Below are 47,272 nucleotides of genomic sequence, written 5' to 3' on the forward strand. Positions count from 1 at the left end.
TCGAAGAGGTCCTGCCCTACGAAGAACTGCACGTGACCCTCCCGCAGACCCTTGTACCACCGATCGGATTCGGCACCGAACGGGCCACCGGGCAGCGGACCGCCTTCCTCGCCGGGGAACCGGTGACGCTGACGGACCAGCAGCGGGCCGGTCTGCCCCAGGGCACACCGCGCACCGTCAGGTCCTGGATCGATGAGAGGACGGGCAGCAACGGCGAGGACGCCTCGCTCCAGGTCACGATCACCGTGCCGGAGCCGGAGCGGCTCATGGCACCGCCGGTGAGTGAGTTCATTCAGCTCCTGCCGCACAACGCCGGCACGTCCCCGCGGACGGTCGCACCGCAGGCGCCGCAAGCAATCGGACCGCGGGCGACGGCACCGGCACCGGCACCGCGGACCCTCTCGGCACCCGTGCCCCAGGCACAGGAACCCGCGGCAGAGCAGACGCCGCGCCCGTCGGCAACGGCACCCCTGCCGCTCGCCAACCTGGGCTCCTCGCCGGCCCACACACGCAGCACCGCGCCTGCCCGCACACCGGGCGACGCCCGGGAGACCGCCCCGGCCGACTCCACTTCGCTGGTACCACCCGTCGACAACCCTGAGCTGGTCCGAGGACGGCTCCAGGTCATCGAATGGGCTCCCTCCGGCACATCGGAGAGCGCCGGCGCGGCGCTCGGCCAGATCCGCTACTGGATCGGCACCGTGGACACCGCGGCGCTGACGCCGGAGAACCCCGCGAGGCCCCTGCTCTCGCCGGACGGACAGGGCGGTGGGCAACCGCCGCGTGTCCTGCACCTGAGCGGCGCGATGTTCATGGAGGATCCCGAAGACGGCCAGGAGGTCATCAGGGCGCTGCTGCGAAGGGCCGCGGGCCTCACCGCGGGCAACAGCCTCGCTCCCGGTGCCGACACGGTGCTCGTCGAGACCAACGGCGTGATCCTGACGCCCGGGATGCTCACGGGATACGGGTTCGTGCGGCTGGGCGACAGCCCGCTGTGGCACCAGACCGGCGACGGTCTGATCGCCACGATGAGTACCCACCCCGCCCCGGAGAACTTGACCGTCGAGAACTGCGAGTCGATGCGGCGGTGACAACGGCCTGGGGGCGCTCCGCAGGGGCGCCCCCAGACCCCTCCACACTCCCCGCCGCCGCACCAGGTCAAAGACCCCCAGAACAAGGCCAAGGCGCTTTCTAGTGGTCATTGCAGCACATGGTTGTGTTGATCAGGCCACGATTAGTTTATGCAGGCGCTCGGCTGGGGCTTCCCCGGCCGAGCGCCCGGTCGTTGACGGATCTATTCCTACTGCTTATTGATCATTTCAGAATGAGTTCGGAGTCGTCGTCCCAGGCAGATGATGCTGCAGACGAGTTGAAGGAGGCCGAGGTGCAGGTCGGCGCGTACCTCGTAGCGGGTATGCAGGCGCTTGAACTGGTGGAGCCAGGCGAAGGTCCGCTCGACCACCCAGCGGGTCTAGCCCGAGCCGGAACCGTGTGGGTGCCGCCGCGACGGGCGATGAGAGGCTTGATCCCACGCTTCCACAGCAGGCGGCGGTACTTGTCGAAGTCGTAGCCTCGGTCGGCAAACAGTCTGTGTGGGCGTGTCCGCGGACGTCCTCGCAGGCCCCGGATCGGCGGGATCGCGTCCAAGAGCGGCAGGAGCGTCGATCAGCAGATCGCCATCTGGGCCGTTCTCGGCGCGGGTACCGTCGCCGCCCAACTCTGCCGCAGTTTCACCCAGTCCTCCTGACACCCGTCCGGCCCGGGGCGCACCGCCCCGGGCCGCGGGCCGAGAGAAGGAGACCGGGGTGGTCCGCCCCCTGAACAATCTGCCGTCCGAAAGGTGACTGGCTCGCTTCGCCGCTGACCTCCGAGCTCTGCGGCTGCGGGCTGGCAACCCACCCTCGCGGAGATGTCCCGACGCTGCGGCGTCTGCATCGCCACCCTCTCCGGCGCCCACGGCGGCACGAAGCTGCCCACCTGGCGCACCCTGCAGGGCTTTCTCCGCGCCTGCGGCGCGGACGAAGCGACCCTTCGCTCCTGGCACGCGCGGTGGCGCAACCTCCGAGCCCAACGAGCCACCGAGAACGCCGGCCCCGCGGCGTCCGTCCGCAAACAATGGCTCCGCCACCACGAGTTCATGCCTCCTCGGGTGAAGACCGGAACGGAGCTGGCTAAAGCCCTCGATCAGCTCCGACGGCTTCTGGGCTGAGCCTGCGGGACCTGGTACGGCGCAGCCACGGCTTCTCCCACCACACCCTCGGCGTCGCTCTGCATGGCGACCGTCCGTTGACCGCCGACCTCATGGCCGCCGTCTTCGCTGCCTGTGCCCTCTAACCGCCAGAGCTCATCCGATGGCTGGAGGAACTCGCACGAGTAGAGCCCGGCGAGCGTGTCCGCGCCGCACACTTGGGGCACGCCGCCGCGCAGCGGCACAGGCGCCCCAGACTCCCCGTTGATCCACTGCGCCGCAAAGCCCCGGATACCACCTTCCAGGACCTTCACATTGCCAGATACGTCGCCACCGCAAGAAGGAACGGCTAGCCCCCGCCCGTCCACGAGGGGGCGACATCCGCAGTGGAACTGGTCCGATGGCGACGCCTGTGCCCTGGGCGACGAGGACCTAGCTGGAGCAGGCCCGGTTCGTCGTAGCTGCCAACACCTCGGCCGGCCGCACGGTCATCCCTCGCTGCGGGGCCTCCCGCCCGGAACGGTCCGGCACCCGAGCCGGGCGACGTCGGCTTGAGGCCCGCAGCCGCGCCTGCCCGACCGCCGTCTCAAGGCGCTCCAGAGCCGGGCTGGGCGGTCGTGACCCGGGTCGCGTTGGCGAGGGCGCGGGTCAGGGGCAGGCTCGGGGGGAGAGAAAGGGCCGGCTGATCCATCCGGGCAAGCTGGGCACGTGTCCCGGCAAGGTGGCGGGGTTGGCGCTGAGGAGGGCCAGGTCCTAGGCAAGGCGAAGGGCGCGGCCGTCGAACCCGTAGTCGTCCTCCTGCTCGTCGGGCACAGGTGAGCAGTTGGCCGCGGCTGACGAGTACGTCGGAGGCCGCGTGCAGCTGGTCGGCGGCGAAGCCGGCCAGACGCGGGTTGCTGTGGATTCGGCGGGCGATGTGGTGCAGGGGCCGGCGGGCGGTCACCTGCGGGTTGAACAGGTCGGCCAGTTCGGGTAGGCACAAGGCCGGAAGGCAGGAGAGGAGCAGTTCCTCGCTGAGAGCGGGCGCCGGGTCGGCAGGGAGCCCTCGCCATCCGGGTCGGTGGGGCCGAGCCGGGCGTCCTCGAGGGCCTGCGTCTCGGCCTCGTCCAGCAGCAGGTGCCGGAAAGCCGCCCCGAACACGAGATGCGCGGTGAGCTGCGCCCACCGCTGGGGCACCGGGCCAGCATCGCCCAGCCAGCGTGGCCGTCCAGCTCAAGCGACCAGTCCTTCGAGAACGCGGACACCGCCTCCAGCCCTCTTCGGGCTCGGGGTGAAGAATGTACGCTGGCGAGCGGGGTGAGGCAGGCTCCCAGGACGGCGTCGAGCAGTTCTGGCGGCACGGGCGGGCTGGCGCGACGCCCTTGGTGCGGGTGTAGCGGTCGGGATCCCAGTCCCCGACGACCTGTTCCACCTCGTGGTCAGGCAGGCGGGGAAGGAGCGTGATGGCCGCATCGACCTGGTCGGGGTGGCGTGCCAGAGCGGAGGTCAGCCCGGCCCAGGCCTGGCGGTGCCGCAAGATGGCGGGCACATCGGCGGCGGTCACGGTGCCGTCAGCCGCCAGAGCGGCCAGCGTCTTCTCGTCGGCGCGCACCAGGCGCCGCGGCCCAAGCCTTCTGGCGAAGACGCCGCTCCATGACCAAGATGCACCAGGGGGTGGTCACCGTGGCCCGTCCATGGGTACGCCGCAACATCGGTGGACGGCGGCTGTGGGGCTGGATGCCATATGTGGGCGGTTCCAACCGCCGCTGGATTCTCGAAGAGCTCGGCACGCGGATCCGTCCGGAGTGGAACAAGCCGGCCAGCCGGTGGGAGATCGCCCGCCCGCACCTGCGCGCGCTCGCCGAGCGGTTCGGCGAGGTCGACGTGTACCTGCAGTTCGCAGACACTGAGCGATGCGACACCCGCTGCCAGGAAGCGCAGGGGGACGACTGCACCTGCTCCTGCAGGGGAGAGAACCACGGCGGAGCTGCGTACTGGCGCACCTGGGCCTTGGTGGGCGACACCACTCTGCTCGACAGCGCACGCCGCGAGCGCTACCTGCGCATCCAGACACGCGCGAGGAGGCCGCCGATGGAGCGGAACGCGCGATAGCAGCGGCCACATGCGATGGATCTTGATTCGGTGCTCGATGCGGTCGGTGACGACGACTTCGGAAGTAGGGAGAGCCCTTGCGCAGTTGACCGCTGATCATGCCGAGTGGGGGCGGCTGGACGTCACCCTGGATGATCTGGGCTGTGGTCGGTCATGGGAAGAGATCCACCGCGTGCGGAGCGTGGAGCTTGCGTCCCCGGAGTGCGCGGGGCAGCTGCGAGCCCCGTCTGGCCAAGCTGGAGACCCGGCATTTCTACCACCGCATCGAGCCGCCGTCGTGCTCGTTGGCGAACGAGTCGCTTGAGCACCATCTCCTCAAGCTGGAGTTTACCGACCTGCTATTTCCTGCCCTTGTCCCTCATTTGGAGGGCGTCTGAGCCCAACCCGTACCGGTTTACCAACCGTCTGGGTTCTCTCCGCTACAGGGGAGTCGTGAGTGGAGGGGCGAACCGGCGCGAAGCGCGATGGTCCTGGGGGATCTCCGGGTACAGCCGATGAAGCGTGCTGGGGGCGGCTGGTCGTACACGATCGTTTGGCCGGACGGGTCGGTCGACGAGGAGGCTGATGGCTTCCTGCGGACCTATGAAGGTCGTGGAACGCAGAAGACGTACGCGTACCACCTGGTTGATCACCTTCGGTGGCGGGTGCGCGAAGGGCTGTCCACGTCCGCGGTGAGGTTGCTGGATCTGCATCGGTATATGGGGGCGGTGGGAGCGAAGGTGCCTATGCCGTGGGGCCAGCCGTGGCGGCTGCCTCCGAAACGTCCGTATGGCTCGTCTGCCTTGCAAGTTCTGTCCGCGTGTCTGAAGGCGTTCTACCTGTACCTTTGCGCCTCGGACGGGGTGAATGAACAGCTGCGGTCGGAGTTGGAGATTCGCCGGCTGCCGACGCAGGCTGACCGGGACCGGGCCTTGCTAGGCCATGCGATCCGCTCAATGCCGACCAACCCGCTGGCGCCGAAGCAGGGCTCACGGCCGCGGCACCCGAAGATGCTGCCGGGCGGATTCCAGGAGACCGGTCTGCACTTGGTGGATCTACACCTTCGGGAGAACGCTGACTGCGGTGAGTGCGTGCGTCCCCACCTGCACGTTTGTCACCGCTGGGGGAATCCGAACAGGGCGGCCGCGAAGATCAAGCCGGACTGGGAGATCGTCGATGGCGTGGTCACCAAGGGGGAGAACCACCGGGTGAGCCCGGCCATGGTCAGCAGCTACTTCAAGTACATGACGACGGAGTACGCGAAGCACGCTGCCGGCCACGGCATGCTGCTGATCCAACTCGCTGGTCCCCGGCGGGGAGAACCGTGGACTGCTGATGCGGCCGGGGGAATGCTGCGACGGGCAGGCCGCAGAGCCGGGCTGGCCGGGCGGGTGACACCCAAGGGCTTTCGGCACGAGTTCACGAACAAGATTCTCGATGCCTCTGGCGGCGACCCGATGGTGGCGAAGGCTGCGGGGAATTGGGCCTCGGCACAGATGGTTGACGAGGTTTATGGTCACCCCGACCTGCACTCACCCGAGTTTGCGTCCGCTCTCCAAGCGGTCTGGGGTGAGGAGAAGTGACAGTTGCGCTGCCCGTCACACTGTCCGTCCTCGACCGCCAGCCCAAGAGCCGGGAAGTTGCCGACCGGCTGGAATTGCTGGAAACACTGATCGCCGCACCGTCGTTCGACCCTGTCCTGCGGCCGGACGCCATTCAGGTCCCCGCCGACCACGCTGTCTACGGATGGTTGTGCAACGTTCCGGGCTGCCAGCGCGGAGAGGAGACGATGCATGAGTACTGCAACGTTCACGAGGGCCAGTGGCGGGCCTTTCGGGACGCCGGCGGCAGCGTCGCAGACTTCTTGCGGACCGCCGAGCCTCTCCAGCCGCATGCATGGGCCGATGCCCCAGTTTGCCTGGTCTGTCCGGAGGTTCCGGTATGGAGCCAGAAGACAGGGCTGTGTTTCCTGCACGCCGACCGCTGGAACAAGAAGTCCAGCCACTGGCGCCGGGCCAAGGGGACCGAACTCGACATCGAGGAATGGCTCACCCAAGCCCAGCCGCTACCCCCCTTCGGGGCCTGCGTGGTCACGGCCTGCCCCAAAAGAGCTGACCACCCGATCAAGATGTGTCGGCGGCACAAGAACCACTATCTGCGCGAGGGAAGCCCCGGCGGGGCCCGGCTGCCAGTGAACGGGGGCGGTGGCTCCTGGACCGCGGCAAGGCCATCGACCTGCACTACGACGACGAGACTGCCTTCCGTCGTTGGTGCCGGCAGACTCCCGCTCTCGTCCGGTCGAACGGCAAGCTTTCGCTGCTGGGGCTCCGGCCGCTGCTGAAAGCGGAGATCAAGTGGACTATGGCCCACCACGCTGGGCTGCCAGATGCTCCACACTGGCCGGTGCGATTCATCCAGCGTCTGGCCACTGAGGCCGGCAAACAGGACGCCCAGTCGCTGGTGGATCTGGATCTCGATCAGCTCACCAACCATCAGGCGAAGATCACCCGACGCATGCTCCGCTACCTGCGGCTGATCTACTTCACCCGGCAAGACACCAAGGACGCGGGCTTCATCGAGATCCTCCACTTCGGCAAGAGCTACCGCAACCGTGAGAGTGCCATCGACATCTCGGCGGTGACCCAACGCTGGCTTCGCGACTTGCTCTGGGAGCGGATGGCGGCCCGGCTGTCCGCACCGGACACCCCCGCAGCAGGAACTTGTTCGACTACATCCGCCGCGGTAGCGTCGAACTGAGTGCCTACCTGGAGGCTCAGGCTCCATCCGGCGGCCACGACGTCAGGGCGCTGGCCAAGGCCCACATGGACGCCTTCGTGACCGACCAACGACACCGGGCCGAGCACAAACTGTTCGGTCTGGGCATCCACAACCGGATCGGCGGGTCCCAGGCCAGCGTCGTCACCCGCGGCACCCTCGCCACCGTCTTCGCCGGTGTCCGGCGAGTGCTGAGGATGGCGATGGACACCGGCTTGGCCGAGGAGACCGGGCTGGTCCGCGGCTTCATCGTCGCGGCCCCGCACGGCACCAACAAGGCCCGTCGCCGCTGCCCGTTCCCTGACGCAGCTGCCCGAGCCCTGGCCGCTGGGCGCAACCTGCAACAGCTGGACGCCCTCGACATCGAGGGCCGGGGCCTTCGGGACATCTGGGAGGCCCTGGTCCTAACCGGCCGCCGATGCAACGAGGTCATCAACGTCCGGTTGGAGTGCCTAGGGCGGCTCAACAGCCTTCCCCTCTTCTGGCATGACCAGACCAAGGTCGGTAACTACGACGAAGCCATCCGCATCCCCGAACGCCTTTACCAGTTTTTGGAAAAGCGACAGGAGAAGACCGTCACGTGATTCGTGCACCTCCACGGTCGGCTTCCCACCAGCGCCGAACGATGCCAGATGGCCTTGTTCAGCCGCCGGTCCGGATGGGTCAGCACGCGGTGAGCTACACATGGTTCAGCACGGCCTTCCGAAGCTGGGTCAGGGACCTGGACATCGGCCACCACGTCGCCCATCAAGCCCGTCACACCCTCGCTACGAATCTCCTGAAGAACGGCGCGAACCTCACACACGTCAAGCGCTACCTCGGACAAGTCTCCGAAGCGATGGCCGAGCACTACGTCCACCTCGCCAACACTGACCCCAAGCTGGAAGACGCTCTCCAAGACGTCTGGGTCGCCGGCCCCGGAGCCCCCGAACCCGGCCTGGTGCTGTCCGGCGGCGAGGCCATGCTGGTCGACCTCACCCGCAAGCCCACCCCCGCCGAGGGCGGCTTCTGCACGTTCCAGCCCGTCGTCAACGGTGACGCCTGCCCCTGGAAGCTCAACTGCCACACCTGCGACAAGTTCGTCCTCTCCGGCGCGGACCTCGTCTTGATGCCGTGACGGCGATTCAGTTGCGCACCCGGAAGGAAGTGGCAACGCCACAAGAGCCAGAGCAGCGACGACAGGTCGAGCGAGACGATGAGATATCAGCACCCGGCATCATGCCGAGCCAGCGGAACCAAAATGTTCAGGTCTTCTGCCGAGGGCTGGAAACAACCACACCCTGACCGCGAGGCGCTGTCATCAGAAGTGATCAGGCACGCAGGGCTGCGCTGCGGGTGACTTGCATTCCTTCACTTACACGGGTGATAGGCCCAAACCAAGGTTGGTCTGGGCAGGGACCTGTAGGGGGCGACACTGATCGCGTCGGCCCGGTGAGCTGCGGCGGTCCCTGAGTCGTGGCGAGGAGCCCGAGGTGCCAGCGCATCATCGCGCGCATTGCCCCGGGCCTGGCGGCCCGGGGCACGACGTGTGCAGGCCCGGAGTTGCGGAGCGCCTTAGGCGCTTGTGGGCGGGGGTACTGCCATACGCCGCCGACCTGGCCGGAAGCACCATGGTTCCCCTGACAGACGATGAGAGTGTCAGGGCTACCTCGACGCGCATGCCGACCGGCCCTCGAAGACGCAGCGCTGGCTCGACCCAGCACGGCGGCTGCATCCGCCGCGCGCGTAGGCTACTCGCATGATTCGCGCGGTGGCCTTCGACGTCGGAGAGACCCTGATCCGCGATGACCGCACCTGGGCAGCTTGGGCCGACTGGATCGGCGTCAACCGCCATACTCTGTCCGCTCTGGTCGGTGCGGTGGTCGCGCAGGGACGGGACAACGCCGACGCGTTGCGCCTCATCGAGCCAGGCATCGACATCGCGGCCGAACGAGCGGCGATGGAGCGGGCAGGCTGCGGGGAGGTCTTGGAGGAGACGGATCTCTACCCCGACGCCCGTCCTACGCTGGCCGCACTCCGGGACATGGGTCTGCGGGTGGTCGTCGCGGGCAACCAAACGGCCCGGGCCGGACAGATGCTGCGCTCTCTGCGGCTTCCGGCGGACGCCGTGGCCACGTCGGAGGAGTGGGGGACAGCGAAGCCGAGTCTCCAGTTCTTCGCGCGCACCGTCGAACTCGCCAGTGCCCCTGCGGATGAGGTGCTGTACGTCGGCGATCACCCCGTCAACGACATCGCGCCCGCGCGGGTGGCAGGGCTCCGCACCGCGCACCTACGGCGGGGGCCGCTGGGGCACCTGTGGGCAGATTCGGAGCAGGCGCTTGCGGCCGACTGGCGCCTGGACGGTCTGACCGACTTGTTGGACGCGCTCCGACCTGGATGAATCGGCCCCGCTCCTGGCACGCGGCCGCCTGGCCTGTACCTCAGCGTGATGCCGCGGGTACTGTTCGGAGCGAAGCGTGCCGAATGGAGATCTCATGCCCACCGTCATTTACCGCGGGTTGGGCCCACGTGTCGCCTACGCACGCCGCGTCGCCAACCTCACCCAGGTCGACCTCGCTCGCACTGCGGGTATCGCGCTGGGAACGCTTCGTAAGATCGAGCGTGGGGAACGCGGGGTCTCAGGCGGAATCCTCGAAGCCATCGCCGCCGCCCTCGGCACCGATCCTGCCCGGCTGCTGCCGGACCGGGAGCGCCCTGAGGACCACGTGCATCAACAGATGCCCGAACTTGCACCGGTGCTGGCCGAGTACGAAACCCCGGAGGACGGCCCGATCCGCCCGCTGTCAGCCCTGCGGGAAGCCGTGGGAGCAGTCGTCGAACTACGACTGGGGGCGCAATACGCACGGATCGCCCGCATCGTGCCGGGCCTGCTCGCCGAGCTGTGCCGGGCCCTGCACGCGGTGCCCGATCGTGAGCAACCGGCAGTAGCGCGACTGCTGGTGGACACCTGCCGGGCCACCGACGCCGTCGCCTACAAGCGCGGCGCACAAGACCTCTCCGGCCGACTCCTGGACCTCATGCGCTGGGCCGCGACCTACGCACACGACCCGATCGTGGACGCGACCGTGGCATACGTCCGCACCGAGATCCACCTCGCCGCCCACACCCATGCCGCAGGCCTCCGCGCTCTGGAACAAGCCCTCGACCGGGCGCCGCGCACCGCGCCGCCCGTCGCACTGGCAGCCCGCGGCGCCCTGCACATGCGGGCCGCGGTCCTCGCCGGCCGGTACGGCGACCACGATGCTGCGCGCCTGCATCTCGACGACGCGCGTGCCCTCGGCGACCGAGTCCGTGAAGGGGTCTTCCAGGGCACAGCGTTCGGCCCCGACAGCGTGCGCGTACACGGAGTCTCGGTGGCCGTGAGCCTTGGAGACGCCCACCTCGACCGCGCGCTGCACCTGGCCCGCGAATGGAAACCGCCGCAGACCCTCCCGGCCGAGCGGCGCAGCAGCTTCTACATCGAGATGGGACGCGCGCAACTGTGGGCTGGCCGCCCGGACGCTGCATTCGAGGCGCTGAAAGTAGCGCGGCGGATCGCACCCCAGCACACGCGCGAACACCGATGGGTGAAAGAGGACGCCGCGACGCTCCGACGCCTCAAGCGGGCCGACGCGAAGGCGCTGACCAACTTCGCCGAATGGTGCCACGCCAGCACCTGACCACCCCAGCCCCCGAACCCGTGGGAACTCATCAGTACCCCTGCCAGGGGTACTTCCAGCACCCCGACACCACGAACCTGTTCCTCGCCCTTTGAGGCCAGAACAGGAAGACGAACCATGACCACCATGAAGGTGCCACCGCCCGCCTCGCCCGATCTCAGCATCGCCCGGCTCCACGGCGAGGCGTGCTTCTGGTGCGGCGCCGCACACCCTCCGCTCACACTCGCTGGCACGGTGTCCACCCCGGTTCACTGCGGCGTGCACATCTGGTACATCGTGGCCTGCCCCCAACACGCCGACCGGCGGCCACAATGACCCCACGAAACGCCCCTCAGAAAGACCTGCCCGTCGACGTAGAGACGATCAGTGTCACCCTCCGCCGCGCCCTGCGGCTGGGGGCGACGCGTCCTAGCCTCACCACCCTCGCGGACCTGGAAGTGCTGCTGCGGGGACACATCGCCGTCCTCCTCCTGGACGCAGAGAACGCCGTCGGACATCAAGACGAAACCGCCCGTCGCCTGGCTTCAATCCGCGCTCAGCTCGGCCGCGGTCTCGGCGCAGGACGGCTCTCCGCCCACGTACAGGTCGCCGCCCTCGCCCAGGACTGTCAATGGCTCCTGAAGCACCGAGGAGAACTCCTGCAAGCGGGAAACCAGGAATGACGCAGAACCCCCTCGTCTACATCTACGACCGGTCCGCCGGACACAGCGCCCGACACCTCCTGGAGCAACGCCTCATCGGCTGCCGCACAACTGCCCGCCGGAACGGCTGGGAAATCACCGGCATCTGGACCGACCATGGCACCGAGGCCATGAGCCATCTGCCATGTGAACGCTCCGCCTTCTTGGAACTCGTCCAACAGATGAGGGCCGACGCCAGCACAGCACGGCGCCAGCGGATGTGCCTGGTGCACGACTGGGGCCGGCTATCCGCAACGGGCACAACGCGGATGGTATTCCAGCAACAGGTTGCCGAGGCCGGAGGCTGCGTGGTGACCACCTTCGGTCAGAGCGATGTCTGCTGGGAGGCCCGAACCCCCATCAAGTAGCCCGCGCCACCCTGCCTCACGCCGCGTATCGCGCGCACACTTCAGCGAACCGCAGATGTACTGGTGGGCTCTGGGCCGTGCGCAGGGCCCACCAGGTACTGCCGCCGACGGACTGCAGTTACTGCGCCTTCGGTGTCGGGCCCTCGGACTGCTGGGGCGGGTGGAGGAGTCGCCATCGTCCGGCGGTCCAGGTGAGTTTCAGGGTCTTGGTGTACCAGCTGGTGGTGACGGGCTTCGGTGAGTGGTGGCCGGCCAGTCCGATGGCGCCGAGGGACCAGACCCTGACGGTGGCGGTGTCGCCGTGGTACGCCGTCACCTTGGTGTCGAGCGGTACGTCGCGGCACACGAGGGTGTAGCCGTCGGGTGCGGCATTGTCGTCGTCCAGGCCCAGGGGCTTGAACGCGCCGGCTGTGTAGGCCTGGTCGAGGTTGCGGCGAAGCTTGTCGACTGCCCCGGGGACGTATACGTCCTCCAGGATCTCGTCGCGGTCCGTCTTGCTGAACATCTTCTCCGACCCGATGAGGGAGACGATGTCGTCGGCGGCCTGGCGGGCCCCCTCCTGGGTGTGCGGGCGGTACGCCGGTCCCGTGTTGGTGCCGCCGCGGTTGACGAGGGCGATGGCGGCGAGCAGCAGCACGATGACGCCGACGCTCACGACGAGTCCGGGCCCGGACTTGCGCTTCTGACGCCGCCAGGGGAGTGCCGGGGCGAGTTCCGCTCTCGGCACGGACAGTTTCACCTCGTGGACCGGCTGGTCCTTGTCATGCCTGCTCATGCCGTTTCCCCCCTCGGCTCCGTCTCTCGGCGCAGTGTGTCAGTGCGAGCTCGTGTAGCCCACGTAGGTCCCCACGATCGTCGCGACCACGAGAAACCAGAAGCACCCTTTGGGCGTGAAGCGCATGGTGAATTACCTATTTCTTGTATGTTCACTTTTCGTCGCCTGTGCCGGTTCATGGCTCGTTGTGATGGCTGGGCCTGAGCTCCGGGCCGGGACGGGGATTCGGCGTGGTGCGGGACGGTTCGGGTGAGCGGCTGCCGTGCGCGGCAATGCCGCTGGCCGCCTGCGTGGTCGGCTGCTGCGGCACCGGCTGGGTGGCCTGCGGTGTGCGGTCACTGTGTGCGGAGATGCCCTGCTTCAGGGTGCCAACGGCAGAGGTGAACGCGGGGCGGGCCTCCGCCTCAGCGTGGCGCTGGGCCTTTTGCCGCTCCATGATCTGGTCACCCATACCCGGGACGAACCGGCCCACCGCGACGGTCGCGATGATCGCGAGCACGATGACCGCCAAACCGGAGACGATGGTGCTGAGCTCGGACGAGGTACCGGTCTGCGTGTTGCTGATGGCGCTCGCCAGCATCAGCACGATCACCATGATCGGCTTGGCCATGATGATGGCCCCCATCAGCCCGGCCCAGCGCCGGACCTTCGGCCACAGCTGCTTGTTGACAACGCCGGTGTAGACGATCGGGCCGAGGGCCGCACCGACGTAGAGGATCGCGGTGCGCAGCGCCATCTCCAGCCACAGGACGCAGGCCGCGACGATCGAGGACAGCGCGGCGATGATCTGGACCAGAGCCGGACCGAACCCCTCACGGCCCTGCAGGGTGTGGGCGAAGTCGCCGAAGAACTTGTCGTTGGAGCCGCCGGCCTTGGCGAGGACCTCCGCGACACCGTCCGCCGCGGCGGTCACGATGTGAAGCGCCAACGGCGTGAAGGCGCAGGCCAGCACCGCCATCCACAGATAACCGATGGCTTCCCCGAGGGCGGTGGTGAAGGGCACCCCGCGGAAAGCCCGCGTCATGACGGCCCACAGCCACACCAGGAGCGTCAGGATCGTGGAGGCCGCGAACACCAGCGCGTACTGCTGCAGGAACGGCTTGCTGGTGAAGTCGACGGTGCCGGTGGCGTTCACGGCGGCGCTGAGCTGCTTGACCACCCAGGCGGCGCCGTCCGTGCACGACTTCGTGATCGCCTCGAACGGGTCGAGGACGCCTCCCGAGCCCGGATCCAGTGGGCTCGAGCCCGCCCCGGGGCTCGGAGCGTCATCGTCGCAGGTGTCACCGATCGGCCCTGGAATGGCCTCGCAAGGACTGGACGAGTCGCTGGGCTTCGGATCGGGGGAAGGGGCGGCCGGTGCCGCCAGGACGACACGGCCGACCGGGACGTCGGCGGCCGCGGAGGCCCCGGCGGTGCCGAGCACCAATACCGTGGCCGCGGCCAATGCTGCGGCCACGCGAGCACCTATTGCTCGTACGGACACCTGGGCCTCCTCGAAACGGTGGTCACCGGGCCAGCATGGCGGCCGGTGGGCGGTGTTGGCCATGCCCTCCGGGGGCGTGGCTGCGGGTTCCGGCCGGGCGCGCGTCTCATGCGTCCAGCCGGGTCAGGAGCGGCGCGGTGCGCTCACCGCGGACCGAGGTGACGGCGACAACAGCGTGCTGGGCGGGCAGTTCGTGAGCGAGGTCGGACGCCGACCACCGCTGGCGGCGTTCCTGCTTGACTGTCACGGACTGGGCGGTGACGTGCCGGCCGGTGACGATCTTCCGCAGGCCGTGCATGACCCGGGTCATCGGCTCATCGGCCACCAGCTGCCGGTCGGTGACGGTGCGGGTCTCCACCCACGCCTCACCCCAGGCCTCGCTGACCGGCGCCGCGTCCCAGGTCGTGATGCCCGCGCACACGATCTGGCATCCGACCCGGCTCAGCAGCGGCCGCCGCAGCGCCTCCGGCACGTCGTTCAGGGTGCGCAGGGCGAGCAGCACTCCGGCATGGTTGTCCTGGAGGCGCTGCAGGCCGCGCAAGGACTGGGTGGTGACGGTCTGGGCGGCGTCGTCCAGGACCAGGGCGGCGAAGAGGCCGCGGTCGTCGCGCGCGGCGGCGCAGGCGCCGAACTGGGCGAGGACGAGGCGGGCGATGATACGGGCGGCCTCGGCGTGCGCGCGCTCGGGCAGCTCGATGCGGATGCGCACCGGCTTGTCGAGATGGCGCAGCGCGTACATCCGGCGCAGGGCCGCGCCGTCGCCGTCGCGGGGCGGGGTGAAGAAGCCGGCGAAGGCGGGGCGGTCCAGCAGCGCGATGCGGTTGCCCAGCAGGGAGACGATGTCCGCGGGCTGCTGCCCGTACGCCTGAAGCTCGCGGAGCTGGGCGAGATGCTGCGGCCCGTCCAAGGAGGCACGCAGATCCTCGATCGTGTCGGGGACGCTCAGCAGGTCGCGCAGTTCGGCGACGTCGGGGAAGCGGTCGTGGGCGGCGCGGAAGGGGCCCAGTAGCTGGGCGAGCGCGGTGGCCGCGCGTCGGCTGTCCCCGCCGGGCAGCGTGTCGGCGACGTCGCCGACCAGTGCCTCGGCGAGCATCGCCCCGGCCATGTCGGGGTCCTGCGAATCGGCGTACAGGTCCAGCCCGTGCCCCGCTACCTGGGTTCCGGCGCGGACCACGGCGTCGAAGTCGCCGCGCTCACCGCCGTGGTCGGAGGAGGTGACCCAGATGACCGCGGCCTGACCGGCCAGGGCCTGCAGGCACAAGGACTCCACGACCGGGCGCACGAGGCGGTCGGTCGCGGTCGCCGGCCCGAGCACGACGGCAGAGGTGCCCAGCAGACTCGGGTCCAGCGCCACCCCGGCGTCACGGAGTTCGGTCGGGTTGCGGTCGTCGTCGGCGACCACCCCGACACGCACCTGCCGGGTGTGCAGGTCGTGGTGCCCGGTACGGCGGGACAGATCCCGCTTGCCCGAGCCGTGCGGACACGCCGCAGCACCGCGGTCGAGGATCTCCCGGACGACATCGGTGCGCGGTCGGGACTTCCACGCCTGGGTGATGCGCGCGTGGTCGACATCCGTCACACGGCCGGCCCTCAGCTCCCGGTGCAGCAGCTCGGCGGCATCCGCCGCGCCGTCCGCCCGCAACTCCGGCCACGTGGACGGGTCCTCCTGCGGAGACGGTGGCGCAGCCGCCTTGCGGGTGGTCGGTCGCCCGCCCGCAAGGGCCCAGGCGCGGCGGGCGAGTTCGGGCCAGCGTCCCAGCCGCCCGAAGACGGCCACCAGCAGCAGCCCGACCATGCCGTAGTAGAGGTAGCCGGCGATGGCGTAGGCCATGGTGCCGCGCCAGTCGTCCGGCACGAGCGCGTAGAACGGCCAGAGCCAGTACTTGCCCAGGTAGCCGTTCCACAACAGCGACCACAGCAAATACCCGGCAAGGAAGGACAACACGGCACCCCGGACCAGCTGCCTCAAGGGCACGAACGCCGGATCGTCGGCCGCACGGGGCGTGTGCCCGGCACGCCAGATCCCCGGAGGCACCTCCGGGCGCGGCAGTTGCAGCCAGGCCACAAGCGACGCAGACGCAGTCGCCGGTGGCGGCTTCCGGGGCATCGGCGGACCGACGGGCTGCGCCAATGCGCTCGGAGGCGCCGGTTCCCGCCCGACCTCGTGTTCCGCCATGTCCGCCCCTCGTCTCGCCACTGTGACGTGCCAAATCTACCGTCGCCATGTCACCCCCGGTCAGCAATGCACAGCAGCGCCCCACTTGAGGTACCGCCCGCACTCGTCCGCCGGACATCCGGCACGCGGACGCGTCCGACGTCGCCGTCGGTCGCCCGGTGGAACGGGATGGCTCGCATATGCTGCCGGGAGCGAGGGCGCCCTTTCGCCTGCCGCCCAGAGCGGGCCTTCAGCGCTGTGACCAGCGGGTATAGGGCAGGGTAAGAGAACGGGTATCCGCCCTGACACTAACCGTCGGCGAGGACTTGGGAGGCCAGCGTGCCGAGGAGGAGGAACGGCCCGAACGGCAGTGGGCTGGTGCGGTGGTGTCCGCGCAGCAGCAGGATCACCGCGGCGGTGGCGCCGAGGACGTAGCTGAGCATGAGGCCGAGAAGAGCGGCCGTCCAGCTGTGCCAGCCCAGCAGCGCGCCGAGGGGCACCGCGAATTTCGCGTCGCCCAGGCCCATGCCGCCCAGCGCGAAGCCGAAGAACAGCACGCCGCCTGCGGCCGCGACCGCCGCCGCGCGCAGCAGGCTTCCGCTCTCACCGGCGTCGGCCGCGAAGGTGAGCAATACGAGGGTGCCGATGGTGGCCGGGAGGGTCAGCGCGTCGGGGAGCCGGTGCACGGCGCTGTCGATGAGCAGCAGCGCGGCGCCCAGCAGAGCCATCCAGTACTGGGCGGCGGCGTACCAGCCCGAGGCGCCGCCGGCCGCGACGGCGACGAACGCGGCCGACGTCGCGGCTTCGGGGAGCCATGGCGGGCACAACTGGTGCCGCCCGGCCGCGCACCGGCCGGACGGAGAGAAGACGCCCAGGGCTTGCCAGTCCCGGGCCGGTACGGGGGCCGGTCCGCAGCCGGGGCAGGCGACGCACGGCGGGTGGCCGGTGGGGACGGCGAGTGCGACGACGACGGGTCGCAGTGCCGCGCCGGCCACGAGCCCTGCCAGGGCGGCCAGGAGCATCGGCATCAGGCGGAGTTGCTCAGTTGGGAGAGGATGACGGCGGTGGCTTCCTCCATGTCGGTGCCGAGCTCCATGTTGAGGTGTTCGAGGCGGTCAGCGGCCCGTTGCAGGCCCTCGTTGTCACCGAGCGCGGCGCAGGCGCGGAACACGACCCGGTAGAGGCGTTCTTCCTCCGGTGCCGCCTCGAGCCCCTTGGTCGCTGCCCACAGCGCGCCGCGCGGATCCCGGGTGGTGAGGCAGTGCTCGGCCAGTTCTGCGGCGGCGTCGACGATCGCGGAGATCATGTCCTGGGCCAGGTGCTCGGCCCATGCGTAGCGGCGGTGGTCGATGCTGGAGAAGGGGCGTCCCCGTACGAGTTCCAGAGCGGAGCGAAGGTGTGCGGCGGCGTGCGGCCCGCCGGCGCTGGCGGCGCTGCGGGTGAGGTGCTGGAAGCGGTGCCAGTCGCAGCCGACGGCGGGCGCCAGTGCGTAGCGGGCGTTGCTGGTGGTGGAGATGCGCGGCAGGTACGGGGCGCCGTCGTCGTCTGTGCCCAGCCAGGACCGCAGGCGGCTGACGGTGGCGTTGCGGTACTTCAGGACGTTGGCCTTGCCCGGCCAGAGTGCTTCGTCGAGTGCGTGGTGGTCGCGGCCGGGGTGCAGCACCAGCCAGGCGGCAAGCTCGATGAGGGTGCGGCGCCGCTTGTTCTCCACGGATCCCCGCGGCCCGTCGATCTCGACCGGTCCCAGCACCAGTACGTGAGGGGGCCGCTCCCCGTCTTCGCCCGGTTCGTCTTCAGGCGCCGGCGCGTCCGGTTGGCAGGGCGCCGGGGCTTCGGCGAGGTCTGCCCGCGTGGTTCCCGCGGCCGGGAGCGCGGCGGTCGGGGGCAACACCGGCTCCGGGCTGGGCGTGGGCGGCATCGGCGAGGCAGGCCCGTCGGCCTCGAGGTCTGCGGCGGAGGCTTCCTGCGCTGCGCCGGAGTCCTGCGGGACGTCGTCGAAGACCGCGAACTGGGCCATGAGCCCACCCTCCTGCCCCGCTCCCGCCGGGCTCTGCGGCACCTCACGGTCCGCCGCTTGCACCGCGTCCCCACGGGCGTCGGTGGCCGGTTCGGCGCCCGGGGCCTCCGTGCGGCCGGTGGGCTCCGGCGGGGGCGCGGGAAGGTCAAGGGAGTGGGGGAGGTCGGGGACGGCCCGCGGTGCGGTGGCGGGGGACTGCGGGAGCGCGACGTCGTCGGCGCGGGTGGTGGCCAGGACCTCCAGCGCCTGGGCGTAGTGCTCGTCGCTGAGCGCTTGGACGGTGCAGACCACCGTCACCTCGGTGCCGGGCAGTGTCCACGAGACCGGCCCGGCGGCGAGGTCCGCGTGGACGGTCTGCGCGCCGTCGGGCGTCCCGTCCTGGTCATGGCCGGCAGTGACCAGGGCTGTCGCCGACCGCGGCTGCTCGGCGATCACTGCCCGCAGCGCCTCGAGCGCCGCCCGGCCGCCCGGGGCGTCGAGATCTCCGGCGAGGACGACGTGCGCGCTCCACGCCGCCGCGCTGTCCACCCCGCACCGCGCCCGCCGCATGGTGCCCGCCTCCAGAACGTCCAGGGCGCGTTGCTGCTCGGCGTGGTGGACCCGCAGCGCGGACAGGGCCGCGTCCAGGTCGGCACAGGCGCTGACCCGCTCGGGCATCTCCTGCTGCAGCCCGGGAGCGACCTGCCCGACAGGCACGACGGTCAGCTCGTCGGCGAGTTCGCTGACCGCCAGCTCCAGCGCGATCGTCCGCTGCACACGGTGGCGGTCAGGGCCCGTCAGATGCAGATGCCCGGCACTCTCCAGGTCGATGAGCACCAGATGGCCGCGCTCGTCCCACCCCAGCGACACCAGCGCCGGGTACGGCGCTTCCACATCGTCACGCTGCTCGGGCGGCAGCAGGTCGGCGCCGCGGGCTGGGCAGGTCCAGAGGCTCAGATCGTCGTCCGCGGTGAACGGCGGCACCGGTTCGGCGGGCGCGCGCAGGTACAGCTCGATCTCCTCGGGGCCGAGCACGGCGGCGGCCAGCTGCGGCAACTCCCGTCCCGCGTCGCGCAGACGGACCGCGGCGCTGCGCAGCGCCGCGGCGAGGGTGGAGGTCTCCAGGTCGGCTTCCGCGGTGCGCAGGCTCTGCTCGGTGGCGGCGGCGTCGCCTTCGGGAAGGGCGATGCGGTGGCCGTGGTGGCGGCGGCGCTGCTGCAGGACGCGGCGGGTGGTGAGGGTGGCCAGGAGCGCGGCGGCCAGGACGCTGCCGCCGATCGCAGCGATCCGCGCCGGGCTGACAGCCTGCGCGGGGGAGGCGTCGGCCGGTGCGCGGGTCGCCGTCGCCGCGGGCGACGCGGTGGCCGACGGCGCGGTGGCGCCGGTGGCCGTGTGCCCCGACGCTTCATGCGGCGTGGGCGGTTCGGGACGGTCCTCGTTCTGCGGACCCTCCGGTACGGACTCGTGGCTGTCGTCTTCGTCGTCCGGGACGGCGTGCTGTGGTGCTGCGGGAACATCGCCGTCCGTTGGCCGGGACGTCTGCGAGTCCGTCGCACCGGCGCCGTCACCGTCCGGCGCGGCGGGCTCCGGCGCGGGGGCGGCCTGTGGGGGGAGGGAGAGGTGCTCGCCGGGGAAGATCAGGTCCGGATCGCTCCCGATGACGTTCTTGTTGGCGGTGTAGAGGTCGGGCCAGCGGTCGGCGTCGCCGAGCTGGGTGTCGGCGATGGCGGACAGTGAGTCCCCGGCGGCCACCGTGTAGGTTTCGGCACGCCCGCTCGAGTCGGTGGCGGTTGCGGCGAGTTCGGTGCGGACGGTCGTGCCGGGCGGGAGGTTGACGACGGTGCCGGTGGGAAGGGTCGCGCTCTGCGGAAGGTGGGGGTTGAGCGCGCGCAGTTCGCTGTGGCGCCGCCCGTCCCCCAGATACTGCTCGGCCAGATCCCACACGGTCTCGCCGGTCGCGCCCACCACATGCCGGGGCCCGTCGTGAGCCGACGGCTGCTGCACGGCCGTCCGCGGCACCGACGTGGCGCCGGCGCTGGCGCCGGCGCCGGGTACGGGCGCGGCGGTGGCGTGGTGGGTGACGGCGGTGGCGGGGGTGGCGGCCAGCGCGGCCGTCGAGGGGATGACCAGCAGGCCGCCCAGCAGGACCGCGGCCAGGCGCTGCGGGGCGCCAAGCCCGCGCACCCGCGGCGCCGTGCGGCGCCGCAGCAGCGCGACGGCTTCGAGCAGCAAGGACAGCACGAACCATGCCCACAGCGCCCAGCAGGCGAGGGTCAGGACGGTGAAGAGGACGGTCCCGCCGTCATCGGGCGCCATCAGCGCATCGCCGATGCCGCCGAGCGTCGGCAGGTGGGCGGGGAGGGTGCCGATGCGCAGCAAAGCGAGCGGCAGGGCGACGAGGAGGGCGGCCAGGGCGACCAGGCTCCCGGCGGCGCGGGCCAGGGCCAGCGGCCAAGGGCGGCGTGCAGGGGCATGCGGCACAGGCATGAGTCAGTCTCCGACCTGGTGAACGAGCTGGGCCTTTCCGTGTCCGGTCACGGGAAGGGTGGGAAAGCCGGCGCCGGTGAGCATCAGGCAGTCGTAGGTGTCGGACACCGTCACCTCCAGGCGCCGTCCGCCGCCGGTGACGGTGCCCTCGACGCCGGCGTCGCGCAGGAAGGCGCGGGCGGCGGATGCGGCGGCGTCGGGATCGACGACGACCTGCCCGCCAGGGACGGCCTGCCCGGCGTCGATCTGCTGGCCGCCGGCCCTCGCCGCCGCGGCGGCGACGTCGTCGGCGTGCGCCGACGCCTTGAGCTTCCCGCCCCCGTCGACGACCAGCGCCAGCAGGCTGAGGAAGACCACGCCGACCATCAGCCAGAACAACGTCGCCGACCCCCGCTCACGCTCCACGCCTGCGGTGCGCAGGCGCAAGCGGCGGATCAGGGTGCCCGGGGAGGGGGAGGGTAGGCGCATGTCACTCCCCGCGATCGGCGTACTGGTCCAGGACACTGGTGGCGGTCGCGGTGAGCGTCTTGGAACCGGGCAGTCCCGGCACCGCCAGCTGGGACAAGGGGATCGTGCACGTCACGGTGGCCCGCACACTGCCCGGCTGCCCGGCCGCCGCGGCGAAGCCGCTGGTGTCGATCTGCACGCTGCTGCTGGTGCAGTTGCGGTCGTCCTGGCGCAGCGCGGCTTCTGCCGCGGCCCGGCCGCGTACCTGGGCGAGGTCGGCGTCGGCGGCCTGCGAGGCGGCCCGCGCCGCGGAGTTGGCCGCGTTGTCGACGCTGGAGTCGAACACCCCGGCCAGGCCGTAGGCGGCGAGCAGCCCGAGGAACGGCAGCAGGAAGACGACGCAGATGACCGTCTCCAGGGTGTAACTGCCCCGGTCCTGACACCACCACCGCAACCGCCCCCGCGCGTGCCCGGTCACGACCCTGCCCCCGTGTCCCATCGTTCGACCGGCACTTCGGCGCTCTTGGTGACCTGCGGCGTCCAGCCGGGCACCAGCGACAGGCTGCTGCCGGTCACTGTCACCCGGACCCGGTCGGCACTCGACCCGCTCGTCGAGACGACGGTGTCCTTGATCAGATGCACCCCGGCGAGCCAGGTGCGGGCCCGGTCCGCGCCGTCGCCGGGCCGGGCCTGGTAGGCCGCCCCCGCCGCGGCCGCCTTGCGGGCCGCGGTCAGTGCCGCCTCCTGCGCCAGGTACCACATGCCCAGCTGCAGCCCGGCGCACAGGATCAGCATGACGGCCGGCGCGATGATGGTGAACTCCAGCGTCCCCATCCCCGCATCCCCGCGCCCACCCGCGCACCTCGCATGCCACCGACGCCACACGGTCAGAAGCTGCTCTTGAAGGTGTTCATCAGCGAGTCGAACTTTCCGTTGAAAGCGAGCCCGAAGGCCGTGGCGGCGGCGATGAGGACCGCGCCGAGGATGAGCTTCTCCAGCGTCTCCAGCCCCGCGTCCCTGCGGGCGCCGGTCATACGGGCCACGCAGATCAGCCAGCGGTCACGGAGCTTGCGGACGGTGTACTTCACGGGATCCCCCTGGGTCAGGTGATGATTCAGGTGCTGATGAGGTTCTGGAAGAGCGGGTAGCCGAGCGTGGCGAACAAGATCATGAACAGCACGGTCCCCGGCACCACGGACTTCTCCGAATCGGCGTTGGCCTCGGCCTGCACATCGGTCTGCAGCCGCGTGCGCAGCGCCCTGGCCTGCGTCTCCAACGCCGCGATGATGGACGCTCCCTCCCCGCCGGCGTGCGCGAACGTATCGGCGGGCCCGGCGAGTTCGGGAACGTCCAACTGCTCGGCCAGCGCCTTGAGCGCATCCCACGGCGGCGTACCCGACAGCCGCGTCTGCTCCAAGACAGTCCGGATCCGCTCGTAGACCGGGCCGTCGCCGACCGCCGCCGTCTCGTACAGGGCCCGCTCCGCGCCGGAGTGCGCGCCGCGCTGCAGCCGGGCCCGCTCCATCAGCGAGGCGATGGCGTAGCGGTACTCCAGCCGCAACCGCTTCGCCTTCGCCCGCACGTTGGTGTCGGCGGACACCCACATCGCCGCCGCGAAGAGCACGGAGACGAACAGCGGCAGCACGAACGGCAGGTGCACGCCCGCCAGGGCGGCCAGGGCGAGGGCCATCTGCGGCATCACGAACCCGCCCACCGCACCGATGACCTTGTCGCCGATGTGCTTGGCAGCAGAGATGCCCAGCAGATCCAGGTCCTTGCCCGGCACGCCGATCCGCGCACCGGCCGACCCCAGCACCCGGGCACCGACCTGCTCGGTCCACAGCGCCCCGCGTGAACCCCCTGTCCCCCGCGGCGGCGCGGCCGGCGCGGGGGTGGTGTTCTCCAGACGGTCCAGGACCGACCTCAGATCCGGGCGGGACGGCAACAGCTCCCGCACCACCGCGAAGACGCCGCCGCCGATCAGCGCACCGCACACCGCGCTCGCCATCGACATCACGCGCCACTCACCTCCTCGGCCTTCCCGGCCCCTCGGCCCGACACCCCAGCCGTGCGGCGCAGCAGTCGAGGGGCGGGCCGTACGACGCACAGGCGCCGCAGCCACATCAACGCCCCGACGAACCCCGCGCCCATGGCCAGCAGCCACACCTGCCCGCCCGCCGTGCTCCACACACTTCCGAAGCTGCTGCCCATGGTGAAGCCCATGGCCAGCACGATGATCGCCACCCAGCGGGTCTGGGTCCGCACCTTCTGCCGGTCGGCATCCACGGTCCGCAGCGCCGCGGCCTCCTGCGCGGTCAGGTCCGACAGGGACTGCAGCGTCTCCACCATGCCGCGCCCGCGGTCACGGATATGGGTGAGGAAGACCAGCACGACGTTGTCGACGGCGCCGTCATCGAGGTCATCGGCGAACGCCCGGTAGGCGGCCTCGGGAGCCACCCCCATCCGCAGCCGTGCCTCCAGCGTCCTGACCGGGTCCCGGATCTCGTCGGGCACCTGCCGCATCGCCCCGCTGATCGCGGCCTCCAGCGTGTGACCGACCACGTGGGCACCGGCCAGGTGCTGCAACCACCGCGCCAGCGCCTCCAGCCGCTCGATCCGCCGCAGCGAGGTGCCCGCCGGATGCCAGATCCACGGGAACCCCGCGATCACCGCGGCGACCAGCAGGCCCTGCACCGGCCGGGCCGTCCAGCTCCACACCCCGACCAACGCCGCCCCGGCGCACACGACCACCCACCGGTAGTGCTCCGCCCACCGGCCCGGCAGCGCCGCGCACACCCGCTCCCACACCGAAGTCCGCCGCCCCCGCCCGCGGCCCGCCCCGGACGGCGCGTGCACCGCACGCAGGCACAGCACGACGCCGCCCGCCACGAGGAGCCCGCACAGCGCGCCGAGCAGTCCCAGCTGTCCCAGGCTCATCGCCGCACCAACTCCATCGGCCGCGGCCAACCGCCGAACCGCGCCTCGGTCAGCCACCGCTTGTCGAAGCCGACATCGGCCAGCTCCTGCATCGCCTCGCCCGTCGGCAGATCCCGCGGCACCCCGCGCGGATCACCGTCCCCTGCCGGGGCGAAGACGTGACTGAACGCGGGGCGCCCGCCTTCGCCCGGGGTGACCTGGAGGATGTCGGAGACGTAGCGGTGACGGCGCCCGCCCAGCTGCGTCTGGTCAGTCTGCCGCAAGAACACCACGAAATTCACGGCGTTGGCGACGAGCTGGTGGGTGGAGTCGACATCCTTCCCGGCGCCCTGGCACAGCTGCACCAGACGCGGCAGCACCAGCCGGGGGTAGGCGGCGTGCAGCGTACACATGCTGCCGCGGCCACCGGAACTCATCGCATCGAGCATCGGGACGACCTCGGTGGAGCGGACCTCGCCGACCACCACCCGGGTCGACAGCATCCGCAGCGTGTGCGGATACATGTCGGCGATCGTGATCCGCCCGATCTCCCGCCCGTCCTCCCCGACCTCGCCGTTGCCGGCCCGTTCCTCCATCGCCAGCACGTGCGCGGCGACCGCCGGGTCCTCATCGAGGAACAGCTCGCGGTCCGTCTCCAGCGTCACGATCCGCTCACCCGCACCGACCTTGCGCACCAGCGCCCGCAGCAGCGATGTCTTGCCCACGCCCATATCCCCGGCGATCAGCAGCGTCTGCCGGGCCGCGACCAACCCCTGCAAGAACGCGCTGATCGCCGGGGACAGCGTGCCCCACTCGACCAGGTCCTCCAGCGACGCGCTCATGACGCGGTGGCGGCGGATCGCCATGGTCGGACGGCTCGTCAGCAGCGTCGCCGCGACGCGGGAGCGGTCCGGCAGACGGAAGTTCACCATCGGGCTGGCCGGGTTCAGCACCCGGTCTCCGTGCCCGGAGCGGACCGCGAGACGGTTGATCAGCGCGATCAGGCTGGCGTCGTCATCGGCCACCGGATCGACCAGCCGCGTCGGCTTGTCAAGGTAGTCCACCCACACCCGCTCACCGTCCACCACGATGTTCTCCACCGCCGGATCCTCCAGGTACTGCTGGAGCGGACCGGCCCGGAACAGCGCGTTGATGATCGCCTGCCGCAGCGTCTCCAGCTGCACCGCATCCAACGGCGCCGCCGTCCGGGCATGCTCGACCGACCACGCCGAGACCCGCTTGGCGACCAGCGAACGGGCCAGCTCCAACTGATCCTCGGCACTCAGCCGCGTCTCGCTACCGCGCTCATGCTCCACCAGGTCCTGGGAGACCGCGTCCTGCAACTCCCGCACCACCGCCCGCGACACCGGCAACGCCCCCGGCAACCGGCCCAGATCCCCGGCAACAGCCGGGGCCGGCGCGCTCGGCGGCACGTTGCCGCCGCCCGCGGACGACGGCGGGGCCGGGGCCGGACGCTGGGCGAGGGCGCCCTTGAGCAACCCCGACAGCCCCGCCCCCACCCCGGGCCCGGCGGCGTGGACACCGTTGTGGTCAGCCACCTGCCCCCGCCCCCTGCCGCGGCGCGGTCAGCCGCTGCACGACGCTGGCCACCACCGGCGACGCCACCGGCGCGGGCAGCTGCATACGCAGCCGCCGCGTACTCGCCTCGACCCCCGCCGCACGGGCCGCCTCACGGGCCCGCTTGAACAACGGCCCCGGCTTCCCCGGCCGCGACACCGTGCCGTGGGTCAGCAGCCGCGCGCTCTTCTCCTCCCACGGCAGCGTGCCCACCACCGGAATCTGCAGCCGCCGGTGAATCTCCGAGGCCGGCACCCCGCCCTCCTGCACCAGCAACAGCCGCAGCGCATCCGCGCCCGTCCCGCGCTCCTCCAACTCCGCCTGCAGCGCGCGGGCGACAGGCAGCGACTGCGCCACCGACGTCAACGTCGTGCGCACCACCAGCACCACCAGGTCGGCCCGGTGCAGCAACGGCCGCGGGAACAGCGACGGATGCACACCCCCGGGCTCGATGACCGCCCGCCCCGCGTCGATGACGACGTCGTACCCGGCCTGCTGGTCCATCGTCTGCAACAGCACCCCGAGCGGCTCCCAGGTCTGCGCCAGCGCCGCGGCCTGCAACGGATCGGTCAGCCCCGGCAGCCACAGCCGGCTGCCCGCCTCGTCCAGCCGCCGCAGATGCGCCTCGAACGCCTCCGGCAGAGTGCCTTCACGGTCGGCTTGGGCCAGATGCCACAGGCCCACCTCGCCACCCCACTGCCCCATCCCGTACCCCGTACGGATCGAGCCGCCCTTCGCATCCGCCTCCGCCAGCAGCGACGGCCGCGGCCCCGACAACGCCATCGCCAGCGCCGCCACCGTCACCCCGCTCGCATGCGCACCCGTCAACGCGATCACCGGCACCCGTCAGCCCTCCGCCGCGAGCACCAACGCCACCCGCCCCGTCGCCGCCCGCGCCGCCAACTGCGCACTGTCGGTGGAAGCCACCGCGACCTGCACGACCACCGCCCCGGACGCGTTGGGCACCCCGACCTTGACGACTCGGGCCTCCAGCGCATCCGGCGAGACCGCCTTCGAGACGGTCTCGTCCTTCCCCGGCGTCGAGACGACCTTCACCCGGTCACCGGGGGAGAGCGCATCGGCGGGCGCCGAGCCCCGCTGCACCTCCACGGCCACCAGGTCCTGCCCCGCGTGCAGCAGACGCCCGCCGCGGAACTGCGCGCCGGTCAGCAACTCCCCGCGGTGCAGCGCCGCCGTGGCCCGCCGCCCGACCACCGTGTTCTTCTCACTGGCCTTCACCGGCGCGAGCGCCGGGTCGGCGGGCAAGGCCGCGGTGGTCAGGTCCGCAGCGGTGATCTCCTGACCGGCCGGCACATCGCGGGCCACCGCCAGGACATCGACCCGGTCACCGGCACTGCGAACGAGCACCGACGTGCCCAGCACCCCGGCGAGGACGAGCAGCACGCCGAGGGCCATCACCGACCGCTTGCGGCGCCGGGGGGCGGGGCCGGCCGCGATCGGCGTCTCGGCACGCACCGGCGTCGCGGACGGAGGGGCGGGGATCTGAGGGGCGGGGTTCTTCACGTGCGACCTTCCGTGCGTGTAGTCCTCAGTTGAGGACCTTGAGCTGGCCGATGGTGACCTGAGTGCGGGACTGACGGGACTGGGTGAGCTGGCCGCTTTGCCCCCCGCCGCGCCAGTCGATCGTCCACGTCGATGTCGCCGTGACCGGATACGCCTTACCGGGCTCGTCCTTGGAGGAGTGGCGGTAGCGATGGCCGCAGTCGGGAGATGCCTTGTTACCGAAGGACGGCTCGTACGGCGTGCCGGGGCCGGTGCACGTGACCGACTCGCCGTCACCCATGTCCCACACGATCTTCGACACCGTCGCCGTCGCCGTGACGGTGACCGGACCAGCGGTGGCCGAGGCCGAGTTCGGCCCGTACGCTTCCGCCGTCCTCGCCGTCCACATCCACACGGGAAGCCCGACCAGCCCCTTGCCGGATGGCTTCGGGGCGATGCCGATCTCCGGCCCGGACAGCTTCATGCGGTCCACCGCCTGCCGGGCGAGGACCACTGGGTCCACGGTCTTGGCGGGCGGCGGGTTCTTCGCCCAGAACGTCCGGGTCATCGCGGCCGGCGCGACACTGTCACCGCTGTTGTACGGACAGTTCCGCTGGTAGATCTTGCCGTCGCCCGGCCGGTGGCCCTCCCACAGCGCACTGCCGACCGGCGGCTGAGGATCGAGCGGCACCACGTGACACAGAGCTGGCGCTGCGGCCTGCTTCCTACCGCCGTCCTTCTTCGTGTGGGTAGCTGCTTGCGGAGCCCGGTCCGGAAGGCTCTCCGGATCCACTGCGCACACCGTGACGAACTTGTCGGTTCCTGCGCAGTCGCCGCTCCCGACGACGGGCGAGTCGTCAGCACGTGCCACGGAGGGGACGCTCAGCAGGAGGGCGAAACCGGCGGCGAGGGACAGCCTCAGCAGGCGTGTTGCTGCGGGGTGACCTTGAGGATCATCCACTGCTTCCCCCACCTTTCGGCCTGAACGGTCGTGGCGTACCGGCTGAGCGTCTTGCTTCCGCGAGGTACTTCCTTGCCGGTCTTCTTCTCGATGCGCCGCCAGTGCGAGACGTCGAGGCAGTCCGTGATGGTGGCCGCCGGCACCTTCTTGGAAAGGGCGAGGTCGGTCACCTTCGGAGCGATCTCGGGTTTGCCGGTCGCCACCACACCGAGCCGCTTCAAGGAGGCGACGTCCCCTTCCGCGTCAGCCAGGGCGTCTGCGGTCGCGTACTTCTTCAGATCTGTGCCGGTGATGCTGGCCTGGGCATACGCCTTCGTCTGCTCCGCCCAGAACTTCTTGTAGGTGCCGAGGACATCCTGTTTGTCGGCATCCTGAGGGTCAGGGCTCTTCTGGGAGGCCGGGCCGCTGCTCGCGGTCTTGGCGGGCGTCGGTTTCGCGTTGCTGTCCGGTGAGCCGGTGCTGCACGAGGTTGCTGTCAGCGTGACGGCGCCGGCGATAAACAGCATGGTCGCGCTGTTTCGGATCGACGTCCGGGTCTGCGTGGTCCGCATCGGCCTCTCCCCGTCCTACCGGCTTCTTTCCGGTGTTTTCCCGTGTGCTGACGCTTGTGCAGGTGCTCGCCGGTGAGGGGCTTATGAGCCATCCGGGTGGCTTGTCCTGCACCTTACAGGTGAATAAGCAAACCATGAAGTCTGTTTCCGAACGCCGATTCGCGCCCGATGCACCCGCCGACCAGCGGAGGGGCCGCGGAGTGTGCCGCGGGGCGAGCGCGGGGCCATTGCTGCTCTCACCGGCCGTCTGTTCCACAGCGCAGCATCGGTCCGGGGGCCGGATGGGGCACCGATTCTTCCAGCTCGCATATGCCAGAGCCGTCGGTATCGGAGAGCGGACTGGATTTCGGCGGGAAGTCGTCCTTCGCGGGGAGAGCGCCGGTGAGCAGGTCGTCCAGCGTGCCGCGGCCATCGGTCTGGTGGTGCCCGCCAGGAGCTGACGGATGATCGAGAGAGCCAGGTGTTGGTAGTCCTCGGGACGTCGGTCGCGTTCGGACAGCCAGGCCAGGTGCCGGGTGTGGGTGTGCAGGGAGACTATCTCGGTGATCAGCGGCCCCAGCGGAAGGGTGACGTGGGCGACGTCGGAGCAGGCTTCGGCGTGCCGGTCGGCGAACGCGGTGAGGTTGATGACCGGGTACGACGGGGCGGGCGCGGGACGGTGGCGGCGGAGGAAGCGGAACACGGTGTCTCCAGGTGGTCAGACGGTGGCCGGGGCGGCCGTGGTCGGGGTGCGCAGGAGGACGTCGCCGGGCGCGGCGTCGCGGAGGACGGGTGTGACGATCGGCGCGAACGGCCCGTAGCGCTGCAGCTGGTCGAGGGTGGTCACGCCCGCTCTCAGGTCCGCTGCGGCTGGTTGCAGGCGGGCGTCCGCGCCCGCCAGCGCGCGCAGGTCGTCCGCCCGCCGCGCCAGCTGCCGCTCATCTCCGCCGTCGAGGACGAGGAGGACGCGTGGGAAGGCCGGGTAGCGGTCGCGCCATGCCTCCCGGCGGGCCCCGCCGCTCTTCGCGCGCCGCCGTCCCGCTGCCGGTTGGGGGATGTAGCGGGCGTAGCGGGCGTAGGCGTGCAGTTTGGCGGCCAGCCGGGCGATGCTCATGGTGGCCCGGTCGATCTCGCAGAAGAACGTCAGCAGCATCCGCTGCCCGCCGTCGTCGGCGCTGGCCGCCGTGGTGTGGACGTAGCGCAGCACGGCGTCGGGCACGAGCAACGCCTCGTCGCCGGCGCCGTCGCGGAAGCGGTGGGCGACTTCGGGGTCCCAGTCCAACGGCCCGCACTCGTCCCCCAGCCGCCGGGCGTGCTCGACGAAGGCGAGCCCCGTCTCATTGACCGCCACGGTGTGCTCCTGCAGCACACTGGCGGCGGCCTCCTCGGTCATCCGGTAGGCCCGCGGCGAGAGTTCCCCGCCGCCCTCGACGACCTCACACCCCAGAGCGGTGACATACCACAGCAGTTCTCCGGCGCGGTTGGTGCGGCGCACCGATGCGGAGGCCAGCCCTCGCGCGTGCAGGATCTCCAGCTGCCGCCGCACGTAGCGGGTGGAGGTCGCCTCCGGGCGCAGCAGCCGCGTCAGCTGGCCGGCGGTCAGCAACCGGTGGCGGTAGAGCACCGGCAGCATCTCCTGCGCGAGCGTGGACAGGCCCCGGTCGGTGGAGTCGAGGAATCGCGGACGTGGCATGGGCGCGCCTTTCGGAAAGAGGTCAGATCAGAGGGGGCGGAGGGTGCGGACGACGACGTCGCCCCCGCCTCCGGCCGGGGACGGCGGCCGGGCGGCGGACAGGTGGGCGAGGATCGCGTCGTCGAGGCCGCGCTGGGTCTGGAGGATCTCGCCGACAGTGCGGCGGCGCAGGTTCGCGTCGATCGCCGCATCCAGCGCCGGAAGCCCCGCCTCGTTGCGGTAGTCGGCGAAGACCTCGTCGACCGGCACGCCGCGCACCCGGAAGGGCGCGGTGCGCTTGCCGCGGAGCATGACGGACTGGATGTACTCGTACTTGTCCAGGCCCAGCACCGTCTCCGGATCGATGCCGGGCAGGCGACGGGCGACGAAACCGGCCTCGTCGAAGTCGGCGGCCGTCGCCGACAGCAGCGACTGGTTCTGCATGAGGGCGCCGCGGGTCTCGGGGGAGAGCCGCATCGCCATCTGCGTCATCCCCATGAACCGCACCTCGAACTTGCGCAGCTGCTCCAGGATCTTGGCGATGTGCCCGTGGGAAGCGCCGTCGACCGCTGTCAGCTCGTCCGCCCATGCCCAGTACGTCGCCAGGTCCTCCACCGCGGTGTCGGCGCGCGACATCCCGGCCCGGAACAGGTCGAACAGCAGCAGCGCGGTGACCAGGTCGTCGCTTTCACCGGTGCCGGACGGGCACACGAACACGACCTGCCGCTCGTCCATCGCCCGCCGCACGTCATACGCCGACCGCGGGGACCCGAGGAACGCCTTCAGGGACAGGGAGTTGTCCAGCCGGTAGAGAGCGTTGGTCACCGGGTTGCGGGCGGCGGCTTCCATGTCGGGAAAGGACCGGCGCCAAAACGTCGCCTCCTGCGGGTCGAGGACCGCCAGTACCGCCTCGCGCCACTCCTCGTCCTCCAGCAGGGTGCGGATCTGGAAGACCGTCGGCTGCAGCTGCGGAAACCCCGTGCGCACGAGGTGGTGGGCGAGGTGGGCGAGGGTGCGCGCCGCGCTGGAGAGGATCGTCCGCGCCCGCGTCGCGTTCTCCCCCCAGGCGTGCGCGGACGCGATCGCGCCCACGACCGAGCCGACGACGTCCTGGACCTCCTCAACGGCCCGGCCTTCCATCGACAGCGGGTTCCAGCAGGCCATCGTGTCCTCTAGGGCCGGCCGGGCCAGGTTGATCTCCCACACCCGGCCCGCGACGGCGGGGTGCGCGAGGTAGGGGCGGGCCCGCTGCCACGCCGCGCCGTGCGGGTCGAGGAACCAGCAGCCGTCACCCGCGTACGCGCGGGCGAGGCACTGCACCAGGCCCATCTCCGTCTTCCCGAACCCGGACTTGCCGTAGAACGCCCCGAACAGCACATCGGCCGCCGGGGCCCCGGCCAGCCGCTCCGTGCCGTCCGGGCCCGTCACCAAGCCCAGCGGCAGCACATCGCGCTGCCCCCGCCACGTCGGCAGCGCGGACGGCGCCGGCGGAACGACGCCACCGCACCGCGCCACGTTCGGCGCGTCACATCGGGCCGTGGGCGGCTTGAGCAGCCCGGCGATCTCCGGCCACGTCACCCACTGCCGCCGCCGCGGCGCGAAGTCCCCCCGCGCCAGCCGCCGGTCGAAGCTCCGCCGCAGCCACCACACGTTCGAGTACCCGCGCCACCAACCCCGCTTCGGGCCCACCGGCACGAACCGGTTCTCGCCGCTGAACGCCTCCAGCGCCGCCAGCATCTGATGCAGCCGGGCCTGCGCCTGCTGCGGATGCCGCGCCACGCACCGCACCAACACCTGCACGGCGAACACCACCTCGGCACCCGGCGTGAACTTCCCCACGCCCTCGGACAGATCGGACTGCCGCGGCACCCGTACCGGCCCCTGCCCGCCACTACCCGCACCGGTCATGCCCAGGCCGCCGCGCAGCACGTCCACCACCACGCCGCCGTGGCCCGTCGTGAGCTGCTCGCCGTACGCCGACGGACCCCGCCGCCCGGTACGCCGGATCAGAGCACGCCGCCGCCGCGCCACCTGCGCATCGGGCACCGGGAGCAGGTCGACGACCAGCTCGGCCTCCTCACCGGCCTCGGTCCGCACCTGAGCGAAGACCGTCGCCAGGTGCTCCAGCGGATCGGGGTCCAGCCCCGGCTTCCCCAGCGGCCGATGGTCCGGCCCCGCCAGCACCAGCTCCGCCCGCGCCACGTAGCAAGGCCCGCCCGCACCACGGCCCCGCCCGGCCCGCTCGTCCTGCGAGGCTGTCAGGCCCGAGGACTTGGTCAGGTGAACGGCGCTCACCACGAGCCACCCCGCTTCAGCGGCGCGGCGTCGACGAACCGGATCCGGCGCCGCCGGCTGGCACGGTGGCACGGGGTGACGGCCTCCACCCGCCGGTACCCGGACAGCCGTAGCACACCCTCCGCCCGCCTCGGACCCTCCCAGCCGTAATGCAGGACCCCCTCGTCACCGGCCGTGACGCGGACCCGGACCGCAGCGGCCCGCCGCGGAAGGAACCCGCTCGCCGCCCGCACGCTGGCCAGCCGTCCCGCCACCCGGCCCACCTCCGGCAGTTCCGGGACGAAGGTGGCAGCCGGAACCAGCTCCACGCGCGCACGGTCGGCCAGCTCCCGCACCGCACGCCGCCGCCACCACACCGCGCCCGCACCCCACACCACCAGGGCGACCAGCGCCGCGAGAGCGATCCACCACAGATGCGCCAGACCGCTTCCCAGCAGCCGCAGCACCCAGTCCCAGACCTCCGACGACCGCGGAAGGATGTTGGACATCTCGCCTCCTCACCAGCGGCACCACGCCGCTCAGTAAGGAGAGGGAGACGAACAGGCCCCGATGTGACACCGCACCCCGACCTTTTCCATGACTGCCGGACAGAAGACCGATGGGGCGCGGGCACGGTCAGGCTGGCTCTGTACGCGAAGAGTCTCGTGTACAAAGCCAGTCAGGCGACGCGGCGGATGTCCCAGGCATACTGCTCCCAGTACCCGGACAGGCTGATGACCTCCACCGACTTCCCCGGCCGCGGGGCATCGACCATGCGGCCACCACCGGCGTAGATACCGACGTGGCCCCAGTTGTCCTTGTTGAACACGATGAGGTCACCGGGCCGCATCTGCGCGCGGGAGACCGGCGTCCCGACGTGCCGCTGCTCCTGCGAGGTGCGCGGCAACGCCACCCTGCCGCCCGTGGCCCGGTACACGGCGTACGACGTCAGGCCGCTGCAGTCGAAGCCTCCGCCGCTCTTCCCGTGCACGGTGCCGCCGCCCCAGACGTAGGGGACACCGAGTTGGGTGAGGGCCGCCGCCACGATCGCGCTGGCCCCGGAAGACGCCCCCTCCCGGCCCGAGACCGGGCCGTCGGCAGGTTGTGCCGCCGCGTACGCGTGGGCCTGGGCGAGGACTTTCTGCACGTACCAGTCGGCGTGGTTGTAGGCGTAGACCGCGCGGTAGAGACCCTGGGCAGTCCCGGACTTGGCGCCGTCGGCGCACAGCATCCGCGCCGCGGCGTAGACGGCGTCGGCCGCATCCCAGGGAGTGGGCGGGCTCGCGCCGCCCGGCGGCACCGGGTAGGCGTACGCGGTGAACGTGGACGGCAGGAACTGCATCGGCCCGACAGCACCGGCCGAGGAGCGCATGGTGGGGTGCCGGGCGTGGTCGGTTTCGACCTTGCCGATGGCGGCGAGCACGGACCAGTCCAGCCCGCGGCAGGCCGCCGGTGCCGCCTTCCGGTACAGGACCAGCATGTTCGCCGGGATATCGGCGACCTGCCCGCCCTGGACGACAGGCTCCGTTGCCGTCGCCTCCTGGCTCCGCAGGTGTCCGGCGGCGCCGCTGGCGACGGTCCCGATGAACAGCACCAGGACCCCGATCAACGCGATCGCGGTACCGCCCAGACCGACACCCGCCGCGGCGGTGGTCTTCTTCATGCCCGCCCCCGGGGCCCGGGCCGGGGTGGTGCGGGCTGGCGACGCGGCGCCGGAGGGGTGAGCGGGGCGCGGGCAGCGGCGGAGCGGGTGCGGATGCGGTGCAGGCGCTGCTGCAGGCTCGCCTGCTGGCTGGACGCCGGCGGGGTGAGAGGCCGCTGCGGCACCATCTGCTGCCGCCGGGTGCGCTGCGGACGTGCCGCCGAGGCGGCTGGAGCGAAGGGCCGGCGGGCGGACGGCCGTGCCGCCGCACCGGCGGCCGGGCGGGCTGCCCGGCGGGGCCGGGGCGCCACCGGCGGTAGGCCACGGTGGGCCCGTACGCGGTTGTGGACCCACCGTCCGCCGATACCGTGCCAGTACTCCTGCGCGAAGTCCCGCACCACCGGCTCGTGCACAGCCCGGGCGGCCTCGAGACGCTCCGCAAGCTGGGCGGCGGAGGTACGGACCTGACCGGGCACCGCCTGCGCCGCCGCCGTCGCCCGGCGCACCGCCCGCGGCCCGTACACCGGGAGACCGGCGGAATACTTCAGCCCGAACCGCCCCGCGCGTACCCCCGCCCGGGTCCCGGCCCGCACCGTCCGCTGGGCGCCGCGCGCCAGGCGGCCCGCGCCCTGGGCGAAGCGGGCACTGAGCGCCCGGGCGCTGCCGGCGCGGCCGACGCCACCCAGCGCCCCGGCCGCGCCGCCGGTGGCGGCCATCGCGCCGAGCATCAGCCCGGCGCCCACGATCTTGCCGAGACCGCCCCGCCGTCCCCCCGCAGGGGCGGTGAGACCGGCCGGGGCGGCACCACCGAGCGGCGAGCTGCCCAGCCGGTGCTTGATACGGGCGGCCATCTGCTGCGACCGGTGGACCAGCCGCTTGCGGAAGAGGAGGACGCCGACGCACAGGATGTCGACGGTGACGAAGCGGACGACGATCCCGCCGGGAAGGTCCTGCGGCGCGGCGGAGACCACGGCCGTCACCGCCACGACGAACGCCCCGAGCCCGGTGACCAGGACGATCAGCAGGGCCAGGCCGCGGGCGATGGCAGCGCCACGCGACCACAGCCAGGCCCGCCCGGGCCCGGGCAGCGTGCCGGCGACCAGCGCGCAGCGCAGCAGCGCCGCTTCGGCGCCGAGCATCACCTGAGCGGCCAGGTAGCTCCCGGCGAGTCCGATGAGCAGGACGCAGACCAGCAGGGTCGCCAGCAGCATGAAGAAGGCCCCGGCGAGCTTGTCCACCGACGCCCGCTTCGCCTTCTTCGCGTCACCACTGACGCACGCCTTCTCGAACGCGGCGTCGGGTTTGGTGCCGAAGGTGTCCAGACCCCACTGCATGGCCTTGTCCCTGACGACATCGTCGATCTTGCCGCCCACACCGGGCAGAAGGAGGCTGCCGGCGCCGGGAATCTCCTTGAGCTGCTTGGTCTGCTCGGCGACCTTCTGACTCACGAAGGCGGCATCGATCCGCGACCACGTGAACCGGGACGCGCACTTGTCCTTGGTGCCATCGGTGAACGTCTGCCCGTAGGTGAGGACCTGCGCGGGCTGCACCACGAAGGCCCGCACCAGCTCGTCGGTGAGCGGGGTGGTGATCTGGGCGACGGTGTCCGCCGTGCCGCGACCGGTGGGGTCCTCATGGCCCATGACGACGGCGGCCACCGCCACCCCCAGATCGCGGGCCTTACCCACCGCACCGTCCGCGCCCAGCAGCGCCTGCGGCGGCGAGGCGAGGCTGGTGACGGCGAGCGCGGAAACCAGCAGTGACGCGGCGAGTTCGCCCCATCCGCGCGAGCGGTTCCCGAAGAGCAGGTGCCAGGCCGCGACGGTGCCGCTGAAGGCGAGGAACAACCCCGGCAGCCCGATCTGCAGCACCACACTGCTGTAAAGGGAGTCGGAGACCGCCATGGCCGGCTTCAGGAGCAACATGGCCAGCTTGAACCCCAGCGCCCAGGCGATGAGCCAACAGGCAAACCCCACCAGCCACTTGGAGCCCATGAACAGCAGGCTCGTCAGCCACGCCTCGACCTTCAGGTCCCAGTCGGACCACTCACCGCTGTCGGAATCCACCGCGAACGCCGAGATCGGGATGCCGTGCTCGTCGGTGACATGGAAGCTGTCGAGCAGGTCGTCCTGCCCGATGCCCAACTTCCGCAGCTTCTCGCGCAGGCTCTCCTTCTGCTCCCGCAACGCCTTCCGCGCAGCCTCCTTCCCCGCCTCCGTGTCCTCGTACGCGACGCCGCCCTGAGCCCCCGCCGCACCGGAGCCCTCGGCCCCGGCCGGGGCGGGAGGCTGCACGTCGGCCGTCACCGACGGAACGGGCGCGGGCGCGGCGGCGGCGGGCCCGGCCGCCGCGCCGACAGCCACCGCCACGGCAACCCACACCCACAGCAGCCGCCACACCACCCGCCGCCACGTCATGCCGTCAACGCCGGGTCGGAGTGAATCGCCGCAGCCGCCGCCTCGTCGGCGGGGATGACCACCTGCATCCCGCCGACCCGCCCGTACAAGTCCCGGTGCAGGCACTCCCCGGCCCGCTGCGCCCGCACCTCATCCGAGACGTGCACCGGGGACAGCCCGGTGGTGACCAGCTCCACCAGCTCGGTATCACCCGCATCGAGGTCGAGGAACTCAAGGCCCCGCTCGGCGAGGGTGACGTCCGTCTGCCGGAAGAGGAACTTCCTCGGGAACAGCCCGCGGATGACCTGCCCCATGGTGGAGGACTCCGGCCCGATGTCCTCGGCGTCGTGCGAGCCCACCAGCACACCGGCGTTGTGCTTGCGCCCGTCACGCACCAGCTCCAGCAGCAGGCCCATGCCCTCAGGGCTGGAGGTAGTCAACCACCAGCATTCGTCCCACACCGCCACACAGAACTCGCGCGGGTCGGCGTAGCAGACCTCCCGGCACAGCACCGCGATCAGATAGAATGCCGCCCGGCCGAAGCTCTTCTCGAACTCCAGCGTCGCCAGCCGGTCGGCGGCCAGCTCATGCTCCTTGGGCAGCGCCAGGTTGGCGGTGGCGAAGACCACCGTGTCAGCCACCGCGGTGTCGACCACCGGCAGCGCGGGATCGAAGACCGTCCGGGACAGGTCCTTGCGGGCCACCGAGGCGAGCTTGCGCGCAACGCCCCGCGAGGCCGCATCCCGCCCGCCGCGCTCATCCAGCTCCGCGATCAGAGCCGCCATGGACGGCGCCGCACCGGCCAGCACCGCCTCGATCGCCTCCGACAGCGCGACACCCTGGTCACTCATCGGGGCGATCCCCAGCAACAGCGTCAAAAAACTCTCGGTACGGCGATGCGCCTGAGCACGGTCGCTGATCGTACGCAGCGGGTCGAGGGAGACCGTCGCCCGGCCGTCGATCGTGATGACCTGGGTGGTGCCGGGGCACGCCTCGGCGAAGCGCCGCCACTCCTGCTGCGGCGTCCGGTCGACGATGACCGCCCGGCCCCGGCTGCCCACCCGCGCCGTCCTGCGGCCCGCGGCGAGGACGGCGTAGACGGCCGACTTCATCGCCACACTCTTGCCGCCGCCGAGTTCCCCGATGAACGCCGCCGACGCGGACGCCGCCTTCTGCGGCCCGAGCGACCAGTCCGTCAACACCGGCCGCGTGCCACCACCGGCCAACTGCAGCCCGTACAACGGCCCCCGGCCGTCGCCCAGCGCCGAACCCGCGAACGGACCGGCCATCGCGAAGTCCCGCGCGAGCAACACCTGCGCGTACGACAGCATCACCTTCGGCGTACGGGCACCCGGCAGCATCCCGTAGAACAGCCGCTCCTGCTCCCCGAGAGGGCGCACGAAGGTGTAGTCACTCTCTCCGAAGTGCGTTTTGAGGTCGGCGGCGCGGGCCTCGGCCTCGGCCGGCGTAGCCCCCCAGACGCAGAGCGTGCCCATGGCCTGCACCTCGACCTCCGCCTTCGAGCGGGTCACCGCGCTGCGGAAGTCACGCATGCTCTCAGCCGCCTCGTGCACGTGGGACGGCACGCCCGCGGCCTCCCCCTCGTACTCCCCGGGCTGGTTCGCCAGCTCATCGGCCGACCGCCGGGCCTTGGCATCGGCCACCGCCCCAGGGGTGACCTTCAGACGCATCACCCAGTCCACCGGGAACGCGAACTCATCGAGCGCCGCGAGGTACTCGGAGCCGGGGAAGACGAACCGCTCCGGCATCTCGGCCAGCGACAAGAACGTCTGGTACGACTCGCCCCACTCGGTGGCCACCTGCAGCCAGCGCCGCCCGAACACCCCCTGCCCCGACACCCCCTCACCCTCGTCATCACCGCCGGCGGCGGGGGCGGCGCCTTCCGCCAGGACGACCTGGCCCAAGGCCGCAGCCCCCCGCCCGCGACCCCGACCAGCGCCCTGCCCGGACTCGGGCAGCAACGGCTCCAGCACCCCGCGCCGAGCACTGTGCCCGTAGATCCACAAAATCTCCGCCTCACTCGCGGCACGCAGCCCGACCGTCGACGGCCACGACGCGGCCAGCGCCTGCGCCTGCTGAATCCGACGGTTCTCCTCACGGGCGCTGACGGGCGCGGGCAGTAGACCCAGCTGCAAGGCCATCTCCGCGCGCGCCGCCGCCACCGCACCGCCCGCGGCCTGCGCCCGCGTCCCCGCGGGCAGCGGGACGGCCAGCCAGTCCGCCCGGCTCGTCAGCTCCATGCACTCCAGCTGGTCCCACACCCTCATCGCCAGCTGCGCGTAGCGCTCACTGGCAGCAAGATCGACGCCCTCGGTCATCTGGCGCACCACCGAGGCGGGGTCGACCTGAGGGCACAGCGACAACAACATCGCCTCCCCCCGCAGCTGCTTGACCAGCCCCTCCAGCGCACGAAGCCGCCGCTCCTTGACCGTGCGCGAGGACTTCGCGTGGCCGCTGCCCTCCACCCGCCACACCGCCCAGCACGTCCCGTGCCGGGTCCAGATGACGTTGCCGCTGACATGCCGCACCGGAACCCGCATCCCTACCCCCGCCCCTGTTCAGCCACGACCGAAAGACCCTCGGGACGGGCGGCGAGCAGCGCACCGACCCCGGACGCCACCCGCACCTCCACCGGCCGCACAGCGGCAACCGACGGCACCGGCGCTGCGTGATCCGCCACGGCAGCCACTCCGCCCGCACCGGTGCCGGAGGCTGGCTGCCAGGTGAGGGTGCACACTCCACGCAGCGCACGACGCCGCCCCCGCCGCACCGAGCGGCCCTCCAACCGGCCCGAACCACCACCCGCCACCAGGCCGGCCACGCTGGCGGCGACCGCCAGCGGACTACGCCCATCGATGTGGATCCGCCCGACCACCACGGCCAAGGCATACGGGATACCGATCAGCACCAGCACGTCGAGCAGACCGTGGTGCGCCCACAGCCCGCGCGAGACGAAGGCAGCCGCGAACGCCACCACGGCGACCACGATCTGCGGGACGGTGTAGGGGCCTCCCCAGATGCGGCCACCCCCAGGCCAATGCCCCACCACGAGCGCGTGCCGACGCGCCTTGGTGAAACACTGCCCCACCATCGGCTCGACCTGAGCTGCCGCGCTCACCGGACACCACCCACCGCGCCGCCACGGTCGACGACCCGGACGGCGGCCGGGGCCGCCGTCCCACCAGGGTGCTTGAGATCCTCACCGATCTTGTCCCGCAGCGTGGTCATGTTGACGACGATGGCCAACACCACCGCCCCGCCGAGCGCCGCGACCACAGCCTTCAACAAGCTCCTGGTCTGCCCCCACACGAAGGCGACCGAGCCGACGTACATCAGCCCCAGCACCCCCACAAGAAAGAAGTTCTTCAGCTCGCCAGCAAGAGCGTTCGCATCGGAAATAGCCCCTGCCACCTGCACGAACCCACTCATGAGCCCTGTCCTTTCTCAGAAGAAGAATCGGAACGGCCGGACGCCTCCAGCGCGGGGGCGGCCTCCAACGCGACGACCTCCCACCGCCCGTCCCGCGCCCGCAACTCGACCGCGTACGTCAGCGGCCACACACCCGCCGCGCTCTCGCCGTCGACATCGACCAGGAGCCGGCGCTCGACACCATCGGGCGGCGTCTGCTTCTCGGCACCCTCGGCCGGCCCCGGCCCGTGCTCAGCGATCTGCCGCACCGTCACCGCCGCATACGGCGCAGGCCGCACCGCCTGCAACCGCGTCCCCGCAGCCACATAGCGATCCAGCTCACCGCGCCCCGTCAAATACGCGCCCAGGAAGCCCCGCAGCGCCTGCACCACCGGGTCCGACGCCACCGGCGCGTGCGCCGACCCGTACGACAGCCCAGGAGCCGCACCGCCCACCGGCGCGGCCACCTCAGCCGGCAACGCCGCCGCAACCCACGCGCCACCACCCGCCCCGCGCACCGGCACCTGGAAGTACCGCACCCGCCCCTCGCCGCTCTCCGGCCCCTCGGCCACCCATGCGGCAACGGTCACCGACCAGTAGCCGGACGCGACCTGCCGCACCCGCACCGCCGACACCGACTCCGCAACGCCCCCTACGCCCCGCGCAGGCCACACCATCGAACGGACCGCCGGATAGAACGCGGCCAGCTCCTCAACACCCGACTCACCCTCCCCAGCCCGGACATACGCCGCGACGTACAACTCCGCGAAACCCGCAGGCGCCACCGCATCCACCGACACCCCCTGCACCCGCGGCGCTTCTGTGCGCACCGACGCGGCGACCGGACGACCGGCCGACGCCAGCGCCCACCCACCGAGCAGCGGACCCGCCAACAGCAGACCCCAGGCCCCCCACCGCACCACCGCCGTCCAGTTCGCCAACGCCCCCGTCGATAAAGGCCCCGCAGCCCACCCCGTATCCGACGCCACCACCGACTCCTCCGACACCGCTCCGCCCCGCTCCGCCTCCTTCACCCGGCGCCTCATGACATCGCCTCGCCCGGAACCCACCGGCCCCGCGTCAGCTCCGCGATCCGCTCACGCAACCGCGCCGGCGGCAACGCCAGCACCTCCCGAACAAGAACCTGCGCCTCATCCGCATCCCGCTCCACGTACAACCGAAGCTGCGCATCGGTGCCCTCCGCGAACGGATCCGTCACCAACGCCACCGCCAGCTGCGTCGCCCGCCGGCGAATCGCCACCAGCCGCAGCTCCTCATCCCTCAACTCCACCGCATCTCCCTCACGCCCCAGCTCCTGCGTCACGCCAACTCCTCCGCTGACCCGATGCACGACTCCCGCACATCACAGAGAGAAAGGGAGCCGGACCAGCCCGGATGTGACACCAGCAGCCGAAAAACTTCAGCGGACTTCTCACGCCGCCTCGACCCACTGCGGCGCCACCTGCCGCAACTGCGCCACCGCCCGACTCCGCCGCCGCCGCAACGCCACCGGAGTAACCCCCAACACCCGCGCCGCCTCCGCATCCCGCGGCGCGCCCTCGCGGTAATGCGCACAGATCCCCGAAGCCGCCTCCGCCGTGAGCACCTCCCGCTCCAGCGCCCACACCAGCAGCGCGACCATCTCGCCCCGCGCACCCTCCAACTCCTCCACCGACCCCACCCCGCCCCGCAGCCCCACCCGCTCGGCTGCCCGCACCAGCAGCGCCTGCTCAGCAGCCCGCAGAGGTTCCTCCTCGCCCGGGCACTCCGCCAGCCGCTCCTCGCCCACCTCCGCCGAGGGCGCCAGCTCCTGTCGCAACTCCCGCGAGACGCGGTGCCACAGCTCCATCCGCAGCCCCGCCGCAATCCGCCGCGGCCGCCGCGCCACCGGGTAGCTGCGCACCACCTCCCACAAGGAGGCGACCACCAGGTGCGAAACCACCTCAAGGTCCTCACCGGGCCGCCGCGTAGAGCGGATCATGCGCCGGGCGCACGGCAGCATCGCCTGGAACAGCACGCGGGCACCGAGCCGCGCCTCCCGCCCGTCGGGCGCCGCCGCCTGGTGCAGCAGCACGCGCATCCACGCATCGCTGAAGTCCGAACCCTCAAGATCGGAGCGTCGCCTCAACGCCGTGCACAGCTCATCCAGCCCGACCGGAGCCTCGCCTTCCCTCAGAACACCGGCAGCGAGGAGCCAGGAACGTACACGCTCACCGTTGCCACGCTCGGCGCACAGTTGCGTCCACTCGGCGTTCAGACGTGTCACCAGCGTCGGTACGGCGTTCACGGCAGCTCCTCTCGGATCGACTGCCGTGAACTCTCCTCAGCGCCCCTTACCAACCCGCCTACCCCGAAGAAGAAAACCACCAGCTCAAAGGGGGTATGAGGCAGGGGTATGCGGCGAGGTATCCGCACAGACCGAGCTGGGGCAGACCAGCTTTCCCCGCACCCCGCCAAGAACGCGCTTCAGAGCGCAGGTCGAGCGAACGCTGCGACCCTACAGGAAGGACGCGGTTCGGCCTCCCTCGCCAGCTCGCGGCTCTGCCGAGGCGCCGCTGTGGGCGTAACCACGAAATGCGGTACCACCGTGCGTACCACCATGAATTCCACCGCAGGCACTAACGCGAGTTCCACCTCGCGTACCACGGGAAGTACCACGTGCCTCCCCGCCGTAGGGGGAACGTCGCAGCTCAACCGTCATGGGTATGTGTTCAGGGAAGCCGACACCTCTTCCTCAATGAGGAGGAAGAGGCTCTCTCTCCCAAGATCATGCAGAGGGCCTGCCGTCACTCTGCGGCGTCCTTCACATCACCCGGCTGTATGTGACCCCGTCAGGGGGCCGCGTCGAGGTCGAGGCACACCCGCTCCGGCCGATCCAGGACGACGCCCAGGCGGGCGTCCGTGCTCCGGCGCCCGCGAGCCGGTGCCGCAGCTGCTCTCGTGGCAGTACGGCGCTTTTCTTCGCGTGCCCGCTGGGCGTGACGACTCCGAGGCCGTAGGCGTCGTCGACAAGAGCCTGGTAGGTGGCGGGTGTCGGCCCGATGTCGCCGTCGCTCTCGTCGATCTCGGCCTGGAGCACGAACGAGTCGGTCGCGGGCAGCGGCACCAGCGACATGCCTCCCTCGGGGCCTGTTCCCGTGCCCCCGGCCTCGCCCGCCCCCGCCCCCGCGGCGGGCGCCGGGGTGGATCCGGGACTGCGGGACCTCCTCCTCGTCCTCGCGGCCGTGGTGCTGCTTCTGGTGGTCGGTGCCGTCGGCTACGTCCTCCTGGAGCACCCCCGGGCCGCGGGGCCGGTGGGCACCGTGCTGGCGATCCCCCCTGCCCTCGAGGCCGTCGCAGGCCTGATCGTGCGCCGCCGATAGCGCCCTCCGACTTCCGTCCGTCGTACCGTCCGCTGCCCGCGTCCGGGGCCCGTCTCGCTGCCTGCGCTCAGGACGGGCCTCTCCGGGGCGTGCTGCTGCTGGTTGGCCGGGCCGCGTTGTCACTGTCGAGGAGCGTTTCGGCGCGGGTGCGTCGCCCGGCTGTGCTCCGTTCGGTCCTCGAACCGGCTGTGGGTATCCGGCGCCGTTGCTGCCCGCCCGGTTGCGGCGGGTTGTGCAGGCGGGTGTCCGCACAGTGCCTGTCTTCGAGGCGTCGTGCCGCCTGTTCCGTCCGCTGCCCTGGCCGGGCCGCAGGCGGTTCGGCTCCGCCCGTGCCAGGGGTTGGGCGGCTGCGTGGTATCCCTGTCGGTCCGTCGCCGTGCCGGGCGGTGTTGCCCCGGCCGTGACTGACGGCGCGGTCCCTGTTGGCGGCGCCGTCCCGCCAGGTCTCAGCCGGGTCGGTGTCGCCGCTCGTCGCCGCGCCGCCGGAGAGCCCGTCCCGGCCGCCGCCTAGCCGGGTTTTGCCGGCCCGGGTGCCCGCTGCCCGCTGCCTGCGCCCGGGGGCCGACCCCCGGTCCGTCCATGCCTCGCCCGCCCGTTCGCCGCCCGGCCGCTCCGGGCCGCCGCAGTTGCCGCCGTACGCCGCCTCCGGCATCGAGCAGGGGGCCGAGGCGCGGCGCGTCAGAGGAACGGCGGCAGGAAGTCAGCGGGGCGACAGCGGCGTGGTGGAAAGTTCTGCCATTAGCACCGCGTTCCTGCCCGAACGGGCCGATCGCACGTCGAAAGAGAGAAAGTCATGCGAGTCCGTAAGTTCAAGGCAGCCGTGATCGCGGCCGCCGCCGTCGCGAGCGTCGCGGTGGTGGCCCCGCCGGCGGAAGCGAGCAGCTGCTCACGCGGAGGCGGTGCCTACATCTGCGAGTACGGCGTAACCAGCTACAAACTCCCCAACGGCACGAAGCAGGAGTTCATCGTCGGCACCGACCATGCGGTGTGGACCCGCTGGACCGACTCCGACGGGGACTGGTCGCGCTGGCAGTCCATGGGCGGAAACGCGTGGAGCAAAGCGTACGCCTATGACTACGACACCAGCGACCGATGGTCCTTCAGGGTCTTCTACTACGACCAGAGCGCCGAGTACTGGGGCCGTAACCGCGACCACAACGGCAACTGGTCCCCATGGACACACTACGACACCCCGCTCAACGGCTGATCACAGAGCGTTCAGCCGTACGGGCCCCTCGCCCCGGCCGGGGGCCGCGGCCGCATGAACTGCCGCCTGATCGCTGCGGCCCCGCTGGCGTGCTGCCGTGCCGCCGCCATGCCGTCGGCTGCCCGCCGCCATGCCGTCGCTGTGCCGTCGCGTGTCCCGTCGCCAGGCTGGGCGGCCGCTGGGCCGCCGGTTGCTCCGCGGAGGCTGTGCCTGGTCCGGAGCCGCTGCTCCCACGTTGTTGTCGTGACCCGGGGCGCCACCCGGCGCCGCCGTGGCTGCGCAACTGCCCGTGCCTGTCCGCCGCGCCTTGTGCTGTCGTGTTGCCGTGCTCTACACGGTCCAGCACGGGCCCCGTCTTCGAGGGCGTTCTGCTGTCTGTTCCGGCCGCTGCCCTGGCTGGACCGCGGCCGGTTCGGCGCGGCGGCCGGTTGCCGCTCGTCCGCCGGTTCGGTGCTGCCCGCGCCGAGGCGAGGTGCTGGTCGCCGCGCCCGGTGCCGCGTCCGGGCCGTCGCCACCACCGCTGAGCCGCCGTCCGGCCGTCTCCGCTGTCCGCCGTGCCGCCGTCCGGTTGCCCGGCTGCCGCCCGTCGCTGTGCCGCTGCGCGCTGCCCGGCCGCCGCTGCGCGCAGTCCCTCGGCTGTCCGCCGTGGCCTGGCCGTGCTCGCGTCTGGTGCTGAACGTCGTCCGCTGGACCGCCGCCGGGCTGCCGCCGTTCCGTCGTCCGGCCGCCTCGCGGCTGTCCGCTGCGTGTCCTGTCGTTGCGCACCGCGGTCCCGTGCTGTTCAGCCGGTCGCGCAGCGACCGCCGGCCCGCCAATGCTGCCGACCGTCGCCCGGCCGCCGCCGCTGCCGTTCCGCTGTCGGCGCCGTCGTGCTGCCGCGCGGCGGTCGCCCGCGTGCCTGCCAGCCGTTCCGGGGCCCGCTCCACCACCTGCCCACTGCGTCATACGAGGCGTTGCCGATGCCGGTCCTCCGCGCCCGCCGCGCCGGGCGGCGGGCCTGTACTCCTCTCAGCTGTCCGTACGGCCCGCGCGCCGGTCGCGGTGCTGGTGCGTCCGGCTGTGTCGTACGTCGGCGTCGTGCTGCGCCTGGCGGTCGTCGTTGTGACGCTGGCCTCCCCCGAGCCGACGGTGCTCCGGGTCGGGCGGTGGGGCTGCCCAACGGGCCGCCGTCGGCACCCACACCTGCGGGTGGTCCGGGGCCCGGCCGTCGTCGCCCAGGCGGCCGTGCAGCGGTGCGCCCGGTGCCCGCGCGGGCCGGGCCTTGTCCGGCTCCGGACCGGTCGGGTCTGGGGGAGGGGCCCTCCAGGGGCAGCAGCTCAGCTGGAGGTCCCGCCCGCCGCCGTGCCGCTGCCGCGTGGCCGCGTCGGTCTGGGGGCTGTGCTCGGTGCTGTCGCTCGTCGTGCTCCTCCGGCGTCGGTGAGACCGTGCTGTCGGTGCGCCGTCGTCGGGCCGGGTGCGCCGCGCCGCCGCTGTGCCTGGTGCGCGGAGTCGTGTTCCTGCCGCGCCGCCGCTGTCCGGCCGTCGGTTCGCCGGGGCATCGAGTGCGGGTGTTCGCTGGAGTGGCGCCGGCGAACACCCGCGCGGTGGGCTGCTCGTCTCCGTGGTTTGACCCCGTCATTTTTCCGGGAAGCTGTTCCTTTTTCCTGCCGGGAATTTCCAGCAGGAGAAAGCCGTGCAGGTATATACATCGCCCCAGCAGCGTCTGCTTTTGGCGTAGTATGTAGAAGGCGGTATGGAGTTCTGGAAGGGGTGTCAGGTGCCGGATAGGAATGTTGAGTTCGGTAAGTTCGGTGCCCAGGGTGTTAAGGGGCATGAGGTGGTGGCACGGCAGTTGGATAAGTTGGCCGGGTTCATTGCGACTCCTGTTACGGTGCCTCGTGGTTTGATGGCGCGTCTGCATTATCTGACGCGTTCTGATCATGCTCGTGCTGCTGCGCGGGAGGCGGGGTTGGCGGTGACGGACCGTACGTTGAAGGCGTGGCTGGATGGCCGGCGCTCCCCGAGCCGGCGGAACCTGGTGCGGATCGAGGAGGTGTACCGGGCGGTGCGGCGGAAGAATGTCGCGCGGTATCTGCTCGGCCGTCTCAACCGTGAGGGGCGTGGTACGCGGGTGGAGTTCCATCCGCTCAACCAGTCGCAGGTCACGCGGCCTCAGCAACGGGTGGTGGCTTACCGGACGTTGAATGTGCGTCACTGGGACGCCGTGGTCCAGGCGTGGGTGGAGCACGACGAGGATGCTCTCGACCGTGCCTGGTTCGATGACATCACCGTCGAGCTGGGCAGTGACTACGGTGCGTACGAGTACGTGACCAACATCGGCTTCGCCGCCTGAGGTCCGGGGCACTGATCTTGACGGGGCGTCTGGGGGGTAAATCATGCGGCCTGTAATTACCGTTCAGGCCTTGCATAATGAATTGACATTCACTTATGATGGCCACCTGATCGAAAATGGGTCGGATTCAGCAGGGCCACTCCGACAGAGAATTGACGGGCCGTCAAAGCCACCTGAAGAGGGCCCGTAAGGCCAGGCCCCACCCCGTAGCCAGCCGAGGAATTCGCGGAGCGAATTCCTTTCGCCCGAATCGCGGAGCGAATTCGGGCACCAGCCAACGGAGTTGGCTGGGGTATTCCGGCGGAGCCGGAATACGGAAATGCGGAGCATTTCTTTTCTTCCGCCGCGTAGCGGCGGCGCGTCGTGTCTGCGGAGCAGACCGCGCGC

At 71.3% G+C, this 47,272-nt stretch carries 43 protein-coding genes and 2 pseudogenes; 16 read left to right on the plus strand and 29 right to left on the minus strand.

What is annotated here, in order from left to right; genetic code table 11:
• Nucleotides 1-1,091, plus strand: a pseudogene (locus ACZ4M8_RS29590) (hypothetical protein); the annotation flags it as partial.
• A 209-nt stretch (nucleotides 1,092-1,300) separates the two neighbouring features.
• Here the strand turns inward: ACZ4M8_RS29590 and ACZ4M8_RS29595 are convergent.
• Nucleotides 1,301-1,659 (minus strand): annotated as a pseudogene (locus tag ACZ4M8_RS29595) (transposase); the annotation flags it as partial.
• 250 nt (nucleotides 1,660-1,909) lie between these two features.
• Between ACZ4M8_RS29595 and ACZ4M8_RS29600 the strand changes: the two are divergent.
• The 12 genes from ACZ4M8_RS29600 (at nucleotide 1,910) to ACZ4M8_RS29655 (ending at nucleotide 11,740) form a co-directional block, all read left to right on the plus strand.
• Entirely contained in the window at nucleotides 1,910-2,209 is a 300-nt protein-coding gene (locus ACZ4M8_RS29600) for a hypothetical protein (protein WP_467613034.1), read from the plus strand.
• 1,611 nt (nucleotides 2,210-3,820) lie between these two features.
• Nucleotides 3,821-4,279, plus strand: coding sequence for a hypothetical protein (locus ACZ4M8_RS29605; RefSeq protein WP_467613037.1), 459 nt, complete (start codon nucleotides 3,821-3,823; stop codon nucleotides 4,277-4,279).
• 494 nt (nucleotides 4,280-4,773) lie between these two features.
• Nucleotides 4,774-5,841 (plus strand): tyrosine-type recombinase/integrase, encoded by a 1,068-nt coding sequence (locus ACZ4M8_RS29610; protein WP_467613040.1) that lies wholly within the window; start codon nucleotides 4,774-4,776, stop codon nucleotides 5,839-5,841.
• Entirely contained in the window at nucleotides 5,838-6,599 is a 762-nt protein-coding gene (locus ACZ4M8_RS29615; RefSeq protein WP_467613043.1) for a hypothetical protein, read from the plus strand. Before ACZ4M8_RS29610 ends, ACZ4M8_RS29615 begins: the two co-directional genes overlap by 4 nt.
• A 119-nt stretch (nucleotides 6,600-6,718) precedes the next feature.
• Nucleotides 6,719-7,015 (plus strand): hypothetical protein, encoded by a 297-nt coding sequence (locus ACZ4M8_RS29620; protein ID WP_467613046.1) that lies wholly within the window; start codon nucleotides 6,719-6,721, stop codon nucleotides 7,013-7,015.
• On the plus strand, nucleotides 6,979-7,617 hold the full coding sequence (locus tag ACZ4M8_RS29625) for a hypothetical protein (protein WP_467613048.1): 639 nt from the start codon (nucleotides 6,979-6,981) through the stop codon (nucleotides 7,615-7,617). The genes ACZ4M8_RS29620 and ACZ4M8_RS29625 overlap by 37 nt, the downstream gene beginning before the upstream one ends.
• Nucleotides 7,618-7,706: 89 nt before the next feature.
• Entirely contained in the window at nucleotides 7,707-8,150 is a 444-nt protein-coding gene (locus tag ACZ4M8_RS29630) for a tyrosine-type recombinase/integrase (protein ID WP_467613050.1), read from the plus strand.
• A 621-nt stretch (nucleotides 8,151-8,771) separates the two neighbouring features.
• Entirely contained in the window at nucleotides 8,772-9,413 is a 642-nt protein-coding gene (locus ACZ4M8_RS29635) for an HAD family hydrolase (protein WP_467613053.1), read from the plus strand.
• Between the two features lie 94 nt (nucleotides 9,414-9,507).
• Nucleotides 9,508-10,692, plus strand: a complete 1,185-nt coding sequence (locus ACZ4M8_RS29640) for a helix-turn-helix domain-containing protein (protein WP_467613056.1) — start codon at nucleotides 9,508-9,510, stop codon at nucleotides 10,690-10,692.
• A 117-nt stretch (nucleotides 10,693-10,809) separates the two neighbouring features.
• Nucleotides 10,810-11,007: a hypothetical protein gene (locus ACZ4M8_RS29645; RefSeq protein WP_467613059.1), complete on the plus strand. Its 198-nt coding sequence runs from the start codon at nucleotides 10,810-10,812 to the stop codon at nucleotides 11,005-11,007.
• Nucleotides 11,004-11,354, plus strand: a complete 351-nt coding sequence (locus ACZ4M8_RS29650; RefSeq protein ID WP_467613062.1) for a DUF6415 family natural product biosynthesis protein — start codon at nucleotides 11,004-11,006, stop codon at nucleotides 11,352-11,354. Before ACZ4M8_RS29645 ends, ACZ4M8_RS29650 begins: the two co-directional genes overlap by 4 nt.
• Nucleotides 11,351-11,740 carry a recombinase family protein gene (locus tag ACZ4M8_RS29655; RefSeq protein ID WP_467613065.1) on the plus strand — a complete coding sequence of 130 codons (390 nt, stop codon included), beginning with the start codon at nucleotides 11,351-11,353 and terminating at the stop codon, nucleotides 11,738-11,740. The genes ACZ4M8_RS29650 and ACZ4M8_RS29655 overlap by 4 nt, the downstream gene beginning before the upstream one ends.
• Before the next feature lie 118 nt (nucleotides 11,741-11,858).
• Here ACZ4M8_RS29655 and ACZ4M8_RS29660 read toward each other — a convergent pair whose 3' ends face one another.
• The 28 genes from ACZ4M8_RS29660 to ACZ4M8_RS29795 form a co-directional block, all read right to left on the minus strand.
• A complete protein-coding gene (locus tag ACZ4M8_RS29660) occupies nucleotides 11,859-12,515 on the minus strand; it encodes a hypothetical protein (RefSeq protein ID WP_467613067.1) in 657 nt (218 codons plus the stop codon).
• 175 nt (nucleotides 12,516-12,690) lie between these two features.
• Nucleotides 12,691-13,971, minus strand: a complete 1,281-nt coding sequence (locus ACZ4M8_RS29665; protein WP_467613070.1) for a hypothetical protein — start codon at nucleotides 13,969-13,971, stop codon at nucleotides 12,691-12,693.
• A 133-nt stretch (nucleotides 13,972-14,104) separates the two neighbouring features.
• Nucleotides 14,105-15,943, minus strand: a complete 1,839-nt coding sequence (locus ACZ4M8_RS29670; RefSeq protein ID WP_467613150.1) for an ATP-binding protein — start codon at nucleotides 15,941-15,943, stop codon at nucleotides 14,105-14,107.
• Between the two features lie 518 nt (nucleotides 15,944-16,461).
• Nucleotides 16,462-17,181 (minus strand): prepilin peptidase, encoded by a 720-nt coding sequence (locus tag ACZ4M8_RS29675; RefSeq protein WP_467613073.1) that lies wholly within the window; start codon nucleotides 17,179-17,181, stop codon nucleotides 16,462-16,464.
• Nucleotides 17,181-20,636, minus strand: a complete 3,456-nt coding sequence (locus ACZ4M8_RS29680; protein ID WP_467613076.1) for a LysM peptidoglycan-binding domain-containing protein — start codon at nucleotides 20,634-20,636, stop codon at nucleotides 17,181-17,183. The genes ACZ4M8_RS29675 and ACZ4M8_RS29680 overlap by 1 nt, the downstream gene beginning before the upstream one ends.
• A gap of 3 nt (nucleotides 20,637-20,639) precedes the next feature.
• The gene (locus ACZ4M8_RS29685; protein ID WP_467613079.1) at nucleotides 20,640-21,104 is read right to left on the minus strand and encodes a pilus assembly protein TadG-related protein; all 465 of its coding nucleotides are present in this window, start codon (nucleotides 21,102-21,104) and stop codon (nucleotides 20,640-20,642) included.
• A 1-nt stretch (nucleotide 21,105) separates the two neighbouring features.
• The gene (locus tag ACZ4M8_RS29690) at nucleotides 21,106-21,561 is read right to left on the minus strand and encodes a hypothetical protein (RefSeq protein WP_467613082.1); all 456 of its coding nucleotides are present in this window, start codon (nucleotides 21,559-21,561) and stop codon (nucleotides 21,106-21,108) included.
• Nucleotides 21,558-21,917, minus strand: a complete 360-nt coding sequence (locus ACZ4M8_RS29695; protein ID WP_467613085.1) for a TadE family protein — start codon at nucleotides 21,915-21,917, stop codon at nucleotides 21,558-21,560. Before ACZ4M8_RS29695 ends, ACZ4M8_RS29690 begins: the two co-directional genes overlap by 4 nt.
• Nucleotides 21,918-21,970: 53 nt before the next feature.
• A complete protein-coding gene (locus ACZ4M8_RS29700) occupies nucleotides 21,971-22,171 on the minus strand; it encodes a hypothetical protein (protein ID WP_467613087.1) in 201 nt (66 codons plus the stop codon).
• A 26-nt stretch (nucleotides 22,172-22,197) separates the two neighbouring features.
• A complete protein-coding gene (locus ACZ4M8_RS29705; RefSeq protein WP_467613090.1) occupies nucleotides 22,198-23,097 on the minus strand; it encodes a hypothetical protein in 900 nt (299 codons plus the stop codon).
• Nucleotides 23,097-24,020, minus strand: coding sequence for a type II secretion system F family protein (locus ACZ4M8_RS29710; protein ID WP_467613093.1), 924 nt, complete (start codon nucleotides 24,018-24,020; stop codon nucleotides 23,097-23,099). Before ACZ4M8_RS29710 ends, ACZ4M8_RS29705 begins: the two co-directional genes overlap by 1 nt.
• Nucleotides 24,017-25,558: a CpaF family protein gene (locus tag ACZ4M8_RS29715; RefSeq protein WP_467613097.1), complete on the minus strand. Its 1,542-nt coding sequence runs from the start codon at nucleotides 25,556-25,558 to the stop codon at nucleotides 24,017-24,019. Before ACZ4M8_RS29715 ends, ACZ4M8_RS29710 begins: the two co-directional genes overlap by 4 nt.
• Nucleotides 25,551-26,414 carry a hypothetical protein gene (locus tag ACZ4M8_RS29720; RefSeq protein WP_467613153.1) on the minus strand — a complete coding sequence of 288 codons (864 nt, stop codon included), beginning with the start codon at nucleotides 26,412-26,414 and terminating at the stop codon, nucleotides 25,551-25,553. Before ACZ4M8_RS29720 ends, ACZ4M8_RS29715 begins: the two co-directional genes overlap by 8 nt.
• A 9-nt stretch (nucleotides 26,415-26,423) precedes the next feature.
• The gene (locus tag ACZ4M8_RS29725) at nucleotides 26,424-27,101 is read right to left on the minus strand and encodes an SAF domain-containing protein (RefSeq protein ID WP_467613100.1); all 678 of its coding nucleotides are present in this window, start codon (nucleotides 27,099-27,101) and stop codon (nucleotides 26,424-26,426) included.
• Between the two features lie 25 nt (nucleotides 27,102-27,126).
• Nucleotides 27,127-27,771 (minus strand): ATP/GTP-binding protein, encoded by a 645-nt coding sequence (locus ACZ4M8_RS29730; RefSeq protein WP_467613103.1) that lies wholly within the window; start codon nucleotides 27,769-27,771, stop codon nucleotides 27,127-27,129.
• 227 nt (nucleotides 27,772-27,998) lie between these two features.
• Nucleotides 27,999-28,592, minus strand: coding sequence for a hypothetical protein (locus ACZ4M8_RS29735; RefSeq protein WP_467613106.1), 594 nt, complete (start codon nucleotides 28,590-28,592; stop codon nucleotides 27,999-28,001).
• Nucleotides 28,593-29,289: 697 nt separating this feature from the next.
• A complete protein-coding gene (locus tag ACZ4M8_RS29740) occupies nucleotides 29,290-30,264 on the minus strand; it encodes a replication-relaxation family protein (protein ID WP_467613109.1) in 975 nt (324 codons plus the stop codon).
• 27 nt (nucleotides 30,265-30,291) lie between these two features.
• Entirely contained in the window at nucleotides 30,292-32,538 is a 2,247-nt protein-coding gene (locus ACZ4M8_RS29745; protein WP_467613112.1) for a type IV secretory system conjugative DNA transfer family protein, read from the minus strand.
• Nucleotides 32,535-33,026, minus strand: a complete 492-nt coding sequence (locus ACZ4M8_RS29750; protein ID WP_467613115.1) for a hypothetical protein — start codon at nucleotides 33,024-33,026, stop codon at nucleotides 32,535-32,537. The genes ACZ4M8_RS29745 and ACZ4M8_RS29750 overlap by 4 nt, the downstream gene beginning before the upstream one ends.
• A 170-nt stretch (nucleotides 33,027-33,196) precedes the next feature.
• Nucleotides 33,197-34,180: a C40 family peptidase gene (locus ACZ4M8_RS29755; RefSeq protein WP_467613118.1), complete on the minus strand. Its 984-nt coding sequence runs from the start codon at nucleotides 34,178-34,180 to the stop codon at nucleotides 33,197-33,199.
• The gene (locus ACZ4M8_RS29760; protein ID WP_467613121.1) at nucleotides 34,177-36,576 is read right to left on the minus strand and encodes a hypothetical protein; all 2,400 of its coding nucleotides are present in this window, start codon (nucleotides 36,574-36,576) and stop codon (nucleotides 34,177-34,179) included. The genes ACZ4M8_RS29755 and ACZ4M8_RS29760 overlap by 4 nt, the downstream gene beginning before the upstream one ends.
• The gene (locus ACZ4M8_RS29765) at nucleotides 36,573-39,104 is read right to left on the minus strand and encodes an ATP-binding protein (protein ID WP_467613124.1); all 2,532 of its coding nucleotides are present in this window, start codon (nucleotides 39,102-39,104) and stop codon (nucleotides 36,573-36,575) included. Before ACZ4M8_RS29765 ends, ACZ4M8_RS29760 begins: the two co-directional genes overlap by 4 nt.
• A gap of 14 nt (nucleotides 39,105-39,118) precedes the next feature.
• Entirely contained in the window at nucleotides 39,119-39,694 is a 576-nt protein-coding gene (locus tag ACZ4M8_RS29770; protein ID WP_467613127.1) for a hypothetical protein, read from the minus strand.
• A complete protein-coding gene (locus ACZ4M8_RS29775) occupies nucleotides 39,691-40,005 on the minus strand; it encodes a hypothetical protein (protein ID WP_467613130.1) in 315 nt (104 codons plus the stop codon). Before ACZ4M8_RS29775 ends, ACZ4M8_RS29770 begins: the two co-directional genes overlap by 4 nt.
• A complete protein-coding gene (locus tag ACZ4M8_RS29780; RefSeq protein WP_467613132.1) occupies nucleotides 40,002-40,925 on the minus strand; it encodes a conjugal transfer protein in 924 nt (307 codons plus the stop codon). Before ACZ4M8_RS29780 ends, ACZ4M8_RS29775 begins: the two co-directional genes overlap by 4 nt.
• Nucleotides 40,926-41,026: 101 nt before the next feature.
• A complete protein-coding gene (locus ACZ4M8_RS29785; RefSeq protein ID WP_467613135.1) occupies nucleotides 41,027-41,308 on the minus strand; it encodes a hypothetical protein in 282 nt (93 codons plus the stop codon).
• A gap of 108 nt (nucleotides 41,309-41,416) precedes the next feature.
• On the minus strand, nucleotides 41,417-42,250 hold the full coding sequence (locus tag ACZ4M8_RS29790; RefSeq protein WP_467613138.1) for a hypothetical protein: 834 nt from the start codon (nucleotides 42,248-42,250) through the stop codon (nucleotides 41,417-41,419).
• A 537-nt stretch (nucleotides 42,251-42,787) separates the two neighbouring features.
• The gene (locus ACZ4M8_RS29795; protein ID WP_467613141.1) at nucleotides 42,788-43,099 is read right to left on the minus strand and encodes a hypothetical protein; all 312 of its coding nucleotides are present in this window, start codon (nucleotides 43,097-43,099) and stop codon (nucleotides 42,788-42,790) included.
• Nucleotides 43,100-43,121: 22 nt separating this feature from the next.
• Between ACZ4M8_RS29795 and ACZ4M8_RS29800 the strand changes: the two genes are divergently transcribed.
• From ACZ4M8_RS29800 to ACZ4M8_RS29810, 3 genes are all read left to right on the plus strand, one after another.
• Nucleotides 43,122-43,346: a hypothetical protein gene (locus tag ACZ4M8_RS29800; protein WP_467613144.1), complete on the plus strand. Its 225-nt coding sequence runs from the start codon at nucleotides 43,122-43,124 to the stop codon at nucleotides 43,344-43,346.
• Between the two features lie 793 nt (nucleotides 43,347-44,139).
• The gene (locus tag ACZ4M8_RS29805) at nucleotides 44,140-44,553 is read left to right on the plus strand and encodes a hypothetical protein (protein WP_467613147.1); all 414 of its coding nucleotides are present in this window, start codon (nucleotides 44,140-44,142) and stop codon (nucleotides 44,551-44,553) included.
• Nucleotides 44,554-46,309: 1,756 nt separating this feature from the next.
• Nucleotides 46,310-46,885, plus strand: a complete 576-nt coding sequence (locus tag ACZ4M8_RS29810) for a transcriptional regulator (RefSeq protein WP_467613155.1) — start codon at nucleotides 46,310-46,312, stop codon at nucleotides 46,883-46,885.
• The last annotated feature ends 387 nt before the right edge of the window (nucleotides 46,886-47,272 follow it).

The organism is Streptomyces sp. NPDC027185 (genome assembly GCF_055567035.1).

What these genes read in the sequence shown, in the direction of transcription:
- ACZ4M8_RS29600 (WP_467613034.1), top strand. Translation starts at nt 1,910, where the DNA reads ATGTCCCGACGCTGCGGCGTCTGCATCGCCACCCTCTCCGGCGCCCAC.
- ACZ4M8_RS29605 (WP_467613037.1), top strand. Translation starts at nt 3,821, where the DNA reads ATGACCAAGATGCACCAGGGGGTGGTCACCGTGGCCCGTCCATGGGTA.
- ACZ4M8_RS29610 (WP_467613040.1), top strand. Translation starts at nt 4,774, where the DNA reads ATGAAGCGTGCTGGGGGCGGCTGGTCGTACACGATCGTTTGGCCGGAC.
- ACZ4M8_RS29635 (WP_467613053.1), top strand. Translation starts at nt 8,772, where the DNA reads ATGATTCGCGCGGTGGCCTTCGACGTCGGAGAGACCCTGATCCGCGAT.
- ACZ4M8_RS29640 (WP_467613056.1), top strand. Translation starts at nt 9,508, where the DNA reads ATGCCCACCGTCATTTACCGCGGGTTGGGCCCACGTGTCGCCTACGCA.
- ACZ4M8_RS29645 (WP_467613059.1), top strand. Translation starts at nt 10,810, where the DNA reads ATGACCACCATGAAGGTGCCACCGCCCGCCTCGCCCGATCTCAGCATC.
- ACZ4M8_RS29650 (WP_467613062.1), top strand. Translation starts at nt 11,004, where the DNA reads ATGACCCCACGAAACGCCCCTCAGAAAGACCTGCCCGTCGACGTAGAG.
- ACZ4M8_RS29655 (WP_467613065.1), top strand. Translation starts at nt 11,351, where the DNA reads ATGACGCAGAACCCCCTCGTCTACATCTACGACCGGTCCGCCGGACAC.
- ACZ4M8_RS29660 (WP_467613067.1), bottom strand. Translation starts at nt 12,515, where the DNA reads ATGAGCAGGCATGACAAGGACCAGCCGGTCCACGAGGTGAAACTGTCC.
- ACZ4M8_RS29675 (WP_467613073.1), bottom strand. Translation starts at nt 17,181, where the DNA reads ATGCCGATGCTCCTGGCCGCCCTGGCAGGGCTCGTGGCCGGCGCGGCA.
- ACZ4M8_RS29680 (WP_467613076.1), bottom strand. Translation starts at nt 20,636, where the DNA reads ATGCCTGTGCCGCATGCCCCTGCACGCCGCCCTTGGCCGCTGGCCCTG.
- ACZ4M8_RS29685 (WP_467613079.1), bottom strand. Translation starts at nt 21,104, where the DNA reads ATGCGCCTACCCTCCCCCTCCCCGGGCACCCTGATCCGCCGCTTGCGC.
- ACZ4M8_RS29695 (WP_467613085.1), bottom strand. Translation starts at nt 21,917, where the DNA reads ATGGGGACGCTGGAGTTCACCATCATCGCGCCGGCCGTCATGCTGATC.
- ACZ4M8_RS29705 (WP_467613090.1), bottom strand. Translation starts at nt 23,097, where the DNA reads ATGTCGATGGCGAGCGCGGTGTGCGGTGCGCTGATCGGCGGCGGCGTC.
- ACZ4M8_RS29710 (WP_467613093.1), bottom strand. Translation starts at nt 24,020, where the DNA reads ATGAGCCTGGGACAGCTGGGACTGCTCGGCGCGCTGTGCGGGCTCCTC.
- ACZ4M8_RS29735 (WP_467613106.1), bottom strand. Translation starts at nt 28,592, where the DNA reads ATGCGGACCACGCAGACCCGGACGTCGATCCGAAACAGCGCGACCATG.
- ACZ4M8_RS29740 (WP_467613109.1), bottom strand. Translation starts at nt 30,264, where the DNA reads ATGCCACGTCCGCGATTCCTCGACTCCACCGACCGGGGCCTGTCCACG.
- ACZ4M8_RS29750 (WP_467613115.1), bottom strand. Translation starts at nt 33,026, where the DNA reads ATGTCCAACATCCTTCCGCGGTCGTCGGAGGTCTGGGACTGGGTGCTG.
- ACZ4M8_RS29755 (WP_467613118.1), bottom strand. Translation starts at nt 34,180, where the DNA reads ATGAAGAAGACCACCGCCGCGGCGGGTGTCGGTCTGGGCGGTACCGCG.
- ACZ4M8_RS29760 (WP_467613121.1), bottom strand. Translation starts at nt 36,576, where the DNA reads ATGACGTGGCGGCGGGTGGTGTGGCGGCTGCTGTGGGTGTGGGTTGCC.
- ACZ4M8_RS29775 (WP_467613130.1), bottom strand. Translation starts at nt 40,005, where the DNA reads ATGAGTGGGTTCGTGCAGGTGGCAGGGGCTATTTCCGATGCGAACGCT.
- ACZ4M8_RS29795 (WP_467613141.1), bottom strand. Translation starts at nt 43,099, where the DNA reads ATGTCGCTGGTGCCGCTGCCCGCGACCGACTCGTTCGTGCTCCAGGCC.
- ACZ4M8_RS29805 (WP_467613147.1), top strand. Translation starts at nt 44,140, where the DNA reads ATGCGAGTCCGTAAGTTCAAGGCAGCCGTGATCGCGGCCGCCGCCGTC.